The 57671-nt window shown below is 40.3% G+C and carries 44 protein-coding genes and 1 pseudogene (1 of these 45 running past the window's edge); 15 read left to right on the forward strand and 30 right to left on the reverse strand.

The window, feature by feature from the left end; translation table 11 throughout:
• Positions 1 to 821: ComF family protein (locus CGSMWGV1500E_RS02730; RefSeq protein ID WP_004128240.1), on the reverse strand; the 821-nt coding region annotated here is incomplete at its 3' end.
• 119 nt (positions 822 to 940) lie between these two features.
• Positions 941 to 1762 carry an HAD-IIB family hydrolase gene (locus tag CGSMWGV1500E_RS02725; RefSeq protein WP_004128241.1) on the reverse strand — a complete coding sequence of 274 codons (822 nt, stop codon included), beginning with the start codon at positions 1760 to 1762 and terminating at the stop codon, positions 941 to 943.
• Between the two features lie 120 nt (positions 1763 to 1882).
• Between CGSMWGV1500E_RS02725 and CGSMWGV1500E_RS02720 the strand changes: the two genes are divergently transcribed.
• Positions 1883 to 2311, forward strand: coding sequence for a metallopeptidase family protein (locus tag CGSMWGV1500E_RS02720; RefSeq protein WP_004128242.1), 429 nt, complete (start codon positions 1883 to 1885; stop codon positions 2309 to 2311).
• A gap of 7 nt (positions 2312 to 2318) precedes the next feature.
• Here the strand turns inward: CGSMWGV1500E_RS02720 and CGSMWGV1500E_RS02715 are convergent, their stop codons facing one another.
• The gene (locus CGSMWGV1500E_RS02715) at positions 2319 to 3893 is read right to left on the reverse strand and encodes a DUF5719 family protein (protein ID WP_004128251.1); all 1575 of its coding nucleotides are present in this window, start codon (positions 3891 to 3893) and stop codon (positions 2319 to 2321) included.
• A complete protein-coding gene (locus CGSMWGV1500E_RS02710) occupies positions 3880 to 7275 on the reverse strand; it encodes a glycosyltransferase family 2 protein (protein ID WP_004128254.1) in 3396 nt (1131 codons plus the stop codon). The genes CGSMWGV1500E_RS02715 and CGSMWGV1500E_RS02710 overlap by 14 nt, the downstream gene beginning before the upstream one ends.
• Positions 7276 to 7474: 199 nt before the next feature.
• Between CGSMWGV1500E_RS02710 and CGSMWGV1500E_RS02705 the strand changes: the two genes are divergently transcribed.
• The 4 genes from CGSMWGV1500E_RS02705 (at position 7475) to CGSMWGV1500E_RS02690 (ending at position 12763) form a co-directional block, all read left to right on the forward strand.
• Complete coding sequence (locus tag CGSMWGV1500E_RS02705; protein WP_004128257.1) at positions 7475 to 8890, forward strand: LCP family protein; 1416 nt, start codon at positions 7475 to 7477, stop codon at positions 8888 to 8890.
• Between the two features lie 90 nt (positions 8891 to 8980).
• A complete protein-coding gene (locus tag CGSMWGV1500E_RS02700) occupies positions 8981 to 10354 on the forward strand; it encodes an LCP family protein (protein ID WP_004128260.1) in 1374 nt (457 codons plus the stop codon).
• Positions 10355 to 10464: 110 nt separating this feature from the next.
• A complete protein-coding gene (locus tag CGSMWGV1500E_RS02695) occupies positions 10465 to 12366 on the forward strand; it encodes an FtsK/SpoIIIE domain-containing protein (protein ID WP_230455187.1) in 1902 nt (633 codons plus the stop codon).
• A 124-nt stretch (positions 12367 to 12490) separates the two neighbouring features.
• A complete protein-coding gene (locus CGSMWGV1500E_RS02690; RefSeq protein WP_004128264.1) occupies positions 12491 to 12763 on the forward strand; it encodes a WhiB family transcriptional regulator in 273 nt (90 codons plus the stop codon).
• A 5-nt stretch (positions 12764 to 12768) separates the two neighbouring features.
• Here the strand turns inward: CGSMWGV1500E_RS02690 and CGSMWGV1500E_RS02685 are convergent, their stop codons facing one another.
• From CGSMWGV1500E_RS02685 to hflX, 3 genes are all read right to left on the reverse strand, one after another.
• Positions 12769 to 14253: a sensor histidine kinase gene (locus tag CGSMWGV1500E_RS02685; RefSeq protein WP_004128266.1), complete on the reverse strand. Its 1485-nt coding sequence runs from the start codon at positions 14251 to 14253 to the stop codon at positions 12769 to 12771.
• A 132-nt stretch (positions 14254 to 14385) separates the two neighbouring features.
• A complete protein-coding gene (locus CGSMWGV1500E_RS02680) occupies positions 14386 to 15348 on the reverse strand; it encodes an L-lactate dehydrogenase (protein ID WP_004107125.1) in 963 nt (320 codons plus the stop codon).
• A gap of 138 nt (positions 15349 to 15486) precedes the next feature.
• Positions 15487 to 16947, reverse strand: coding sequence for a GTPase HflX (hflX, locus tag CGSMWGV1500E_RS02675; RefSeq protein ID WP_004128268.1), 1461 nt, complete (start codon positions 16945 to 16947; stop codon positions 15487 to 15489).
• A gap of 107 nt (positions 16948 to 17054) precedes the next feature.
• On the opposite strand from hflX, the gene CGSMWGV1500E_RS02670 reads away from it, so the two are divergent.
• Positions 17055 to 17792, forward strand: coding sequence for a class I SAM-dependent methyltransferase (locus tag CGSMWGV1500E_RS02670; protein ID WP_004128270.1), 738 nt, complete (start codon positions 17055 to 17057; stop codon positions 17790 to 17792).
• On the forward strand, positions 17793 to 21902 hold the full coding sequence (hrpA, locus tag CGSMWGV1500E_RS02665) for an ATP-dependent RNA helicase HrpA (protein ID WP_268886570.1): 4110 nt from the start codon (positions 17793 to 17795) through the stop codon (positions 21900 to 21902).
• An 84-nt stretch (positions 21903 to 21986) separates the two neighbouring features.
• On the opposite strand, the gene CGSMWGV1500E_RS02660 is transcribed toward hrpA, so the two are convergent.
• Together CGSMWGV1500E_RS02660 and CGSMWGV1500E_RS02655 are read right to left on the reverse strand one after the other, a co-directional pair.
• Entirely contained in the window at positions 21987 to 23411 is a 1425-nt protein-coding gene (locus CGSMWGV1500E_RS02660) for an MFS transporter (protein ID WP_004128273.1), read from the reverse strand.
• A 47-nt stretch (positions 23412 to 23458) separates the two neighbouring features.
• Positions 23459 to 24415, reverse strand: a complete 957-nt coding sequence (locus CGSMWGV1500E_RS02655; protein WP_004128275.1) for a nucleoside hydrolase — start codon at positions 24413 to 24415, stop codon at positions 23459 to 23461.
• A gap of 341 nt (positions 24416 to 24756) precedes the next feature.
• Here CGSMWGV1500E_RS02655 and CGSMWGV1500E_RS02650 point away from each other — a divergent pair, with 341 nt between their 5' ends.
• Positions 24757 to 27030: a HelD family protein gene (locus tag CGSMWGV1500E_RS02650; protein WP_004128277.1), complete on the forward strand. Its 2274-nt coding sequence runs from the start codon at positions 24757 to 24759 to the stop codon at positions 27028 to 27030.
• A gap of 117 nt (positions 27031 to 27147) precedes the next feature.
• Here the strand turns inward: CGSMWGV1500E_RS02650 and nrdR are convergent, their stop codons facing one another.
• Positions 27148 to 27603 carry a transcriptional regulator NrdR gene (nrdR, locus tag CGSMWGV1500E_RS02645; protein ID WP_004128279.1) on the reverse strand — a complete coding sequence of 152 codons (456 nt, stop codon included), beginning with the start codon at positions 27601 to 27603 and terminating at the stop codon, positions 27148 to 27150.
• A 62-nt stretch (positions 27604 to 27665) separates the two neighbouring features.
• Positions 27666 to 28049 carry a LysM peptidoglycan-binding domain-containing protein gene (locus tag CGSMWGV1500E_RS02640; RefSeq protein ID WP_004128290.1) on the reverse strand — a complete coding sequence of 128 codons (384 nt, stop codon included), beginning with the start codon at positions 28047 to 28049 and terminating at the stop codon, positions 27666 to 27668.
• A gap of 166 nt (positions 28050 to 28215) precedes the next feature.
• On the opposite strand from CGSMWGV1500E_RS02640, the gene lexA reads away from it, so the two are divergent.
• A complete protein-coding gene (lexA, locus tag CGSMWGV1500E_RS02635) occupies positions 28216 to 28962 on the forward strand; it encodes a transcriptional repressor LexA (protein ID WP_004128292.1) in 747 nt (248 codons plus the stop codon).
• 90 nt (positions 28963 to 29052) lie between these two features.
• On the opposite strand, the gene CGSMWGV1500E_RS02630 is transcribed toward lexA, so the two are convergent.
• The 6 genes from CGSMWGV1500E_RS02630 to CGSMWGV1500E_RS02605 form a co-directional block, all read right to left on the reverse strand.
• Positions 29053 to 29532, reverse strand: coding sequence for a GreA/GreB family elongation factor (locus tag CGSMWGV1500E_RS02630; protein WP_004128294.1), 480 nt, complete (start codon positions 29530 to 29532; stop codon positions 29053 to 29055).
• Between the two features lie 79 nt (positions 29533 to 29611).
• Positions 29612 to 30019 (reverse strand): FKBP-type peptidyl-prolyl cis-trans isomerase, encoded by a 408-nt coding sequence (locus tag CGSMWGV1500E_RS02625; protein ID WP_004128295.1) that lies wholly within the window; start codon positions 30017 to 30019, stop codon positions 29612 to 29614.
• Between the two features lie 126 nt (positions 30020 to 30145).
• The gene (locus CGSMWGV1500E_RS02620) at positions 30146 to 31657 is read right to left on the reverse strand and encodes an L-serine ammonia-lyase (protein WP_004128297.1); all 1512 of its coding nucleotides are present in this window, start codon (positions 31655 to 31657) and stop codon (positions 30146 to 30148) included.
• 84 nt (positions 31658 to 31741) lie between these two features.
• Entirely contained in the window at positions 31742 to 34354 is a 2613-nt protein-coding gene (locus CGSMWGV1500E_RS02615; RefSeq protein ID WP_004128300.1) for an HAD-IC family P-type ATPase, read from the reverse strand.
• Positions 34344 to 35012: a hypothetical protein gene (locus CGSMWGV1500E_RS02610; protein ID WP_004128302.1), complete on the reverse strand. Its 669-nt coding sequence runs from the start codon at positions 35010 to 35012 to the stop codon at positions 34344 to 34346. The genes CGSMWGV1500E_RS02615 and CGSMWGV1500E_RS02610 overlap by 11 nt, the downstream gene beginning before the upstream one ends.
• Before the next feature lie 94 nt (positions 35013 to 35106).
• A complete protein-coding gene (locus CGSMWGV1500E_RS02605) occupies positions 35107 to 35715 on the reverse strand; it encodes a pyroglutamyl-peptidase I (RefSeq protein ID WP_004128304.1) in 609 nt (202 codons plus the stop codon).
• A gap of 346 nt (positions 35716 to 36061) precedes the next feature.
• Here CGSMWGV1500E_RS02605 and nox point away from each other — a divergent pair, with 346 nt between their 5' ends.
• Both nox and CGSMWGV1500E_RS02595 read left to right on the forward strand, forming a co-directional pair.
• Positions 36062 to 37402, forward strand: a complete 1341-nt coding sequence (nox, locus tag CGSMWGV1500E_RS02600) for a H2O-forming NADH oxidase (RefSeq protein ID WP_004128306.1) — start codon at positions 36062 to 36064, stop codon at positions 37400 to 37402.
• 185 nt (positions 37403 to 37587) lie between these two features.
• Positions 37588 to 38712: a 4-hydroxybutyrate dehydrogenase gene (locus tag CGSMWGV1500E_RS02595; protein WP_004128308.1), complete on the forward strand. Its 1125-nt coding sequence runs from the start codon at positions 37588 to 37590 to the stop codon at positions 38710 to 38712.
• 128 nt (positions 38713 to 38840) lie between these two features.
• Here the strand turns inward: CGSMWGV1500E_RS02595 and CGSMWGV1500E_RS02590 are convergent, their stop codons facing one another.
• Together CGSMWGV1500E_RS02590 and CGSMWGV1500E_RS02585 are read right to left on the reverse strand one after the other, a co-directional pair.
• Entirely contained in the window at positions 38841 to 40919 is a 2079-nt protein-coding gene (locus CGSMWGV1500E_RS02590) for a YhgE/Pip domain-containing protein (protein ID WP_004128310.1), read from the reverse strand.
• The gene (locus tag CGSMWGV1500E_RS02585) at positions 40909 to 41676 is read right to left on the reverse strand and encodes an ATP-binding cassette domain-containing protein (protein WP_004128311.1); all 768 of its coding nucleotides are present in this window, start codon (positions 41674 to 41676) and stop codon (positions 40909 to 40911) included. The genes CGSMWGV1500E_RS02590 and CGSMWGV1500E_RS02585 overlap by 11 nt, the downstream gene beginning before the upstream one ends.
• 553 nt (positions 41677 to 42229) lie before the next feature.
• Between CGSMWGV1500E_RS02585 and CGSMWGV1500E_RS02580 the strand changes: the two genes are divergently transcribed.
• Positions 42230 to 43570 carry a Na+/H+ antiporter NhaC family protein gene (locus CGSMWGV1500E_RS02580; protein WP_004128314.1) on the forward strand — a complete coding sequence of 447 codons (1341 nt, stop codon included), beginning with the start codon at positions 42230 to 42232 and terminating at the stop codon, positions 43568 to 43570.
• Positions 43571 to 44031: 461 nt separating this feature from the next.
• Here the strand turns inward: CGSMWGV1500E_RS02580 and CGSMWGV1500E_RS02575 are convergent, their stop codons facing one another.
• The 3 genes from CGSMWGV1500E_RS02575 to CGSMWGV1500E_RS02565 all read right to left on the reverse strand — a co-directional run bounded on the left by CGSMWGV1500E_RS02575 (position 44032) and on the right by CGSMWGV1500E_RS02565 (position 47045).
• Entirely contained in the window at positions 44032 to 45390 is a 1359-nt protein-coding gene (locus CGSMWGV1500E_RS02575) for a hypothetical protein (RefSeq protein WP_004128357.1), read from the reverse strand.
• A 266-nt stretch (positions 45391 to 45656) separates the two neighbouring features.
• The gene (locus tag CGSMWGV1500E_RS02570) at positions 45657 to 46496 is read right to left on the reverse strand and encodes a nucleotidyl transferase AbiEii/AbiGii toxin family protein (RefSeq protein ID WP_004128360.1); all 840 of its coding nucleotides are present in this window, start codon (positions 46494 to 46496) and stop codon (positions 45657 to 45659) included.
• Entirely contained in the window at positions 46497 to 47045 is a 549-nt protein-coding gene (locus tag CGSMWGV1500E_RS02565) for a type IV toxin-antitoxin system AbiEi family antitoxin domain-containing protein (protein ID WP_230455188.1), read from the reverse strand.
• Between the two features lie 568 nt (positions 47046 to 47613).
• On the opposite strand from CGSMWGV1500E_RS02565, the gene CGSMWGV1500E_RS06245 reads away from it, so the two are divergent.
• Positions 47614 to 47886 (forward strand): type II toxin-antitoxin system Phd/YefM family antitoxin, encoded by a 273-nt coding sequence (locus tag CGSMWGV1500E_RS06245; protein WP_004128366.1) that lies wholly within the window; start codon positions 47614 to 47616, stop codon positions 47884 to 47886.
• 142 nt (positions 47887 to 48028) lie between these two features.
• On the opposite strand, the gene CGSMWGV1500E_RS02555 is transcribed toward CGSMWGV1500E_RS06245, so the two are convergent.
• The 5 genes and pseudogenes from CGSMWGV1500E_RS02555 to CGSMWGV1500E_RS0106065 form a co-directional block, all read right to left on the reverse strand.
• On the reverse strand, positions 48029 to 49795 hold the full coding sequence (locus CGSMWGV1500E_RS02555; RefSeq protein WP_004128369.1) for an ABC transporter ATP-binding protein: 1767 nt from the start codon (positions 49793 to 49795) through the stop codon (positions 48029 to 48031).
• 257 nt (positions 49796 to 50052) lie between these two features.
• Positions 50053 to 50862, reverse strand: a complete 810-nt coding sequence (locus tag CGSMWGV1500E_RS02550) for a nucleoside phosphorylase (RefSeq protein ID WP_004128371.1) — start codon at positions 50860 to 50862, stop codon at positions 50053 to 50055.
• A gap of 241 nt (positions 50863 to 51103) precedes the next feature.
• Positions 51104 to 51670, reverse strand: coding sequence for a LemA family protein (locus CGSMWGV1500E_RS02545; protein ID WP_004128374.1), 567 nt, complete (start codon positions 51668 to 51670; stop codon positions 51104 to 51106).
• Positions 51671 to 51765: 95 nt separating this feature from the next.
• A complete protein-coding gene (locus tag CGSMWGV1500E_RS02540) occupies positions 51766 to 52752 on the reverse strand; it encodes a DUF3137 domain-containing protein (protein WP_004128376.1) in 987 nt (328 codons plus the stop codon).
• A gap of 1 nt (position 52753) precedes the next feature.
• Positions 52754 to 53174: pseudogene (locus CGSMWGV1500E_RS0106065) on the reverse strand (GNAT family N-acetyltransferase).
• A 641-nt stretch (positions 53175 to 53815) separates the two neighbouring features.
• Here CGSMWGV1500E_RS0106065 and cysK point away from each other — a divergent pair.
• Both cysK and epsC read left to right on the forward strand, forming a co-directional pair.
• Positions 53816 to 54748: a cysteine synthase A gene (gene cysK / locus CGSMWGV1500E_RS02535; protein WP_004128383.1), complete on the forward strand. Its 933-nt coding sequence runs from the start codon at positions 53816 to 53818 to the stop codon at positions 54746 to 54748.
• Between the two features lie 115 nt (positions 54749 to 54863).
• Positions 54864 to 55703 (forward strand): serine O-acetyltransferase EpsC, encoded by an 840-nt coding sequence (epsC, locus tag CGSMWGV1500E_RS02530; protein ID WP_004128386.1) that lies wholly within the window; start codon positions 54864 to 54866, stop codon positions 55701 to 55703.
• 4 nt (positions 55704 to 55707) lie between these two features.
• Here the strand turns inward: epsC and CGSMWGV1500E_RS02525 are convergent, their stop codons facing one another.
• From CGSMWGV1500E_RS02525 to CGSMWGV1500E_RS02515, 3 genes are all read right to left on the reverse strand, one after another.
• Positions 55708 to 56133 (reverse strand): GNAT family N-acetyltransferase, encoded by a 426-nt coding sequence (locus CGSMWGV1500E_RS02525; protein ID WP_004128389.1) that lies wholly within the window; start codon positions 56131 to 56133, stop codon positions 55708 to 55710.
• Positions 56134 to 56251: 118 nt separating this feature from the next.
• The gene (gene sstT / locus CGSMWGV1500E_RS02520) at positions 56252 to 57508 is read right to left on the reverse strand and encodes a serine/threonine transporter SstT (protein ID WP_004128392.1); all 1257 of its coding nucleotides are present in this window, start codon (positions 57506 to 57508) and stop codon (positions 56252 to 56254) included.
• Positions 57509 to 57634: 126 nt separating this feature from the next.
• Positions 57635 to 57671, reverse strand: partial view of an MFS transporter gene (locus CGSMWGV1500E_RS02515; protein ID WP_004128394.1) — the final stretch only. The gene runs 1286 nt beyond the window's last position; only the last 37 of its 1323 coding nucleotides appear in the window; the start codon falls outside the window, past its right edge — the gene reads right to left on this strand; it ends in the stop codon at positions 57635 to 57637.

Below are 57671 nucleotides of genomic sequence, written 5' to 3' on the forward strand. Positions count from 1 at the left end.
CCAGATATAACGCTTACTTTAGCTTTCTGCAATGCATAAACGCAGCTGCTCATTGTGGAACCCGTTGTAACAATATCGTCTATAATAATTGCCTCATGCTTTAAATTGCGATTATTTGATTGTTTTTTTAGCTTGCGATAATTAACACAAAAGGCATGCGAAGCTCTTTTAGACCTACCTCTAGATCCACTAGTTTGAACTGATTTTGAACTAATACTTGAATCCATGCGAACAATATTCGCAACCTTAGCTTCAATACCTTCGTTACACAATTTTTCAGCAACAATATTAGCAATTGGAATAATGTGACGACGTCCGCGACGCCTTGTAGACGAAGATGAAGACGGCATAGGAACTACCAATATTGGCCCATTACTATTAAAACTATTCTTTGAAGAGTTGTCTTTAATATTATTTCTAAAAACTTTTAATACAAGATTTGCAATAAGTAAGCCAAATATTTTGTCACATGCTGTATCTGCATGATCTTTCCACTGCAATATTGCGCGTCTAACAACACCCGAATAATCTCCGCAAGAATAACGATAACCAAAAGTCATGGAATTAAATTGAGCACGCTTGTTATGTTGAAAAGCGTCAACGCAATTTTCGCACAATACTAAATCAGGAGTATCGCAACCGGCACAGCCTCTTGGAAGTATCATATTATACAAAATAATTATTAAATTTAGCCAGCCGATTGAAGAATATACCTTTTCGCCAGCATTATTATTGCAAGATGCGCTATTGCAATATTTGCACAAAGATGCAGATGCGTGACATGCAACTCCCCTATTGCATGCCACGCTTTTAGCCTGCATCTTATTGTGGCTTATTTCATTGCGTCTCCCAGCCATAATGTAAGCATAAAATAGAATTATTTAACTATAAAAATAAAAAATGCCATTGTGGTTAAAAGCTATTTATTAAATATTTAAACCTAAGCACTTAAATAATTAAGAACTTTAGTGCAAAGAGTTAAAGTATTTTCAGGATTTTTAACGCGCACGGCTAAAGCTCCGGTAAAAGCGGTTGGATAATCGTTACCGCCTGGTTCCATATGATCTCCAATAAAAGTAATTTTTTTAATAGAAAAATCACAATATTTAGCTAATGTGAGTAATGCTTGAGCTTTATCATCGCCTCGCCTATACACGTCTACGCTCGTATCTCCTCCTTGACGAACCGCAAAATTCGGAAGCGATTGAGAAATTCTTTTAGCAAGCTGAGATTTTAGTTTTCCTTCTGGATCCCACGCTTTCTTATATTCAACTGGAGCAAGCTGACCCAATGCAGAAAAAGTTATTTGACTACCACGATTTTCAATTTGCTCTCCCCAAAGCATTGAATCTCCAGAAGCCTTCCACAACCCCATGCTTTCAGCACACTCCCGTATTACGGAAATAACATGTTCCGCTTGATTTGGATCAATTTTATGCTCATAAACACATTTCAAAGACTGTTTATTGTCGATTCTGTAATAGCTAGTGCCATTAGTAGGCATAATATGAAGATTTTCGAGATTAGTTCCTTCAGTAAGCATGTCTAGTATTTGACTTTTAACTAAAGATAATCTTCCGCCTGTAATAATAGCAACAGGAATTAAATCAACAATTTTACTAAAAGTCTCTGCCATTGAAACGAGCATAGGTTTCTTGGAACAAGCCAATGTGTTATCTAAATCAAAACCAATAAGAGAAGATTGGGCAATACTTAAGCCAAGATTTAACTCATTGCAATCATGCACTATTGGCTTAAGCATTCAGATTACTCCTAACTTTTAATACTATATAACAGTATCCTATATTGTGCTTATATTGCACACACCGTAAAAATAAAATTAATAATTAAGATTGCCCTAGCCTTCACCTACAGTGTAAGTATGACAGGTGTAATTTGGGAGGAACGTCGCTATAGAAACCGCCACGGGCGAGGCTTACGCGCACCAATATTTGGCACTAGGCTTCCACAATACCGTACTGCTAGCGCAATGTTTGATTCCATGGTAGCTGCACAAATTCGACGCCTTAATGGAGCTTGGAAGGCTCTTACAAAAGATGTTCAATTTGCTGTAGAAGATGTTCCACCATCTCAACCAATACTGTGGGAACATAATAGGCGCATTATGTCTCAAGCATTCCCTGCAAGTAGAGGAATGCAAGCTAGAATTGTATTGTATCGTCTTCCCCTATGCACTCATGTAACAAGCAGACTAGAGCTTCAATACGCTATTAGAGATGAGCTTGTGCAACGTTTAGCTGAATTATATGGGCGCAGGCCAGAAGAAATTGACCCTGATTGGGGAATATAATTATAGCTTATTGCACAATGTGATTGTCGCTATTAACATGCACCTGAGCTTGTTGCGGCTCCAATGATTGAGAAGCAAGCCAAGCAATACCAGCAACATCAGCTTTGTCTAAATCATCTTTACGAATTCTTGCAGACAGAGAAATATTTTTGCTTGATTTAACAGTAAACATTACGGCATTATGAGATATGTCTGATGCTGGAACGGTAACTACAGAATGTGCAGGAACGCTAACACGTTTCATTCCAGATGCGCCAACTGCTTGTAAGAATACTGAAGAATCAGAATCACTTGTTGAAGCAATATATAAAGTCGTTTCTTCAGCGCTTACAGGAGAAACAATTGCGCTAATTCCTTGAGAACGAGATGCGCTAATAAAAGCAATATCTGATTGGACATCTTTACCATCTCGAGAAACAGACATCATTGCAGACGTTTTAACAGAGCCGGTAATACTTAAAGCATGAACTTTTTCTGGAACTTTTCCAAGATCAATAACTTGCAAATTATGAGATTTTACAGATAAATCTTTTACTGTTTGAGCTCCAGAATCATTCATCCAAGAAATAGTCACTTTACCGTCTTTATCTGGCCACACATATGCTTTTGCTTGTTCTGACTCATTAATTCCAGACAAAACAGTTTCGTAAGACATAGCGCTTAAAGCTCGAATAATATCAACACCTTTCACTGTAAGTCCGCTCATATGAACCACTTTTACAAAAGCAGCAATAGGTGTTTGCTCACTTTCTACTTGAACGTACAATCCAGAAGATTTAGGCGCTGCAGCAGAAAGATCAAAATACGCGTGAGAGTGAGCTGGAACAGTAAAAGCACTTCCAGTAGATAGATTAATAGGATTACTTCCACGCTTAGCAGACCAAGCTCGCACACGCACTACTGTTGGTTTTGAAGCAGGATTAAAAGCCTCTAAACGAATAGAAACACCTTCACCTGACTCTGGAACCAAGAAAGTCTGTTTCATGGTAGGAATAGAGCAAGTTGTTGCGGACAATCCGCGAACATCACCTTTAGTTGCCCAAGATGCCATTGATGCCGCTATTCCTGTGCCAGAAGCAATGTTAGATAAACGCCCTTCTAAAACTTGCGCATCGTGATTTACATCTCCATCATAAGTAAGAGATGAAGTTCCGTCATTATTTAATTTTTTACTTAACAAAGTCGATTCGTCATTAGTATCACGAATATTGTGCACACTAGCACGATACACGTCACCAAAAGTCGAGTATCTAGCAGAAGATTGCAAGTCTCCTTCTGATTCGTTGTATTGGCTATCTCCGTATTGCGCCAAATCAGGTAGCGATAATCTAATAGGACATACAGATTGCAAGCGGCTAACACCAACACTGTGAGAAACACTACTAGTTGGAGCATTAGCATTATCTACAAAATTAGGCATAGTGCAACACAATGCAACAACACAAGCAACTACTAAAAGGAATATTGCGCTAAATGTTGCAAGAGCAGCAACGCCAATCATTTTATTATGTTGCTTAATTTCTGATTGCGCAGGCACTTCACCATGCTTTGAACTATCATGAGGATTTTTACGCCAACTCATCTAATTCCTCCTCATGCAAATCGTCAGAGCGCTCAATCATATTATGTCGCCCAAAACGAGGAACAGCTACCAAGCAATATACTAGCAATACGATTGCAGTGGACACTACCCAAGGTATTCTCCAAGTTAATGGCCTAGAACGATAATATGGGGATGTTTCTGAAAGCGACTTAGAATCTGGCATGCCATCAAACCTGCAATAAGTTCCTTGAGGCATAGATACTACTAATTGTGTGCTTTCAGATGCGTTTACATGCGCAATAAGACTATCCGTAGCTTCTTTATTTACCTTGCTTGGCTGAGGCTTGGAAGAAGGCTGAAGCAACTGCTGTATTGACATTTTTGATTCTGAAATTATTTTATGATTAACAGAATCTCCAACAATATAAATACCGCCAATACCTAACTGCTTTAGCGTTTCAATTGCACTATTATCTGCATGAGATAATAGTTGAGCTGCAGCACGAGATATTGCTTTGTTGCTTTGAGAATTTCCAAATATTACTTGTCGTACACGAAGAGCTGGAGATTGATCAATAGAATCTCCTTTAGAAGTGCGCATAACAGCAATAGATAGCTCATGATTATCTTGTGCACGCAAAGCAAGTATGCGATGAGTATCATCCTTACGCAAGTAATCAGTTACAACCATAGGTAGGCCATTACTACTTGCAGAGATTGATGTTGCCGGACCGTTTAATACCGTAAAAAGACCCAAAAGAACAGCCATAGCTAACATTCCACTTGCCAAAGCAGCACGAGCAATACGAATTACGTGACGTATAAAACGCTGTGCAGATCTGCGCATTGCGGCGCGCCTATCTGTACGAGTCTTATATTTTTCAGTAGATTTATAATCTTTATTCTTAGAAGCACGCAAAGGCTCAAAACGTCTAACAGCTTGGCCAGCAACCATGCACATGCATGCCAAAACACCAACAGTAGATAATGCGACGCCTGGCAAAACACTTGCAGCAACAGGGCCATTAATATCAGACGCAACAGCAATACGCTCAGCAACTAGAGCCAACGTCATTCCGCTAATAATCACAACCCACATCATTCTAGAAACACGCATAGCAAACGGAAGAACTAAAGATGCCACAGCCATAAATACTGCGAGAACAGCAAAAATCAGCATAATTATTGTTCGCAAGCTAAGCAATGGAGTGCTAATAGCAAAATGCGCAGAAGTCATATTGAAAGCTTGAAGAAGAACATCAATATAACCTTGAGCACGAGGAGCACCCTGTATGCTCCTTAACGGAACAGACATGCTGGAGAACAATTGACGCCACATGCCCGATTCTCCGTATCGAATAGCACTGCCTATTGTTGGAAGCAGTATCATAATCGACGGAATTGGCATAAGTAAAAACATAATCCTATGCGAACGCACCATAACAAATGACGCAATGAAAATAACAACAAGAGGCAAAACAAGTTGAGGTTCTGCAGCAACAGGAATCATAAAGCTTAGTGCAGCAAATGCAGCGCATTGAACAGAAGGCACAGGACGAACAGGATCTTCTGTTACGTACATTCCAACAGCATGGAAAGCAAACGCAAATGCTGCAGGCAAAAATACCATCGTCATTAGCATTGGCAAATCGCCGCGAGCAAATAAACCAAAGGCCATTGCAATCATAGTCCAGCAAATTCCAGCACAAACACGCACAGTGTCGGAACGTGTAAACACGCCTGCCAATGCCCAGAAGCTCAAACACATCGCTGGAGCGGCTAAGAAGAACATTAGTGTAATAGCAAGTAGCGGGTTTGCACCAACTAATACTGAAGAGAATAGCCAAATACTAAGCCACGGAGAAGGAGGAATAGCAGGGCCAAAGCCATCATCAGGAACCCATGATCCAATTGCAGCATTCCATAATTGATTAAAATCAGCACCTGTAGGAAGCCATTGCTGAGAATACCAGGATGCTCCACCTAAAATGTCACGCCAAGGAGAACCATATAAATGCAATATAACTGCGAAAAGCAAAAGCGACGCAAGAATAACGGCACTCCAACGTCTTAATACACGATCATGCAAATGACGTCTTGCTAAAGGACTTAATAACACACAATGCTGCTGCGCTTTGAACGCTGCACTACGATCTTTCCATCGTGCAACTTGACGCCGGTCTGCGATTAGTTGTGTAAGTTTTTTAAGAGGAACACGAGTGTTTCTGGCTACTCTCCTACGAGCAAACATGGCACGCGGGAACTGAATAAGAGCAAGCCATGGCAAAATAAGACGCACCCAAGCAGCGTAAGGATGTTTAGCAAGCAAGGAGCGTAAAGCACCGACTAACGCCACCGGTAAACTAAAAATCCACATAAATGGCCATAAAATCATACGTACATCAGTGTATTTGTAACGCTGATTGGCAATAAGCGAAGGAGCTACACCATGTCTAAGTCCGGATTTTTCTTCCGTCCTAGCCTCGCCGCCGCGAGTACGCAAACCCTCTAAACGAGCTCGTCTGTGAGCAATACGAGCAGAGGGAACTACAACTACTCTCCCGCCAGATAAAGATACTCGACGACAAAAATCTCTAGATTCACCAAAAGTTGTCATCCATGGTTGCGTGCCACGCAAAGTCTGCCACGCTGTCAATGTAACTAAAGCTCCAGCTAAAGATACTGCGTATACATCTCCACGACCGTCATACTGTTCTTGATCCGGTTCACCGTCAACGGTAAGAGTGTGAACGCTGTGATGCCAAGCATACATTCCAACATTGTGAAGAATATTTCCTTGCCAATCAATCTGTTTTGCGCCTAATACAGAAGCAGTAGGATTATTTCTCCAAGTTTCTCTTAATGCTTCCAAACAGTGCGAATCAGCCGGGCGAGAATCGTCATGAAGAAGCCACAATGCCGAAATTCCTTTGCATGGCATAAGCTTACGCAATGATTTCTCAATAGCATCACCAAAAGAGTGGGCAGAGGAAACAGGAATAATAACTACTCGAACTGTTTTTAATTCTAAATCGTTATTGTGTTGAATATTTGCCCTATATTTAGCGTCTCTATTATTGGCTTTGAATTTACTATTAGGATCAAGTAAATATCTATTAGATTTATTAGAAGTTGGAAGAACATTTCCTGAAAGCACGTTTGAGTCAATTTGTACTTCCATTGTTGTTTGCATAACCTGCTTAACTCTACTAGCGCAATCAACAATAACAAGAGTTCCTGGAAGAACTGACTGATTTAATACAGCTTTTAAAGTATCTTCATAAAATCTTGTGTCACGCTCAACACACATCATCGCCATTATTGAAGAATCTACATCAGTAGGACGCGATGATTTTGCAGCAGAAAGAACTCGCAAAACTTCGTCTTCAAATGTACATGTATGAGCGGTTAGTAAATCCATAGTTACCAGTTTACGCAAGGGGTAGGTATCCAGCAAAACACGCCATAAATATATAGACACAATATTCAGGTTAAATCTCAATACTTTGTACTATAGTTAGCCTCTATATGTGTTCTTTCATGTACCACTTTATTTCTGAGTGAACACAGATAAAAATTACGTAATATAAAAGGCTTTTATTATTGTGAAAGAAGGTACCATGGTGACTTCACGATATCCTGAAGGCATGCGGTACCAGCGCAACTATGATTGGAATCGCGCAGTCCCACACCATAGTCTTGGCTACAAAGTTGTAAACCACGCTCGCACAATACTGTGCATGATTATTGTTTTTATACTTACTTTCTTCTCAACTATTCTTGCAGCTACTTGGTTAGATTTTTCTTCAACTGTTAGCAATCGAGTTATAAACATCATTAGCGAAGATAGTCAAGCACACCAAGTTATTGACGCAAATGCTGGAAAGCCTGTAACATTCCTAGTTCTTGGTCAAGATTCACGAGATGGAAATAATCAGAGTTTTACGCACGATGGAGAAACAGGCGATCATCAATCTGACACAACAATGGTAGTTCAGATTAGTGCAGATAGATCCTATATGAATATTGTTTCTATTCCGCGCGATTCTATGGTAAACGCCCCTGCTTGCGATACCACTAACGGAAAAATTCCTGCACGCAAGCACGTAATGTTCAACTCCATTTTTGCTATCGGATACGCGCAGGGAGGAGATTTAGCTTCGGCAGCATCCTGCTCACTAAAAGCAGTAAATTCTTTAACTGGCTTGAATATTCATCACTTTATTGTTGCTGACTTTAGCGGATTAAGTAATATGATTGACGCTATTGGCGGTGTTTCATTGTGCATTCCAAGCGACACTCGTGACGCTTATACGGGAGTGAACTTTAAGCAGGGTATGCAGCATTTAAACGGCAGGCTTGCTACACAATATGCTCGAATGAGGCACGATACTGCAAGCGACGGTTCGGATATTATGCGCACAACAAGGCAGCAGTATTTAATCAAACAGCTTATGCATCAAGCTTTATCTAAGAATCTATTAACTCAAAGTGGCGAATTGTATCAGCTAGCTAAATCCGCTTTAAGTGCATTAAATATTAGCGAAGGATTATCTAATCCAAGTACGCTTGTTGGTCTTGCTTTAAGTATGCGCAAATTAGATACTTCTCATATTTATGCTCGAACTATTCCTGTTGTTCCTGATTCTTACGACCCGAATAGAGTTGTGTGGTCTGACGAGGCGGATGACATTTGGGAAAAGATGCGAGAAAATAAACCTTTGACACTAAAACAGCAGTACGTAAAAAATGATAAAAAGCGTACTAAAAATTCGTCAAAGGATTCTACTAGCAACGAAGATATAAGCGAAAACGATAAGTTAAATAACTCTCCTGAACATAAGAAGCCTGCTGGAAAAATTAATCCAAAAACTGGATTAGTAAAGAACGAGCAAGGACAGCTTATAGATCCAAATACTGGAGGAATAGTAAATCCTGAAAATGGTACTATTCACGATGCTCAAACTGGACAGTATGTTGGTATTGCAGACAAGTATGTTAATAACGTTTTATGTGCTGTTCCTCGTGGAAAATAGTTAAGTTTTTAGAAAATAAATATTTCTGAAAGCACATGTTGGCTTCACAATATGGTTTTAATAAAATAGATTAAAGCATTTGGAGGATGCATGGATTCGCAACTGCACAGGGATTATTCAGAAAGCGGAGATAATCCGCCTAGCTTCACCCCTTCGCACAATAACGACTCATCACATGCGAATATTCCACCAAGTTTTACACCAAAACGAGGAAGAAAAGCAAAAAAATCTCCTGATGCAACAATATCTAAATCTAAGCCATCTGCAAAATCCTTTGCACCATCTTTTACCCCAGAATCTGCTCCATCATTTGCACCATCTTTTACTCCGGCAGGTTCTAGGAAGCGCATAGCACAAGCTTCAACTAGGCAAGCAAACAGAACAGCTACATATGCACAATCTAAAAACGAAATTCGCCCGCAGAAAATAAGACAATCTTTATATCAACGTGCAAAAGTTGAGTCTGCGCAAAACGTTAACGAAAATATTTCTGCAGCAATAAAGGACCGAGAACACAAACCACACCTCTTTTTGAAAACATTTATTGCGCTTATTGCTATTATTGCAATATCTTGCGTCGGTTTAGGAGCATACTCATGGAATTGGGTTGATTCTCACATAAATCGCACTACTTGGCTTACCAATACTCCAAGCACTCAAGGAACTTCATGGCTTATACTTGGTTCTGATCAGCGAGAAGGCGAAGAAGCTAAAGAAATAACCGGTTTTAGAACCGACACTATTCTTGTATTAACTAAACCATCTAATGGAAACAGCTCACTAATTTCTATTCCTAGAGATTCATTAGTGTCTGTTAATGGAGAAAAAGTTAAGATCAATAGCGTTGCACAGTTTGCTGGAAACAAAGCGCTTACTTCGATTGTTGAAAAGATTACAGGACACCGTATTGACCATGTTGCAGAAGTACGTTTTGGAGGCTTAACTAATGTTGTTGATGCCATTGACGGCATTGACTTATGCTACAACAGAACTGTAAACGATAGATTTAGCGGATTAAATTGGACTGCTGGGTGTCATCATGCTGATGGAAAAACAGCTCTTGCTTTTTCGCGTATGCGATACGCTGACCCTGAGTCTGATTTTGGTCGCGCCGCCCGACAGCGCATGGTTATTGCCGCTATCATGAAAAAAGCTTTAGACAAAAAGACCATCACTAATTTTGGTAAGGTAAAAAAGCTTGCCGAAACTGGCCTTTCATCCGTTCTTTTTGACGAAAAATCAAACCCTGGTAGCCTATGGCAGATGGCTCAAGCTTTTAAGGAAGCCACAAGTGCAAAAGGCATAACCGGCACAGTTTATTGGACTAATCCTGATTATCAAGTTCCAGGAGTCGGATCTTGCGTTCTGCTAGATGATGCTAAAAATCTTGAATTATTTAATCAGCTTGCAGAAGGCACGCATAAACCTGGAGCTGTTGGACCTCTTGCAGAATTACAGCAGTAAAATTTGCATAATTTAGTTACAAAGCTTTTAACCACAATCTTAAACAAGTCTTGAAAGTTGTTACTAAACGCTGACATCATACTTTTATGATTAGCGAAACTAACACAACAATGACTACAAGCAAAGTTCTGCTATACGTGCAAATGGCAGCAAGCATAGTACCAATATTCGCTCATATTGCATTACTAATAATGGCTTGGATTCAGAATAATTGGATGATGCTAGCGATGATTATACCTAGCATCATGATGTATATTGCAAGCCTAGTTCCGCAAATATTGCAATACATAAATCAGAAACAATACGAGCAGAAAATTCAGAATACTCAACAATCTAATAGCGAATCACAACTTTCGAACATTCATGAAAGTAATGTTATTTACGGGCAAAAATATGTAGAAAACTTGCCAGATACGCTTACTCCAGTTAGTTTGGAAACGCTTCTTATGACGAGATCAGATAGCTCAAGCACGCAACTGCCATGGAAAACTGTTTTGCATGAATGGTTAAAACATTCAGATACTGATTTATTAAATTTTGATTATAAATCAAACTCTTATGTGCGAAAACTTACACAAACTAAATCAACAAAAAACCAGCTTATTGCTCCATTAGGAATTGGCTACAACGGCTACTGCTACATAGATTTAATAAGTAACGGTCCGCATGCTTTAGTAGCAGGAACTACAGGATCTGGAAAATCCGTATTGCTAACAACATGGTGTTTAGCTTTAGCGTTTCAATATTCTCCACAACAATTACGTTTCGTTTTCCTAGATTTCAAAGGAGGAGCAACTTTCGACATACTCTCTAAACTTCCTCACTCTATGGGAAATGTTGGTGACTTAAATTTGCGCCACGCAACAAGAGCTTTACGAGGTCTTGAGTTGGAATTAGACCGTCGAGAGCGTCTTGTGTCCATGCAAGGATGCCATAATATTTCGCAAGTTACTCCGTCTGAACCTTCACTACTTATTGTTATTGACGAATTTCACGCATTAAAAGATCAGCTTCCAGACTACATGCCACGACTTATTCGCATAGCATCGGTAGGCAGGTCTCTTGGGATGCATATTATTGCCGGAACTCAAAATCCTCTTGGACAAGTAAGCGCAGATATGAAAGCTAATATTTCTATTAATATTTGTTTAAGAGTTAGAGACTCGCTTCAATCTCAAGAATTATTAGGAACTTCTCATGCTGCAAAAATTAGCCCGAATACTCCTGGAAGCGCATATTACAATATTGGAGAAGGAGTAGAAGCTTTACGATGCGCACAAAGTCGTAACGCAAAACGTTTAGTTAAAGCAATACAATTTGCCGGTAAATTCTGCTATTTAGAACACTCTAAAACATTATTCAGCGCTCCTCTACCGTCAATACTTTCTTCAAAACAACTTGAAAACTACAAGTATGAAAATTACGAAAATAAATATTTTGCTAAAAAAATTAATCAAGAAGGTGTAGATTCTTCAGCAAGCGACGAATCAGTTGTTATTGGATTGCAGGATGACAGTATTAACCTATTTGAAGCAAAAATACCTTTGAACCTTGGAAATATTGCTATTATTGGCGGCAGACAGCAGGGCAAAAGCACAATATTGCGCATAATATCGCAAAAATTACAAACGCAAGTATATTCAGCAAACGAAATAACAGCTCAAGAAGCTGATTATATTCGAGACACTACTAAGCCTGTGCTAATAGATGATGCAGATGAACTACTTGATCCGCTTAATACTAAAGTAGCGGCTATTTCATTGCAAAACAGATTGCACAGCTTAGGTGCGCCTGTAATTCTAAGCGCTCAAAGCGCACGCTATTTGCGATTGCCAGAACAGGCTCCAGTTAGAATAATTTTCCCAACTGGAGATATTGGTACGGATGCATTGCTTGGCATACCTTCTGCATTGTCTAAAACCTTTAGCATTGAAGATTATCAGCTTCCAGGAAGATGCGTTCTTGTTACTCCAGGAACCGCAAATTTGACCCAAATAGCACTCCCCAACTAAAAGAAAAAATAAAAATTTTTAATAAAGATGCAAAATACCTTGAAAAAACTTCTTATTCATGATTTCCTTACATTCAGGGGTACTTCTAAGACTCACCGCTTTGGTTAAGAAATGAGGATTAGTCATGAGCAATGTGTTTGATTGGCGTTTGGCAGCTGCATGCCGTGATAAAGATCCTGAACTGTTCTTCCCTCTTGGCAATGCTGGCATGGCATTACAGCAGCTCGAAGAAGCAAAAGCTGTATGCCGTTCGTGCAATGTTGCAACAGAATGCTTAAAATGCGCGTTGGAAACGAACCAAGATTACGGCGTTTGGGGCGGCTTAAGCGAAGACGAGCGCAGAACGCTAAAACGTCGCGCTTTGAGAGCACGCAGGCATCAAGACTCAGAGTTGTAGTCTTTCTACTCAATACCAGATACGCGCAATTTAATATCCAACACTACGCGAGTGCCGCCTTCTCTTCTAGCAGACCAGCGCACAGTACCGCCAAAATCATTGGTAACAAAAGTATTTATAAGCTGAGTTCCCAATCCAGATCCTGAAGGTTTCGCCATTCCGTGAGATGCTTCACTGTCAATACCGTCACCATCATCTTCAACAACAATATTAAGATTGTCTCCTCCGCGTCCAACAGCAATACGAATATGACCATTTTCGCGGCCTTCAAAACCGTGTTCAACAGCATTCGTCACAAGCTCAGTAAGCACAAGAGATAATGGAGTTGCATCCTGTGCTGCAAGACGCCCAAACTTACCAACAAAATCAATATCAATATTTTGATTCTGCGATGCAAGTTCAATAGACATCTTTAGCAAGCTTGAAATAACTTTATCAAAGTCAACAATTTCGTCAGCAGTCTGACTTAAGCCTTCATGCACCAAAGCTATAGTCTGAACTCGTCTTTGAGCTTCCTCAAGCTCTTTTCTTACTTCAGCAGATTTTGTTTTACGAGCTTGCAAACGAAGCAAAGCAGAAACAGCCTGCAAATTATTTTTCACACGATGATGAATTTCCGAAATAGTAGCATTTTTAGTACGCAACTCTTGTTCACGGCGCAAAACTTCCGTAACATCGCGGCACAAAACAACCGCACCCACGCGATTATTCGGCCCAAATAAAGGCAAAGAGCGCATAGAAACTATAGAACGGTTAGCTTCAAGCTCACAATCAACATCTGCTTTACCACTTAAAACAAGAGGCAAGCTTTCAGGAACATTATCGTTTGTGTGCAGCAGACGCGTGCCAAATTCGCTCAAAAACTCGCCTTGCATTGTATCTAAGCCACCAAGCCTACGGAAGCAGCTAATAGCATTAGGAGAAGCGTAACGGACCACACCATCGGCCTCTAAAACAATAAAGCCGTCAGAAACACGAGCATTATGACGTTGATTTAGAACAGATTCATGATATGGGAATTGTTCGCGTGCAATCATATCGAATAAAGTTTTACCAGCATTAATACTTTCCATTTCGTAGCGACCATTAGATTCTCTAGTTGCTAAATTAGTTTCGCGCATAACTAATCCAAGAGTTTTTCCACGGTGACGAACAGGAGCATAAACGTAGCATACTGTTGCTCGACCAATTGAGCGCAAGGTTGACGAATGGAAGCTTGTTTCTGATTTCATTGCTTCATCAAGTTCCGGAACAAGCGAATCGTCCATTTTTTTGCCAAGTAAATCATCCGTTCGCAATGTAATAGCTGTTGAAGGGCGGCATTGCTCGGCAACAACATATTCTCCGTCTCCATTTTGAATAATAAGCAGTAAATCAGCAAAACTTAAGTCAGCTATAACTTGCCAATCAGCAACTAAATGATGTAACCATTCGCGATCACTGTCGTTAAAATCAGGACGAGTAGCGAGAATATGAGAAAAATCAGCCATGAGATAATCATATATCGTACTCACAGAAAATATTGCTCGGTATGTTGATAGAAGCAATACAAAAACCGCTTCTTCACAGTTTAAGCAAAGAAGCGGTTTATTTATTAAATATTAGTTTTAAGATTCTAAAAACTAGAAGCCAAACTTAGCAGCTGTTTCGCGCAAAGTCTCTGCAGAACGCTTCAACGCAGCCAACTCACGATCAGAAACTGGAGTGTTTAGACGAGAGTTTACACCATTGCGATTAAGCAAGGTTGGCACAGACATGCACACGTCGGAAATGCCGTGGAAGTCATCAAGCAAAGAAGATACTGGCAAAATGCGGTTGGTGTCACGAAGAACAGCCTCAACAATATCTACGCCAGACATTGCAATAGCGTAGTTTGTAGCACCCTTACCGTTGATAATCTTGTAAGCAGCGTTAACAACTTCCTGGTGAATCTCCTCGCGCTTAGCAGCATCCAATGGCTCGTGGCCTGGAAGAGCGTTCCAATCGCACATTGGAACACCACCAATGGTTGCAGAAGCCCACAGTGGAACTTCAGAATCACCGTGCTCGCCAGCAATATAAGCGTGAACATTCTTAACGTTTACGCCAGTGTGCTGAGCGATAAGGAAGCGAAGACGAGCAGAATCAAGGTTGGTTCCAGAACCGAACATTTGGTTTGCTGGAAGACCAGAAAGCTTCATAGAAACGTGGGTTACAACATCAACAGGGTTGGTGATTAACATGTAGATTGCGTTAGGAGCAACCTTGACCACGTTTGGAATGATTGACTTCATGATGTTGATAGTTGCGCCTGCAAGCTCCAAACGAGTTTGACCTGGCTTCTGGCGAGCGCCAGCGGTAATAACAACCATGTCAGCGTCACGGCAAATCTCAACATCATCAGAACCGGCGATAGAAACTGCAGGATAGAAGCTAGAACCATGCTGCATATCCAAAACTTCAGCTTCAACACGTTCCTTAGCAATATCTTCAAGCACAATCTCACGAGCAACACCGCGCTGCGCAGCAGCGAAAGCGAGAGTAGAACCGACTGCACCAGCACCAATAATTGCAAGCTTCGTTGGCTTAACCTGCGAACTCACCATGAGCAAAAACCTCTTTTCGGCAACCTATTAAACCCTACTCGCATAAAAATACTTAATTTATGCATCATTAAGGGCTGCTCTCACATTAAGAGCTTATTGGTATGAACACCTTTACTCTAATCGCACCACCGGAATTTTTTATTGCAATGCGACTTGCTTTAGTTTTGCAGCTAAAGAAGGACCAACTAAAGCTGTAATACTAATACCGGTATCTAAGTAATCAACCTTTTCAACTATGCCATTTTCGCGAATTTTTGAAAGAAGCGAACCTTCACTATACGGAATAATCGCATCTATATGAACGCGTGGAGATGGCAACAATTCTTCTATAGAATCGCGAAGTATTTGCACATTTTCGCCACTTGCTGCCGAAACAATAATTGCATTCGAGTAAATAGCGTTAAAATGTTCTCGCGTAGCATCACTCATCATATCTGACTTATTAAATGCAATAATTTGTGGAATATCTTCTACGCCATCAATTTTTGAAAGAACTTCGTTTACTGCATCAATTTGCGAAATAGGATCCGGGTGCGAACCGTCAACTACGTGCAAAATAACATCAGCTTGGCTAACTTCTTCCAAAGTAGATTTAAAAGCTTCCACAAGTTGAGTTGGTAGCCTGCGCACAAAACCAACAGTGTCAACTAAAGTATAGTTTCTGCCGTCTTGAGTTTGCGCTCGACGAACTGCTGTATCAAGAGTTGCGAATAACGCATTTTCTACTAATTCTTGCGAACCAGTTAAGCAATTAATAATAGAAGATTTACCAGCGTTCGTATAGCCAACTACTGCAACTGTTGGAATATCTTTACGTCTGCGAGATTCACGTTTTACGTCACGTGCAGGTGCCATATGTGCAATATCGTGGCGAAGTTTAGAAATACGATTGCGAATAGCTCGACGATCCATTTCTATTTTTGTTTCGCCAGGCCCTCTAGAACCAATACCAGCTTCTCCTGCAGCTCGTCCGCCAGCCTGCCTAGAAAGAGCCGCACCCCAGCCTCTAAGTCTAGGAAGCATGTATTGCAATTGTGCAAGCTCCACTTGAGCTTTACCTTCGCGGCTCGTAGCATGCTGAGCGAAAATGTCTAGAATCACAGCAGTTCGATCAACAACCTTAACTTTAGTTACATCTTCTAAAGCGCGTCTTTGGCTTGGAGGTAAATCGTCGTCAACAATAATCGTGTCTGCATCATGTTGCGCAACAACTGCTGCAATCTCACGAGCTTTTCCAGAACCAACATAAGTTGCAGCATCTGGTCTATAACGCTGTTGCAATATTCCGTCGCACACAACAGCGCCAGCTGTTTGAGCTAATGCTGCAAGCTCTCGCAAAGATTCTTCCGCTTGTGCAAGAGTTCCTTTTGCACTCGACCATACGCCTACTAAAACAACGCGTTCAAGGCGAAGCTTTCTGTATTCAACTTCAGTAACATCTTGTAATTCGCCAAGACCTGCAACACGCTTTAAAGCGTTTCGTGATTCGCGCTCCTGCCAAGTCTCATCGTGCTGTTCTCTTGATGACGTGTTGTCAAGAAGCACGTCGGAATGACTCAAAAGCACATCATGAGTAGCAGTCCCCTCGCTATCTACCATTATGTCCTCCTGTATTCCATTGTGAATGACGTTTTACAACGTTTGTTTTATTATGGTGAATTGAGCCGACAATACAAAACGATGCGAAAGCAAATAAATAGCGAATTATGAGTAAGCAGCAATCGAAAAAAGCAAAGCAGTTACAAGAATCAAACCAATATAAAAAAGCACAACCACAAAATACGCAAAAGCAAAAAAATAAACAAAAACAACAAAAAATAAGTGGTGAACAATACTTTTCAGCCGAGCCTTCATCGATTGACGAGCGTCGCACTTTACACGTAACTTTGAGAAACAATGACGTAACCGTGCAAGTTTCTAACGGAGTTTTTAGCACTTCAAGACTTGATTTAGGCACATCTGTACTTTTAAAACATGCTCCAAAACTCCCGGAGTTAGGAAAATTCCTCGATATTGGTTGCGGATGGGGCCCTATTAGCATCGCTTTAGGATTGGAGTCTCCAAATGCGGAGATTTTTGCTGTGGATGTTAATGAGAGAGCGCTGAAACTTACTGAATTAAACGCAAAAAACGTTGGCTTAAAGCATATTCACACTTCTTTAGTAGATGACGCTTTAAAAGAAAACAATACTTTAGAATTTAATAATTTTGATATTATATGGTCTAATCCCCCAATTCGCGTTGGAAAAGAAATATTGCACAATATTTTGCTAACTTGGATTCCGCGTTTGAAAGTAGGAGGAGCAGCATACTTGGTTGTGCAAAAAAATCTTGGATCAGATTCACTTATTACTTGGCTTGCTGAGAATCTGGGTGAAAGTTATAGCGTTGAAAAATACGCTAGTTCCAAAGGGTACCGTGTTATTGAAGTACTAAAAAAGTAAATATCTACGAAAAGAAATAAACATATTATGAAATTTGACTACCCTGCTGAACTTCCTATTTGCGCGGCACACGACGAAATTGTAGAAGCAATTAAGTCTTCACAAGTTGTGATTGTTTCCGGACAAACCGGCTCTGGTAAGACTACGCAAATACCAAAAATGGCGCTTGAACTTGGAAGAGGCGGCAGAGGTAAGCAAATCGTACACACTCAGCCTCGCCGTTTAGCTGCACGAACTGTAGCCGAGCGTATTGCCAGCGAAATGGGAGTAAAACTGGGCGAAGAAATCGGCTACCAGGTGCGTTTTACAGACGAAAGCTCAACTAAGACAAAGCTTCGAATTGTTACTGACGGTATTCTACTTGCGCAAATTCAGCGCGATCCTCTTCTTACTAGATACGACACGATTATTATTGACGAAGCTCACGAACGCAGTCTTAATATTGATTTTCTTCTAGGATACTTAACGACCTTGCTCCCAAAGCGTCAAGATTTAAAACTGATTATTACGTCTGCAACTATTGATTCAGCTAAATTCCGCGATCATTTTGAAGAAGCTCTACATATAAAAGTTCCTGTTATTGAAGTTTCGGGACGCACGTATCCTGTGAAAGTACTTTACGAACCTCTTGGATCTGCTCCTTCACTTATGAAACATGTTCCTGGCTTTGCAGATATAACAATGGATGAGGAAACTGTTGCAGAAAGTCAATCCAGCGAAAGCAATCGTGATGATATTGCGGATGAAGATATGACTTCTGCAGTAACTCGCGCATGCGCACAGTTGGTAATTCATTCAAGTCACGATCGAGGCGCGCGTGACATTATGGTTTTTGCTTCCGGCGAGCGCGATATTCGAGAGTTTGAAGATGGCTTACGTTCATATTTTGGCACGCGAGCAAGTGATATGAAGCGAGCGGATGCTATTGAAATTGTTCCTCTTTTTGCCCGTCTTTCTTCAAAAGATCAGCACAGAGTTTTTGAATCACACTCTCATCAGCGCATTGTTATTGCTACGAATGTTGCTGAAACTTCTCTTACTGTGCCTGGTATTCGATACGTTGTTGACCCCGGTTTTGCGAGAATTTCCAGGTATTCTAAGTCTGCTAAAGTGCAACGTCTTCCAATAGAACCGATTTCTCAAGCGAGCGCAGATCAGCGTTCTGGACGATGCGGACGAATCGCAGACGGCATTGCTATTAGACTTTATTCGCGCGAAGATTATGAAACTCGCCCACGTTTTACAGATCCTGAAATTTTGCGCACTTCTCTTGGTGCAGTAGTTTTGCATATGCTTTCGGTTGGTGTTGCTAAAACTGGCGAAGATATTACTAATTTTGGTTTTATTGATCCGCCAGACATAAAAGCTGTAAGCGATGGCTTTAACGAACTTACCGAGCTTGGAGCAATAAGCAGAAAATCTGGTGTAATTACTCTAACTAAAGTTGGACGCGAGCTTTCTAAGCTGCCGATTGATATTCGACTAGGACGAATGATTGTTGAAGCAGCGCGAAAAACTACTCCAGATACTCTTGCTGCAGTGCTTGTAATTGTTGCATTCTTAAGTTTGCAAGATCCTCGCGAACGTCCTGAGGAACAGCGCGAGGAAGCAGATAGGCTTCATAATCGTTATGCAGACGAAACAAGTGATTTTTTGACTGCTCTTAACATGTGGGATCGCCTATTCCAAGCGGATGGAGATATGAGCAACAATGCGCTTCGCAGAATTTGCAAAGCGGAATTTTTCCACTTTTTGCGTTTAAAACAGTGGAAAGATTTAGTTAATCAACTTCAAGACTTGTGTAAAGAGTTGCATTATAAAGTTGGCGACCCTACCCCAGTTAGAAGACCGTCTTTGGAAATTCGTCAACTTCCTAATAACCAGCAGGCTTCTCACAGCTTGTGCTGTTCTTGGGATTCGCAAGGAATACACTCGTCAATGCTTGCAGGATTGCTTTCTATGATGGGAATGCAAGTAGTGCGTGAACCTAAAGCTTCTGATTTTGCGGGATTAAGTGGAACTGCAAAAATTCGAGCTATGAAACGCGCTCAAAAAATGTCTAAAAACGATTATCAAGGCTCTCGAGGCACAAGATTTGCAATCTTTCCAGCTTCTGCAGTTTCTAAAACAACTCCTTCGTGGATTATTTGCACCGAATTAGTTGAAACTTCAAGACTTTGGGCAAGATACTGCGCACAAATTGATCCTGCTTGGGCTGAGCCTCTTGCTAAAAATCTTACGAGAGTCACATATTCTGACGCCCATTGGAGCGCTTCTAAAGGCGCTGCCATAGCAAAATCTAAAGTATTGCTATACGGATTGCCTATTGTTAAAGATCGCACGGTTCAATGGGCTAGAGTTAATCCTTACGAAGCTCGTATGATTATGATTCGTCAAGGATTAGTTGAAGGCGATATTCAGCAGCGTTTCCAGCACGATGAGTTTATTTTAAATAATCGCAATGTGCTTGACGATGCAGATAATCAAGCAAATCGCACTCGTCAAATAAGCGAAACTGTAAACGACGAAGATTTATTTACTTTTTACGACACTCGCATTCCTCAAGAAGCTACCACTATTGCAGCTCTTGCAAAATGGTGGAAGGATAATTGGGAAGAAAATCCTAATATGCTCAACTTTGATCCTGATGAAGTTGAACGTTTGCAAACTACACAAAGCACTGATTTAGCGGATTATCCTGACCATTGGAATACTGTTGGAACTGACGGTGAACCTATAAGACTTCGCTTAAGCTATATTTATGATCCTAGCAATCCCTTGGATGGCGTAACGGTGCATGTACCGCTTTACGCGCTTTCCAGGTTAACGTCTGAAGAGTTTACTTGGAATGTTCCAGGTTTGTTGGACGAGCTTATTATTGGAATGATTAAGTCTTTGCCAAAATCTTTACGAGTGCAATTTGTTCCAGCACCTAATACTGCGCAAAAAATTCGTTCTTGGATTGACGAGCATTACGATACTCTTCCTGGAATTGAAGAAACTAATAAAGATATAAATGCTCCTTCTTGGCCTGATTTTCGCGAAGTTTTTACCAAAGCTGCTATTGCTGTTATTGGCGCGCAGATTCATCCGGAAGTGTTTAACGATGAGCAAATAGAAAGGCTTTCACCATATTTGCGCGTAACTTTTAGCGTTGAAGAAAGAAAAACTAACTCAAATCGCAATAAAACTGCCGTAAAAAACAATTATGCTAATCGCGTAAAACCTACAATTCTTGGAACAGATAAGTCATTAATTGCATTGCAAAAACGCTTTGCAAAAGAAGCTCAAGAATCTGCTAGAGCGGTTGTAAATCGTAAAGCAAGTAAAGCAGCTCAAGCTGGAAACGTTGTAGAAAGAGCTGATTTATTGCACAAATCAGGCGCTACTAATATTTCTCGCTCGCAAATGGTATGGCAGGGTGCGCTAAACATGTTGCATTTAGACAACAAGCGTATTACTTCCAGATGGCTTGGTTCAGAAGCTTTACTTCTTGCAGCCGCACCTTACTCAACTTCTAAAGATTTAGCAGAAGACTTGCAAATGGCAGCAGTAAAACGACTGATTCCAAACACAGACAATATTACTGATGACAATTTATTGCGCGAAACTGTTGCCAATATTTCCGAAATATACGAGGATACGGTATACGATGTAGCTCACGATGTGATTGCTATATTAAAGCGTGATGCGGAAGTTAGTAAAGCTGTTTCTGGAAAAGCAGATTTGCCGATGCTATCAGTTTTGCAGTCCATTCGAGAGCATGTTGCAAGCCTAGTTTATGAAGGTTTTATTGCTAAAGCCCCATCGGATTCACTTCCTAGAATAGAAAAATATTTGCATGCTGACGTGATTCGTCTTAATAAAGCTAAGTCAGATAAAAACCGTGATGTTCGTTGGGCTTGGGAAGCTGAAGAAGCACACAAGATTGTTGAAAAAGCTAAAGATAAAGCAAAATCTTTACCTGCAGGACCATCGCATGATGAAGCAGAAAATATTGCGGAAAGATTGCGCTGGATGTGTGAAGAGTTTTATGTGTCACTTTGGGCGCAAGAGCTTGGTACAGCCTACCCAATTAGCATACAGCGAATGCGAAAACTGGAAGCATAAAATAATTAACATAAAGGTAGGCGGCCGCACGTATTTTGCACGACCGCCTACTTTTATTTTTGCTTAGTTATTAGCCTATTTAGACTATTCTTCAGCAATTTCCTTCTTTTCAGAAATAAAGCAGCTGCGAACCAAGTAAACCACTAAACCAATGACGGCTACTGCTGCACCCATCATAAGCAAATTGGAATAACCTGCATACTTTCCGCTAAGACCACTGAAGGAGAATCCCTTGAATAAATCTCCACCAAAGAAACCACTAAAGAGAGAAATACCAATGGAAGCAGTAACATTCATAATTAAATCATTCATGCCACAGCCACGGCCAGATTCTTCAACTGGAAGAGCAGAAAGAACTGTTGAAACAATTGGAGAATACATCAAGCCGCATCCTGCATAGTAAATGCATGCGCAAATAGTAAGCGACATAAAATCAGTGTTGATAAGCAAAGCTGCACCAACCCAGCCAACAATCATCAAGAATGCTGCTGTAATAATACCTGTTTTACGGCCAATATGACTAATAATCGTACCGGAGAACACACCAAATACTGCTGCACACACAAAAGCCCACACAAGGTAGGAAGAAACCTGTGAAGTGTTCATGTGATACAAAGCGCTGCCAATCACATTGTAAATAGGAGGCATGCAATAGTTGGTGAAGTAGAAGATGAAGATTAATACGATGCCAGAAAGCCAACGCTTATTCTTAAAGAATGCTGGCGTTACGAATGGGTTCTTCGCCTTCATAATGTAGAAAGCAAACAGAACAAAAAGCACTATAGAACCAAGCAACAGTCCCCAAGCTTTATAAGAGAAGAAGAGCGTAAGAAGCGTTACAGCAATACCAAATACTGTAAAGCCAAGCTTATCAATCTTCCCTCCAATACCATTCTTAGTAGGCAAGCACTTAACAAGAACCGGCAAGAACAAAATAGTAATTGCAGGAATCAAGAACAAATACTGCCAAGCAATAGAGCTAAGAGCGCCAGCAGCAAATACGCCAATAGAAGCAGAAAGCTGATAGGCAGCAGTAAAGAGTCCGAAGAAAATAACTTTCAAATCATTGCGCAAATACTTAGTTGCAATAACCAGGAAGGAAGATCCTGCAACCTGCTCACCAGCTGTTTGCAAAATACGTGCAATAATAACGGTCCACAAGTTTGGAGTGAAATAGAAGTTTGCAATAAAACCAAATAAAGATCCAACAAACAGTGTTACGAGACCGATTGTTATAAGCCTACGAAGCGACACAAAGTCACCTAAAGATCCATAAATAAAGCAAACTATACCTAACACAATAATCGGTAAGCTTGTAATAAGAGATGCCTGATCAGGCGCTCCAACAGCTTTACCAATCTGATTAAATACCAAGTTGAAGCCTTGCAAACACAAAGTGCCAAGAATAAACGTAATAAGCAGCAAAATAAGAGAATAAATTGCCACTTTATCGCGGGTTTTTGGATCCTCGTATGGGTCTGCTGCAATAGCAGCTGCATTTTCATTCATAATAATCCAATCATTTATTACGTATAAATTTTGTTATTAAGTTTTAATCAGCCAGCAATTTTTGCCAAGTTAGAAATTCGCGTCATGAATTCGTTCAAGAAACGCTTAACATCTACACCCAAAGCTACTTGCATTGTTTTAACAGGGTCGTTCAAACGTGTTACATCACCAATAGTGCGTCCACGAGTTGGGCCTTCAACATCTACCTGCATGTTGATTGGTAGAGTTGTAACAAGCGTTGGGTCAACAGCAACTGCAACAGCCAACGGATCATGCAAACCGCAGCCACCAAGGTGAGGAGCAGTAGTCTCGTAAGCCTTAATGTAGAAGTCGGTCATATCCGCAAGGAACTTACCAGCTTTTGTGCCAAGATCGCGCCACTTTTGCGTTTCCTTATAGGTAAGCAAGGTTTGCAAAGTAACATCCAAACCGACCATTGTTACGGGGGCGCCAGAACGGAATAGGACGTCTGCTGCATCTGGATCTTGGGAAATATTTGCTTCCATCCAAGGAGTTACATTTCCATGAATTGTAAGAGCGCCGCCCATAAGAACAATCTTGCCAATTTCATCTTTGATTTCTGGAGCCTTATGCAATGCAGCAGCAATATTTGTCATAGGACCAGTCGGAACATAAATAAGATCCTTGCCATAAGTCTTAACTGCATCAATTATAAAATCAACAGCTGGCTCAGACTCAGCTTCACGCTTTGAATCTGGAATAACAACATCGCCAATACCATTGTCACCGTGAATGAATGCAGAAATAGGCAGAACTTCAAACGAATCTTTCTTGCTCGCATGCGGCAAACCACGATACACTTTAACTTCTGGATGTCCAAATAAATCTGTTATAGCAAGAGCATTACGAACGCCCTGCTCCATTAAAACGTTGCCATACGTACCAGTAATACCAATCAGCTCAACCTCAGGACTACCAAGAGCATAAGAAATTGCTAAGGTATCATCAACACCAGTATCCAAATCAAGAATAAGCTTCTTCATGTGAACTACCTTTCTGATCACAAACTCGCTACATCAACAGTGATGCAGTAAGCCATTCTGTTTATTTTTAAGTTGCAACAAACTCGTAGGCGTCAACCTCATCGTTTTATGCTTCACAACTCAAAAATTCTATCTCTTTATAATTCAAAATCAACCCTTATAAACATATGTTTAGATTATATTTTTGCGGCAAAATAAAACGCAATTATTCGCTAAGCTTTTAGCTTGTTTTAATTTAGATTACAACACGAAATAAATCAGTGGTTTATGCCTCGAGATATACTTAAATGCCTAAAAATTGGCTTTGATTTGGCTGCAGATTTTACGAAGAATGGAAGCGTATGTCTACCTATTCCTCACAACTTAGCGAAGAACAGCAGGCTGTTGACAGTGCTTATAGTCGACTTGATGACTTGCGTAACACTATTCGTACACGCTTGGATGCTGTACGCGCAGCAGGTTCGCACGGATCTCCTACTCAACGCACAGAGCGTGATTCTTTCGCAACCATGTACGAGGATCGCTTAACACAGTTGCGCGCTGTTGAAGATAGGCTTGTTTTTGGGCGACTTGATAACACAGAAGGTATTAGACGATACATTGGCCGAATTGGTTTGCTCAGCGAAAACCACGATCCTATTCTTACAGATTGGCGAGCCGAAGCAGCACGACCATTCTATGAAGCGACTCCTTCGCATCACGGCGACATTGTTATGCGTCGTCACATTACACTTCGTTTTAGAGACGTTGTTGGCGTTGAGGATGAAATTTTAGATATTCATTCTGAAGAAGTAGGAAAAGCTTCTGAACAAGGAACTTTAACAGGCGAAGGTGCACTGTTAGCTTCATTGGGTTCTCGCAGAACCGGAAAAATGACTGATATTGTTGCAACTATTCAGGCTGAACAAGACAGGATTATTCGAGCTCCTCTGGATCGCACGATTGTTGTTCAAGGAGGGCCTGGTACAGGAAAAACAGCTGTTGCTTTGCACCGAGCAGCGTACTTGTTGTACACTCACAGACGCAAACTTGAGCGTTCTGGAGTTCTTATTGTTGGACCAAGCTCCGCATTTTTGCGCTATATTGATCAAGTTCTTCCATCTCTTGGCGAAACTGGCGTAGTAAGCCGTACTATTGCGGATTTAATTCCTGGAATTCACGCAACTTGTGAGGATTCTGCGTATGCTGCAAAATTAAAAGGCATGTACCGTATGCGAACGGTTATTGCAAACGCTATTGCAGCTCGTATTCGAGTACCTAAAAATCTTCCAACATTACATATTGGAGGATTAAGCGTACCTCTTCTAAAAGAAGATATTGAAATTGCTCAAGCAGACGCACAACATACTCATCAGCCGCACAATCAAGCGAGAACTACGTTTGTTAAAACAGTACTTAGCATACTGAAGAACCGTTATCTGCAGCAGCTAGACTACACTCCTGATCAAACGGAATTAAACGATATAACTTCTCAACTTCGTTTGGACGATAAGCTTCGAATTACGCTAAATCTTGCTTGGCTTCCAATGACAGGACAATGGCTTATTGATCAGCTTTTTTCAAAACCTGATCAATTGCGCAAGTATGCTCCATGGCTTAGCGAGGAAGATATTAATGCTCTTACTCGTAAAAAAGGCAGCCCTCTTACTAAATCTGATATTCCACTTTTGGATGAAGCAATGGAATTGCTTGGAGCAGATCCAAAACTTGATGCTCAGCGAGCAGCTTTACAGGCTAAGAAGCTTGAGGAACAGCAGTTCGCTGCAGATACTTTGGCTCAGGCAGGAATAGGAAATGGCATTGTAACTGCAGATATGCTTCTTGATAATTTGCAAGGCGACGACGCTGGTATGCTTGCGCGTAAAGCCGCATCCGACCGCGAGTGGACTTATGGTCACATAGTTGTAGATGAAGCTCAAGAGCTTACAGCAATGGACTGGCGTATGCTTATACGACGCTGCCCTTCGCGCTCATTTACTATTGTTGGAGATGTTGCACAAACTTCTGCTTTAGGTGGCACACACCGTTGGCAGAAAAATATGAATCCAATGTTTGGCGAATCAAATTGGGATCTTTATGAACTTACGATTAATTATCGTAATCCTCGCGAAGTTTCCGAAGCTGCAAGCAAAATTGCGACCAATTCTGGATTATATATTTCCACAGTTAATGCTGTAAGATCCGTGCCAGATTCTCTAATGTCAGATATTGTTGAATCTAACGATGAGCTTGATACAACTCTTGCTAATTCATGCGTTCAATTGTTCAAAAAGTTTATATCTGAAGATGGTAGCGGTCGCATAGCTATTATTGCTCCTTGTGACATGGTGAAACATACTCAGGAAATAGTAAATCAAGCATTAAAGAATGCTTTACCTGAAAAAATTTGGAATAACATTAGTCAACAGAGTGCCGACGATTGCCAATGCAGTGTTTCTACTGCAGAAGAGGTAAAAGGTCTTGAATATGATGCTGTGATTGTTCTACAGCCTTCTAAAATTGAGCAAGAAGCGGCTTCCAGATTGGCGGCAGCAGCAAACCTGTATGTGGCTATGACGAGACCAACTCAAAGATTGCATATTATTCGCACCAGAAATGATGCAAATTTTGAATAATAAAATCTAAAACGCAGAAAACTTAAAAAATTATCCTGTTATTAATTTAATAACAGGATAATTTACTAAATAGACGAACAGTTAGGTAGTTAATTAATTAAGCTCTTAGTAAAAGTACTACTCTTCTTCTTTACTGCGCTTCAAATCTTCAATCGCACGCTCAAAATCTTCAAGACCAGTAAAGTTCTGATATACACTTGCGAAACGAAGATACGCAACCTCATCTAATTCACGCAATGGCTTAAGAATAGCTTTACCAACTTCTTCAGAAGTTACTTGAGCTAAACCACGTGCACGCAAATCAGCTTCTACTCGCATACCCAATGTCTTTAACTCTTCTGCATTAATAGGACGGCCCTGGCATGCTTTACCAACACCAGCCACAACTTTTGCACGATCAAAAGGCTCAACAGATCCTGAACGCTTCATTACAAGTAATTGCGTCGTTTCTACTGTTGTAAAACGATTTCCGCACACCTGACATTCACGTCTACGGCGAATAGAATAACCATCTTCACTAATACGAGTATCAATAACTTTCGTATCTGAATTTTTACAAAAAGGACAATGCATATATTCAGCATACTAGAAATTAAGGAAACACGACATAATAATGTTCACTTTATTTTCTAATATCACTGATTTGAACTAACAATTGGCACATTAATAGACTGTCCAACTTCCAAATCGGCAGATGAAAGATGATTTAAGGAAATAAGTCGTTCTACATTATCTGCAATATCGCCATTTTTTGGAGTAATTGTTGAAGCGTAACTCCACAATGTGTCACCTGGACGCACAGTATATGTAATAAACTTTTCAGGAACAGCCGAAACAGCAGTTTTTGGCATGAACACAGCACAGAATACAACTATTGCTATAGGAAGAACAATAATTCTTAACAGCCTATTCCTTCTAAGACGCATTGCAGAAGCTCGTTTACTACCTAAAACAGCTTTAGTTGCGATTCTTTTTGAACGAGTACTAATGCGATTATTGTTCCTCAATGCCGTATTCATAACTATCCTTTCCTTCGTAATCAATCAATCAATCAATTGAACATTTGTTCTATCGAACAGGTGTATCAATAATGACACATTTGTTCGACAGTTACAACGGCGTGTCGAACAGATGTTTGATTTTTTTGAAGAAGTGAGTTATTATTAATACATCGAAAGGAGCACCATGAATAACGAGAAAACAAACAGGAATGCCGTCAACAATAATGACAGCATTGACCTCAGCAATGTTGACGAATTATCACTTACAGAACGTCAACGTGCAATTGTTAACGCTATTCAAAACAGTCTCAAAATTCATGGTTTTCCACCTTCCTTTAGAGAAATAGGCGAAGCAGTTGGACTTAGAAGCCCATCTTCCGTAAAACACCAGCTACGCGCTCTAGAAGAAAAAGGAGTTTTGCGAATTAGCGCAAATAAAGGGCGTGCAATTGAAATTCTTGACGATTCTGTATCTGATAGCAAAATAAATACCACCATCAATAAAAGTTATTCAAAATCCGTTGATATTGCTGCTTATGATTCAGATTCTGTAATTAATTCTAGAGATGTACCTTTAGTTGGACGCATTGCTGCTGGAATACCAATTACAGCAGAGCAACATGTTGAAGATGTTATGCGATTACCAGAACGATTAACTGGTACAGGAAATCTTTTTATGCTTGAAGTTCATGGCGACTCTATGATTGATGCCGCCATTTGCGACGGAGACTATGTTGTTGTGCGCGAACAACACGAGGCAGTAAATGGAGATATTGTTGCCGCTTTACTTGACAATGAGGCAACAGTTAAAACTTTCAGAAATGACAATGGCCACGTTTGGCTTATTCCTCATAATCCTGCATACTCTCCTATAGACGGCTCACATGCAACCATTATGGGCAAAGTTGTTACAGTGCTAAGAAAAATTTAATTAATCCTAAAACCCAAACCCCCAAAAAAATCTCCCCATCTGACATATAAACAACCAGATGGGGAGAATTATTTTATTAAAACAACCTACTTATGCAAGAGGATTAGATTCCTTAATGGTCACAGAAATCTCACGGCCATTAGGAGCAGCATAGCTAACAGTATCTCCCGCATGAGCACCCATAATAGCCGCACCGATAGGAGATTCAGGGCTAATAACGTCGTAATCTGTAGCTACAGCAATATCTCGAGATCCAAGAACATAAGTCATTTCACGACCAGCAAGTTCCAAAACAACCAATGAACCATTTCCAACGGTTCCAGCTTTTGGAGCTTCAAGAATCTTAGCATTACGAAGCTTTACAATAAGCTCGTTAATACGGCCCTCATTCTTACCCTGCTCTTCTCGAGCAGCCTGATAACCACCGTTTTCCGACAAGTCACCTTCAGCTCGAGCTGCAGCAATACGCTCAGTGATTTCTTCACGATATTCACCTTCGCGATGCGCTAACTCCTCTTTTAGCTTGTCGTACGCTTCCTGCGTAAGCAAAATAGTTTTTTCCTCAGCCATTGCTACCTCCCTATCAGACAATCTCTTACAGAGTCAAAGACGTTGTGTGCTTAAATAAAACAGCGCACACGCTTTTAACTCAACGAGTTGAAATAATATCAACAACAAATACTAAAGTTGCTCCACCGTCAATACCAGCTTGTGGAACACCGCGAGAACCGTAACCATACTCAGGTGGAATCGAAATCAGCAAACGAGATCCAACATTGTGTCCAGGAACTGTGCGATCCCAACCCTGAATTACTTGACCAACGCCAATACCGAAGCTAGCTGGAGTGTGACGAGCAAAGCTGGAATCAAACGGCTTTTCACCACCCCAAACAACACCATGATAATTCACAGTTACAGTATCACCAGCGCGAACAACTGGTCCATTACCTTCAACCAATTCAACAACTTTAAGACCAGCTGGCGGTTCAGATTCAGGGAACGTCACCGTTGGCGTAGTACCAAATTCTGCAGTTACTTCCGGCATATCCTGTGCCATAATGCCTCCTTTTTAAAAACTCCAATTAGTGCAATCTGCAATAGTATAACATCTGCATAGACTGATTTTACAGCCTTATAGAATTACTAAACGCTTTTAGATTAACTCTTATTAACTTGTCCTAGATTAGCACTCAACAACGTTTACAGCTAGTCCACCTTTTGAAGTTTCTCGATATTTAGACATCATGTCATGACCAGTTTCTTTCATAGTCTTAATTGCCTGATCAAGGCTTACCATATGCGAACCATCTCCAAGCATTGCCATTCGAACAGCATTAATTGCAGTATTTGCAGCCATAGCATTGCGCTCAATACAAGGAATCTGCACTAATCCGCCAACCGGATCGCAAGTCAATCCTAAATGATGCTCTATGCCGATTTCTGCAGCATTTTCAACCTGTTCCGGCGTTCCTCCCAACACTTCACACAATCCTGCAGCAGCCATTGAACAGGCAGAACCAACCTCCCCTTGGCAACCAACTTCAGCACCAGAAATTGAAGCATTTCGCTTAAATAAGTAACCAACTGCACCTGCAGCAAGCAAAAATCGCACAACTCCATCTTCATTAGCAGAATCAACAAATCGCCAATAATACTGCAATACTGCAGGAATAATTCCAGCAGATCCATTCGTTGGAGCAGTAACAATACGTCCGCCGCCAGCGTTTTCTTCGCTAACAGCGAGCGCAAAAAGATTGACCCACGCAGAGTCTGAACTTTCTAAAGCAGCATCTGAACGACGACGATTATTGCGAAGCATGTCTGAATTTGCAGCTAAACGCTCATACATTCGAGGCGCTCTGCGAGGAACATCAAGACCGCCTGGCAAAATCGGTTGCTTTGAGTTGCAGCCATTTTCTACACATTTGCTCATAACTTTCCAAACATGCAGCAAATAGTTGCGCACGTATTCAGCATCGCCTTCATGCAAAGCTAATTCGTTCTGCCAAACAACATCGCTGATTGACATATGCTTTTCTAGGCAAATATTTATAAGCTCGTCGCATGAAGTAAAAGGATACGGAACAGTGGAATCTTTTGTTTGATTTGAAACTTTTTCCGTATTGTCATTACTATTTTCGCTATTATTTTCGCTACTATTTTCGCTACTATCACTATTACTTACGTTATTATTATCATCCTGCTCAGTAACGCGCTCATGCAAGCCAACCATTGCATCATCAGCATGACCTTGACGCACAAATCCGCCGCCAATTGAGTACCATACTTGCTCATCTATATTGTTTCCATTAGCATCTTCTGCCACAAAACGCATTCCGTTAGGATGAACAACCATTCGCATCCATTTTTCAAAAATTACGTCCTTGTCGTAGTCAAAAGAAATAGTATGCTCCCCTGCAAGCGTTAAAGTTCCAGTCTTTTTACATTCCTGACGAATGGTAAGCATGTGATCAGTGTCTACATTATCTGGAAGATTTCCTTCAAGACCTGCAACACAAGCGCGATCAGTTCCATGACCAAGACCAGTTAGAGACAACGAGCCATAAAGCGTAACCTTTACGTGCGCAACGTTTTTAAGATTGCCGCTTTTTTTAAGCGACGTAACAAACGCACAAGCTGCACGCATAGGACCTACCGTATGCGAAGAACTAGGGCCAACGCCTACTGAAAACATCTCTAAAATACTAAACACGTATCTATTGTAAGCATCCTTAAGCTAGCTTCGACACACTAATTGCGTTGAAATATGTTAGATTATTCACTTCTTACTTTGTTTAGGTAACAAGTTTGCTAAACTCACGCACGCAAACCATAGTATTACAGCTAAAACAACAGCTATAAGCATTACAGTAAACGCGCTCCCTGAAGTTGGCACGTGAAGTTCAAAGAACTTTGCAGTAAACGGTATAAAAGCTCCAACAACTCCAGCTGCAGCAAATAGCGCAACCATAATCCCTCTCCACGAGCGCAAAGGTTTAGCAACGCTTGCGAGCACTAGTATGCCGAGAACAAATACTATTACGGAACAAATGCTACGAGTAGTTGCAAGAGCTTGCACGTTTGAAACAATAAAACGGGAAGCTTTCAAACTATTTTCTACATCTTTGTCAAGATTCAACCCTAAAACGCGAGGAGCTATAACAGCAGTAGCGAGCACAGAAAGCGCTATAGCAAATCCGCTAGGAACAGCAAAACGCACAACGCGCTTCAAGAAACCTGGAATGTATCGACGAGTATTAGGCGCAAGAGCGAGCAAAAATGCTGGAATGCCAATAGTTAAAGAACCAATATAAGTAATATGACGAGGCAAATACGGGAAGTGCAGGGCTAGAAGCACAACTCCTGCAGAAATAAGTGCAGAATAAACAGTTTTTACAAGGAACAAGCCAGCAACACGTTCCATATTTGCCATCACTTGCCTACCGCGAGCCACAACATCCGGCAAATGCGAGAATCGTGAATCAACAAGAACCACTTGAGCTACAGCTTTTGCAGCAGGAGCAGCGTTGCCCATAGCAACGCCCAAATCAGCTTCTTTAAGAGCTAAAGTATCATTCACGCCGTCACCAGTCATAGCAACCACATGACCTTGAGCGTGAAGCGCTTGAACAATCGCCTTCTTTTGATGAGGAAGCACACGCCCAAGAACATCCACATTTTCAAGCACTTTAGCCAATTCGTTAATATCTTCCGGTAATTTTCTAGCATCCATTGCAACAGGCTTACTATCCCCTGTTAAACCAACTTTTGCAGCAACAGCAGCAACAGTTGTAGGATTATCTCCCGAAATTACGCGGCAGCGCACGCCCTGCTTACGGAACCATTCAAGCGTTTTACGCGCATCTTCACGAATACGCTCAGAGCAGCGAACTAAAGCAACAGGCTGAGCATTTGCGCAAATAGTAGGAGAATCACCAAAAGTTTTATCTGTTTCCGTTACTCCACTTACGATGCTACTATCGCTACTTACTTTCGCAAGAAGAAGTACGCGCTCACCAAGCTCCGCATAAGAATTAACTTTCGCTAAAAGTTCATTAGAATTTGCATAATTAATCGCGCTTAGCAATACTTCCGGAGCACCCATATACCAAGTTTCATATTCTCCACTGCTTTTCGCATATTGCACCGCACTCCACTTTCTAGCAGAAGAGAACGGAAGACGATTAGATACATGCGCGCTAGCTGCAACTCCTTGAGAGGCAAGCCCTTGCATAATTGCAACACCTGTTGCGTTTGGATTTTCTTCGTTTGATAAGTCAAATAAAGCTTGATTGGTCTGTAAGTTAGTTTGTAAGTTGGTTTGTAAAGATATTTCGGAACTAGTATTATCTATATTTTCTACGCCAACGAATGCAATACCACCGTCGGTTATAGTGCCAGTTTTGTCTAGATTCAAGCAGTCTACGCGCGCTAAAGTTTCTACAGATTCCAACTCCTGAACTAACGTTTGCTTACGAGCAAGTCGCATAGCAGCCACCGCAAAATTAAGCGAAGTAAGTAACACCAACCCTTCTGGAATCATGCCAACAACGCCTGCAACAGCAGAAACAACAGCTCCCCTCCAAGCACCAGTCTGCCAAGCTTCAACAAATCCGCCAACCTTGTGCATTTGCGACCACACAAGCAGCACGCACAAAGGCACCACAACCATCGTCATATACTTCAAAATCGTGTTAATTCCACGGCTTAAGTCAGAAATTGTTTTGGTATAAACCTTCGCTTGCGCCGCCAATTTTGCCGCGTAACTGTGCTCTCCCACGGCAGTAACACGCGTTAAAGCCATTCCAGAAACTGCAGTAGATCCGGAATAAACGTCGTCACCTTTTGTCTTTCGAACTGTAGCAGACTCGCCCGTAAGCATGGACTCGTCCATTTCCAAGCCCCACGATTCCAGCACTTCTACGTCTGCAGGAACTTGCTCGCCAGCTCTAAGCCACAAAATATCCCCAAGCACAATATCTTTGTGCGCAATATCAATATTTTCTCCGCCTCTACGCACCATTGCGCGAGCGGCAATCAATATAGAAAGCCTATCCAAAGTGCGCTTTGCTTTTAATTCAGTCACAATACCAATTCCAGTATTCACCAGAATAACCGCACCAAAAACAGCATCTTTCCATGAACCTGTGGCAAGAACAACTATCATTGCCGTGAAAATAATCGCGTTAAACAATGTAAACACGTTCGCGCGCACAATATCCATTAAAGAGCGCGAAGTCTGCTTAGAAGTAATATTTACATCTCCGCGAGAGACTGCCTCTACAACCTCCTCGGTGCTCAATCCAGAAACTTCTACTTTAGGAAGCGCCGCAATAGCGTTATTATTAGCGTTTTCTGCAGACTCTATTGCGTTTTGTTTATTACTTGTCATTTATAATCACTTCCCTACCGTGTGGCGTATTGTCAATTATTGCGCGAACAATGCTTAGCAAAGACGACCGCTCAGGCGCTAAATTATGCGAAATATCCCCAACTCTAAATATTGCAGCATATAAAGTTTCGTCTTTTGGTGCGTTTACAGGATTTACTAATGCAACTGGCACTCCAGCGTAACGCGCGTATTGCAACGCAGAAATCCATTCTTTGCTTTCAGATTGTTTATTGCTCGCAATCTTATTGAGCTGTTTGTTCTCTTTTTTATTTAGTTGATCATTAGCATTATGCGAATCGTCAACGCTTGTTACGTCTAGCGCGTTAATAAGTATTAGTGAAACAGGCTGCTCGCTTGCAGCGCGAATAGCTTGTTGAGCTGCATCGTTCGCATTATTTATATTTGACACAGAAACGTAAGAAGCACTTAAATTTGCCATTTTGCACTTCTGCATAATATCAGCATCGAGAACTGCTAATTTAGAACCAATTACAAGTAAATGAATATCGTTAATATCCACACCGTCGTGAATTATGTCCCCAGCGCGACCAGTAGCTCCCACAGCTTTACCCTGCGGTTCGCAAGCACTCAACGCACCCAGCGCTAAAGCAGTTACAACAGCAGTCGCAAAAATAGTAGTAGCGCGTTTAGAAAACATAAGACTTTTATACCACACCTTCAACATAAGTGGATGTTTTGAGTTATTTTATGCAATTTGACAAATTAAAGATTTGCTGGCGATTTATCTGCAATCACTTGCAGTCATCCGCAATTACTTGCAGCGCAACTTCAATACCTCGAAGCATATCAGCTAAACTCATAGAACTCGTAGTCGGCTTATCAAGAATCTGCTCAGGCAAATATGGAACGTGAATAAAACCACTCTTAATCGTCAATTTTTTAGTCTGGCAATAATAACAAACATTGTAAAGCACATCATTACACACGTACGCGCCAGCAGAAAAAGACACAGACGCCGGCAATTTTGCTTTATTTAAAGCATCAACTATGTTCACAACTGGCAAAGTCGCTTTATACGCCACATCGCCATCTTGCACAACAGGCTCATACCAAGGCTTATACCCACTATTATCCGGTATACGCGCAGCTCTACAGTTAATTCCAACATACTCAACGTTAAAACAAGCAGAACCACCAAATTGCCCTAATGAAAGCACAGCATTAGGGTGAACTTCCTCTATTTTCTCAATAACTTTTTGCGCGCCCTTGCTAAATTCCGTAGGAATCTGCAAACGAACAAGTTCCACACCCTCAGGCGCATGCACTGATTGCGCAATCTCCCACGACGGATTTATAGACTCATTATTAAACGGCGTAAAACCAGTAATCAAAATACGCATCACAATACCCCTTCATACGAATATCACTTTATTAAAACATTAAAACGCACCACAAAAAAACTGTACATATGTGAATGTCACTGTATATAAACTGTATACAAACTTCAGGATTCTACTACGTAATTCATGTTCGCAAAAAGATTAGTGATAGTCAGATTGTGAAATAACCACACAACTCCCCACACAACTCCACCACAACACGCACAAAATCAAAATTGGTAAGACTCGCATTCGTGTAATAGTATTGTGCATTGGATGTGCATTCGCGCAGCAGCGTGAATTAAACAAAGCAGTTGAAGCACATACAATAATTTCAACAGAATTCAACGACGAAAAGAGATTACCGATGACGAAGATCATTCAGATTGGCGCAAATCATGCCGGCACTGCCTGCGCTAACACAATTTTGAGCTACCCAGGAAACGAGCTTACAATTTACGATCAGAATAGCAATATTTCCTTCCTTGGCTGTGGCATGGCTTTGTGGATTGGCAAGCAGATTCAAAGCAGCGACGGACTGTTCTACCAGAAGCCAGAAGATTTTGTTAAAAAAGGCGCTAAGGTAAATCTTGAAAGTAAAGTTTTAGACATTGATTACGCAAAGAAAGAAGTAACAGTCGAACTTAAAGACGGCACTGTTATTCACGATTCTTACGACAAGCTGGTTCTTGCTACCGGCAGCCTTCCAAACAAGCCGCGTATTAAAGGCATCGACTTGGAAAACGTGCAAATGGTAAAGCTTTTCCAGAATGCGCAAACTGTTATTGCCAAGCTCCAAGAGCGTGATTTCCGTAATGTTGTGGTTCTTGGCGGCGGCTACATTGGTGTGGAACTTGCTGAAGCCTTCGAGCGTCTTGGTAAAAACGTGACCCTTATTGACATGGAAGACCATATTCTTAACGGCTACTTTGACCCAGAGTTTTCCGATAATTTGAAGCAAATTATGGAGAATAAAGGCATTAAGTTTGAACTTGGTCAAACTGTTGAAGAAATTGTTGGAGACACTGAAGTCAAGGCTGTTAAAACAAGCAAAGGTACTTACGAAGCCGACATGGTGATTTGCGCTATTGGCTTCCACCCAAACGTTGCGCTTGGCAAGGATCATTTAAAGCAGTATGCTAACGGCGCTTTCCTTGTTGACAAGAAGCAGCAAACTTCCGATCCAGACGTGTACGCAATCGGCGACTGCGCTACGATTTACGACAATGCCCGAGACCGCGTGAACTACATTGCGCTCGCTACTAACGCTGTTCGAAGCGGCTTGATTGCAGGTCACAACGTTTGCGGAACTCCTGTAGAAACTGAGGGCGTGCAAGGCTCTAGTGCAATGATGATCTACGATTACAAGCTTGTCTGCACTGGCTTGAGCTTGACTGCCGCTCAAAAAGAGGACATGGACGTTGATTACGTTGATTTTGAGGATACTCAAAAGCCTGCGTTTATGGAAGTTGAGAATCCAAAGGTGAAGATTCGCATCGTTTACAAGAAGGATACGAAGGTTATTGTTGGCTGCCAGTTGGCTTCTAACTACGATATGTCTGCCGCAATTCACCTGTTCTCGCTGGCTATTCAGAAGAAGGTCACGATTAAAGAGCTTGCTCTGTGCGACATCTTCTTCATGCCTCACTTCAACCAGCCGTACAACTACATTACGATGGCTGCTTACACGGCTTTGTTGAAGGGATGATTAGACTTTGCTGATTAGCTTAGGCTGAATCACTTTTTCTGATTAGCTTAAATCACATTTATTAAACCAAGCAATCTGTTCTATAATGGAGCAGTTGCTTGGTTTTTTAATCATCCGCGCACAAAAGCGCGCGCAAAACGCGCATATTAGCGTAAGACATGCAGATTAAAACAAAGGAGTCTAGGATGAAGCAGCTTTCTATTAAACCAACTATTCATAAGTTCGAGAACGCTCGCGATTTTGCGCAAGAATTCAAGCTCGGCAAAGGTGATTTGGTTATTACAAACCAGTATATTTGGGAGCCTTATTTTGGCGATTTGAATCTTGATTGCAACGTGATTTTCCAAGAAAAATACGGCAAAGGCGAGCCGAGCGATGCAATGGTTGACGCAATTGTTAGCGACATTCACACTACTCCAAAGCGCGTGATTGGAATTGGTGGCGGCACTGTTTTGGATATTTCGAAGGTTTGTGCGTTGAAGCAAACAAGCCCGCTTGAAGACTTGGTTGACGGCAAGATTCCTGCACAAAAAGGCGCGGATCTTATTCTTGTTCCAACTACTTGCGGCACAGGCTCCGAAGTTACGAACGTTGCGGTGTTCTCGCTTACTAAGCGCAATACCAAGAAGGGTTTGGCGAACGATGCTTGCTATGCTACGGACGCTGTTCTTATTCCAGAATTGTTAAAGAGCCTGCCGGATTACGTTTTTGCAACCAGCTCTATTGACGCTCTTACACACTCGATTGAGTCCGCACTTTCTCCTATTGCAACCGAGCTTACAAAAATGTTTAGTTACAAGGCTTGCGGACTTATTTTGCAAAGTTATATGCGAGTTGTTAAAGAAGGCAGCAGCGCAAAAAGCCAAGTTGTAAGCGACTTGGTTTCGGCAAGTCTTTACGCTGGTATTGCGTTTGGTAACGCTGGCTGCGGTTGCGTTCACGCGATGGCTTATCCGCTTGGTGGAACTTTCCACGTGGCTCACGGCGAAACGAATGCAGCTCTTCTTACAAGCGTTTTGCGATACTATGCGAAGCACGACGAAAATAGCGCAGAAAACACTGAACTTTCTGAGCTTTTTGACTTTATGGCAAATATTCTTGAATGCCAGAAAGAAGACGTACTAGACAAGCTTGACGAAGTTCTTAACACGATTCTTCCTAAGCATAAGCTTCACGAGTATGGCATGAGCGAGGATATGATTCAAAGCTGGGCTGCAAGCGTTGTTAAAGAGCAGCAGCGACTTTTGAAGAATTCTTACATGCATATGGACGAATCTGCAATTGCCGAAGTCTACGCGTCTACTTTCTAAAATCGAATCTAACTAAAAAACAGATTCCACTAAAATCAGATTCCCCTAAAAGACGAATCTCACTAAAAAATAATCCCCGCAACCAACAAAAGCTGCGGGGATTTTAATTATCGCGCCTACATTAACGCTTATGCTTCAAGCGTTATTACAGGATGCAAATCAAACATTGTTACAGTGCGCTTCATGCGGCAGGCAATGCTTGTTATAGCAATCGCAATAACGCCGAAAAGAACAAGCATTCCAATGCCAGAGACTATTTCACCACTGTTCTTTCCAGACATTGCTTGACGCAACCCCATAATTGAGTACGTCATTGGCAAGTAAGGGTGAACAGCTCTAAAGAATGCCGGCGTCATTTGTACTGGGAACGTTCCTGCAGAGCTTGTGATTTGCAACATAAGTAGCACAATCGCAACTATTCGCCCTGGTATGCGGAACACCACCATAATCATTTGCATTATAGCCATAAAGACTATTGACGCTATAATCCCCAGCGCGTAGAATGCACCAACATTATCGATTTGCAACTTCAACGCTCCTTGAACAACGCCCATAAGAATAATCGCTTGCACAACGCCCATAAGCACAAACGGCGTCAAGCTAATAAGCGCGCTTTTAAGCGGATTCATGCCGTTTAGTATCGCTCGCCTATCCATAACTCTCAAAACGAATGTTGCCATAAGAGCACCAACCCAAAGGGCGATGGAAATAAAGTAAGGAGCAAAACCAGTTCCATAGTTTTCAACGTGCGAATACTCGTGCTCCTCCAAGGAAACTGGTGCGCTCATCATCTTACTTTTTTGAACAATACCGTTTACTTTTCCAGACTTTTGAGCATCTTTAAGCCCGTCATGCAATTTCTTAGCACCATCAACAAGCTTTGGAGTGTTATCAGATAGCTTCTTAACACCGGAATTAAGCTGATTAGAACCGTTCACTATTTTTGAAGAACCTTGTGCAGCTTCATTCACGCCACTATTTAGCTTCTCACTACCGTTACTTACTTGAGCCAAACCGTCAGCAAGCTTGTTTGTGCCAGCAACTAACTTATTCGAACCAACATTAACTTTCTCCATGCCTTGCATAAGAGCGTCAGCACCGCCCTTTATTTGCAAGCTTCCTGCAGAAAGCTTGTCTGCTCCAGCGCTTAAAGCAGAAAGATTTGTTTCTAGAAGATTAGAATTTTCACCTAATCCTTCTGCCAAACTTTGCAAATTAGCAAGCACGTCTTCCTTTGTTACTGCTGGGTTTTGCGCTTGCATAAGAAGACCAGTAATTTGTGCTTTTGTTTCAGCGTTTCCAGCTTTAACATGTTCTTCTAATTCGTTGCTAGAAGCTGCAAGCTTTTGAGCTCCTTCATAGAATTCGTCTGTTGCAGCCGATAGCCTTTGCGTTCCTTCGCTTAACTGTTGGGCTCCGTTTGCTAAATCTTGCGTTTTTTGTGCAAGATATTGAGCTCCTTCTTTGCTACGAGCATTGGCTTCAGTTAGCGTATTCGCGCCTTTTTGAAGCTCCCCTAATCCGCCTTGAAGTTTTTGCAAAGATTGCGAAAGTTTATTCGACCCATCTGCAAGCTTATTGATTCCGCCTTGCAAAGACTTTGAACCTTCATGCAATGCTCCAGCACCGTTTGCAGCAGCACCAAGAGAATCCGAAGCCGAGTTGACTTTTGCAAACATGTGCTCCCAATACTCTTGAGCAATCGCCTCGCTAATCTCAGTACGCATAGTGCGGAAAGCAGTTTTACCAATTTGCGAAGCCAGCATATTGCTTGCTTGATCATACTTTACGTGAAGCTTTGCTTTAGTAGGAGTATCGTATTGCGCGGAAGCAATGCACTTACTGAAAGAAGCTGGAATAGTTGCCACCATAAAATAATTGCCATTTTTAAGACCCTTATTCGCTTCGGCACTATTTACAAAATTCCATTGGAAACCTTCACTACCGTCTTTTTGATTCTTTAAACGAGTTTTGATTTCGTTTCCAATGTTTCGCATTTTGCCGTTAATCATAGCGCCATTGTCTTCAACAACAACAGCCACAGGCACAGTATCCAAAGTCTTATAAGGATTTGTAAATGCCCATAAGTAAAGCGATCCGTATAAAAGTGGAATCAAAGCTACGGCTCCAATAACAAGCTTTCGAGCTTTTCCTTTCATCATGTTGTTAAGCTCACGAAATGCAAGAGCAATAGTATTAACGCGCATTATTTTCACCACCATTTGCTTCACGTTCACCAAGCTGAGAATCAGTATGAGAATTTTCTGTTTTCTCATTATTTGGCATAAGTCTTAATACTTGATCCGCTTGCTTTTCTAACTCACTTTGCAAAACTCCAACAAGGCAGGAGCAGTAGTTTTTGCTAACGTATTCGCGAATATCGGAAAGTAAGCATTCGCTTTGCTCACTAGTAAGCTCCGTTTCAATTCCATCAACAAATAGCAACCACGGCTTTTTTAGCAAAGCCAACGCAATTGCCAAGCGCATGCGCTCGCACGGAGTCAACTCTCCTATTGCTGTTTTGTGAGGAGAAAATACTTTCCACTGCGCAAGAAGATTGTACGCGTATTGGCGCAATGCTTCGCGATTTTTTACATCATTTTTATACTGTTCGCGAAATAGTGGCGAAGATGATGCGAGTTTTAGCTCACTCATCAAAACTTCTTCTATTGTTTGCGTTTTGTAGAATTCGTTAATTCCGTTGAATAATCCCAATCCCACGTATTGACGAGATTCTTTAAAATCGCTAGGAAGAGTTGCGTCCGCAATAGTAAGAGTTCCGTTCGTAAATTTCATATAACCAGACAGTGCAAGTAGCAAAGCTGATTTTCCAGAGCCGTGTTCGCCTGATATTGCAACGATTTGATGAGCTTCTACTTTTAATGACACATCCCAAAATGGTGTTCTTCTAAATCTTTGTAAACCTAATTCTTTAGCTTCTAAAAGCGTTTTACTATCTTTCATAATTTGTATGTTTGACGCTTGCAATTAAGATATGGCGTAGTATCTTTTTTGCTTAGAGCGCCAGGCATTCCTCCTTACTCTAAATACTCTAAATAACTTATTTGCAGTTTTCAGTTTTCAGTTTTCAGTTTTTAGTTTTCAGTTTTTTGTTTATTGTTTATTTTTGGATTTTCGCAATTAGCAAAACAATTTTTAATTTTCACATTGCTTTATCGCTATTTTTCAGCGGTAAACTCACGTTGCAATGCTGCAATAAAACGGTGCAAAACCGAACATTTGGTGATTTATCAATTCTTCACCACTAATCACTTAGAATACTCTTTTGTGCAAACAATTGTTGAGTTACACTAATTTTTTTATTTAATTGTTTATACTTTATATTTATTTAAGAAACAAGTTGTAAACACTTCCATGCTATATTGTCTTTAATTACTAAATGTAAGAAATACATATGTAAGAATACGTATGCAAAAATACAGACGTAGGCAATACGAAATAAAACGTATTGCTTCAAACAATATATTAAATTCAAGCATTTAAAGGGGTGAACGGCATGCTAAGTTTGCAAATTTTAAATATTATATTTAATCCGGTTATTGTGTCGGTTGTAGTGCTATGCGCACTTAGTCTTGCAAAACTTAATGTTTTGCTATCAATGATAGTAGCTTGCGTTGCAGGTGGCATTGCCGGTCATCTTCCGCTTTTTGGAGATGGAAATCACACGATTATGGCGTTGCTTTGCGACGGTTTCTCCACCAATGCGCAAACTGCGCTCGCCTACATTTTGCTTGGTACTTTTGCGGAAGCAATTACAGCAACCGGTTTGGCTCAAATTATTTCTAAAAAAATTAGCAAAATTATTGGCATGAAAAAGTACGCTCTACTTGCAGTACTAACTCTAATTGCGTGCATGTCTCAAAATATTGTGCCAGTTCACATTGCTTACATTCCTATTCTTATTCCGCCGATTTTACGAATTATGAACGAACTTAAGATTGACCGCCGAGCAGCTGCATGCTGTACTGCTTTTGGTCTTGAAGTTCCGTACATTGCCATTCCGTTTGGATTTGGCTTAATTTTCCAAACTGTTATTGCTACGAATCTTTCTAAAAACGGTATGAAGGTTAGCGTTGCAGACGTTAGCGCCGTGAACTGGTATTTAGGCGCTGCAATGCTCGCAGCACTACTGTTTGCAGTTTTTGTTCTATACAGAAAGCCTCGCGAATATGAAACTACTGAGGCAGATACTAAAGCCGCAGACGCTGTTGTTAGACCTCTTAACAAACGCCACTACGTAACCATTCTTGCAATTATTGTTGTTGTAGTAGTGCAAGTTATTAGTAAGGATCTTTCGCTTTCTTCTCTTGCAGGTCTTGCAACTATGATTATTTTTGGAGCAGTTGCATGGAAGGATATTGATAAGCAGCTTGCCGGCGGTGTAAAACTCATGGGTCTTATTGCTTTCGTTATGCTTATTGCTGGCGGCTACGCTAACGTTATTCAAGCAACAGGCGGAGTTGAGGAGCTTGTGCACTTGGGTGTTGCAGCTATGGGACAGAACAAAATTATTGCCGCGTTTGTGATTACGATTATTGGTTTGCTTGTTACTATGGGCATTGGCACTTCCTTTGGCACAGTTCCTATTCTTGCGGTTTTGTTCGTGCCTCTTTGCCAGAGCATTGGTTTTAGCACTCCTGCAACGATTCTTCTTATGTCTTCTGCTGCAGCTCTTGGAGACGCAGGCTCCCCTGCTTCCGACACCACGCTCGGGCCTACTGCCGGCTTAAACGCGGACGGTCAACACAGTCATATTTGGGATACTTGCGTTCCAACATTCCTTATTTTCAATATTCCGCTTATGGCTGCCGGCATTGTAATATCACAGTTTATTTAGCAGATTATTTCCGAGAACACGGCAAGTAAAAACGCAACTAGCAAATAATTGCAACTAGCGAATAACGCAAGTAACCAATAAACGCCAGTAGAGTTGAAATAAACTCCCTGGCGTTTGTTTTTAACCAATCAACCAATCAACCCAAAGTGGTCGATTGCAAAGTGGCCAATCGCTGCAAATTTACAACGATTGGCCACTTGAGCCACACATAGACACTCGCGCAGTACGCAATCTGCATAAGTGCCCCAAAAATAGGCAAAATCAGATACTCGCGCAGAAACCATACTGCACCAATGTCCCAAAATAGCCAAACAGAGACCCTAACGCAGAAACACGCAAATCTACCGGACATTTGTCAATCGAAACGAAAGCATACCTCACTTGCGTTGAAAGCACAAAGAACAACGCTTAGGCACGCAACAAAAATCACACGACATCGGTAATTCTCTAGACAGAAGGTACTACTTAATTTTAAAGTTCTTGACTATTTCGTCTATCTCGCTACTATCCTGGCCTTTCGCAACAGCAAACGGGCGTTCAACATTGTGCGCTACAATTCTGAATGGCATCAAATGTTTGTTTTTATTACGCAAAATATTAACTTGCTCAATTGGCGATTCACCTATCATCCTATTGCCCTTTTCCTCATTAAAATCTCCATCACCACCAAAATACTTACGGCCATTGGGCATATAAATAGCATCTATATATAAATCAAACTTATTGGGATCAGTCTTCGACGGAACAACTACCTCGGTAAATGTATCATAATCTTGCAGTTCAGTGCTATGAAAACCGGCGCCTATACCAACCACACCGCCCGGAGTAACTTGAACTCTAGCAAATCCTTGCTTATACAGCATATACCACGCAACACTGATTAAACTATCGCGATGTGCCGATTCGCTCAAAGTCACCGGATTACCATCTTTATCAACATAAACTGAACTGCCATCCTGTCGCAGTACATTCTGGCGAGTACCAATTAACACTAATCCTGAATTTCTTGGATTCTTTTCATCATCACACAAAGCATCGTAACCCATAAAGTTACTATCCTGGACCTGTTTCAAAAATATTAGTTGGCTATTAGAAACTAACATATTTTTACTATCGTCAAAAAAGTTTTCCCCTCTATCATAGCTCAAGTCAGGATCAACTACTTTACAATAGCTTTTATATAACTTATCCATACTATCTTCATCGATGTCGTTATTTACCACATCATTTTTCAAGATTGGGCCAAGCTGACCCTTCTCAGCGCTAGATTCTACTACAATTTGACTGGCACTCAGATAGTCTTCCGACATATTAAGATCACGTTCAAAACCATTCTCATCGAACTTATCTTTATCGGTTACAGGATTGTAAGCGTGCAACCCATTACCTTCTAGCTCTTTGCGAGACCATACGGCATAATCCCCCAAAACACCGTCTTTATCGCGCCCCTGAAATAACCAACTAACTCTAGTCGCCACACCACCGATAAACTCGCGCGGCCCCTTAAACACAGTAAATACAACTAATAGCACAGCACACACAACACCAGCTGCAATCAAGCCATTAATCAATTCCTGCCGTTTTTGCAATTGCTTCTTGTTTTGCGGATTGTTCTGCACAAAATTGTAACTGTTCGCGTTAATTGCATTATATGGAACGTACTGTTTTACATTATTATCGGAATATGCCCCTGCACCATTCGAATTTACATTAGTGTTGTTTTGGGTTGGCTGATTCTGACTACTAGAGTAATAGTTATTTTGATTATTTGAATCATAGTTACTCTGGTCGTTCGAGCCATTCTGATTAAACTGTTCCATCTCTACCTTTTCTCTAAATCTATACAATCTAAATTACACATAATCATTAAATAAAAACAGATTATGCATAAAATTTATTCTGCAAAATTTTAAAGCAAAGAAAACACTGCAAGTAACAACGCAATTCCTTAAAATGTAGCGAAAAAGCAGGTCGCATTGCAGAAAAGTGGCCAATCGCTGCAAATTTACAACGATTGGGAACTATCGCACGTCTCCCAATGATTTAGAAAAGCCAGCAATCACTTCAAGTATTTCAATGCAAAATTCTATTCAACCAATTTCAACAACACATCCAAACTTAGTAACACACTGCTAAAATCAATGTCTTTAGCATAAGAATATTTACGCTGATATGACAACCACAATAAAGAAAGTCTTTCATCACAAGCAATACTTTCATAAATAGATTTAAGATTATCTATAATATTTTCAGTTTTACGATTTTCACAAGTTGCATGAAAAGCACGCTTAAGAATCTCCCTATCAACCTCTTTCTTATGTGAAACAAGCAGCACGTGAACATCATAAAAATCTCTCATACGCGTATTAAGAATTCCGCGCGATAAAATGGTTTGTAGCTTTTCCGCAAACACTGTTTCAATATTGTAAGAAAGAATAGAAATAGAACGGTCTTCCAACATCAGCTTATAGTCATACTCAATTGCGCGTGGTGTAATAGTAGCTCCAGTAGAAACATCAATTTTTATTGGCGTTATCATTCTTCCAATACGCGAATCAAGCGCAAAACGAATACCTGGATATTCCATATCATCCATAATCTTCATTACGCTTTTAATAGTAAAATCAACTCCATCGTCTATGTCTATACGAGATATATCCTCAATCATTTTTTTCGTATTCTCAAGAGACAAATCATAATTTTGAATAGTCGTATCTATATCCATAGTGGATCGCATAGAAATACCAAGCAAAGACGTTACTAGAACACCGCCTTTTACAATAAAATTGTTGCGATATTTTGAAACTGACACACGCTCTAAGTAGCGTTCCATCATGTAAAGACGCATTAGCACGCGAGGATCTGCGCTATTTTGTTCTGCGAGGTTTTTGATTCTACCTCTTATTTGTGCATCCGTTAAACCCACTTATAGTAACACCTCAAAATACTTGCGAACAACATTGTTTACTCTAAAAAGTTTCGCATATTCCATCAACAAATTGAGATCTTTGTCTGGTCTAGCAATATAAGATTTTAAGATTGTATTAAATTCTTGAATCTCAATTAAATTTCTGCTTCTAAACGCGTCACAAACAGTTCTTTCAAGATTATACATTGGCACTTTATTACCGAGATTATCCGTGACTAAAATCTTTCCAACTTCAAGCAATTCCTTTTTTACGCTATAAACTTTCACATTGCACGACGCTTTCAGTCGGTGAGCATTAAAACCACTGTAAACAGTAATAGTGTGAGTAATTGGCTCCATATCAACCAATCCATGATAAAAGAAAGCTTCGTCGTGAGAAAAAACAGCGGACGGCGAACGCTTATGAATAAGAAGCAACTCATCTACCCAGGAGTATTTAGACGCGTATATTCCACCGCTTAACTGTTCTAGTTCATTATCTTTAACGAATTTATAAAACTTATATTTTGACAGTCCGCAAGATTTTGCTTCTTTTAAAGTAAGCATATTGCTGCTATTAGCATTTAATAATGTAGCGATAACACTCACCGTCCTTTCGTGCATATATTGTAACTTATATTAGCACGATTGGATGAATTATATAAATTTCATTATCCCATTACCATCACGATTACTATCACGATTACTATCAAGATTTACGCTAATAGAATTCTGTGATTACCACACAGCAATACTTTATGACATGTTTACGCTGATTTCATATGTAGCATCAGCATAAACGTATCAAATACGCAAACAAATCTCAAAGTAACTAAACACAAATCAGCCAATAGAAGACTTCAAAGTTCCCAAACTCCAAAGTACCCAAACCCCAAAAACTATACAATCGCTGCAAATTTGCACTTAATGGCTACTAGAATTACAAAAATCGAAACTATAAAGGCAATAATCTAAAGAAATAATCATATAATATCTTTAGATTACATTAGACTGATTTAATAATTTATTTATGCACATAAAACAAAACTAGATAAGATAATTCAAAAAAAAAATAATAAAAATAGACAACCCCACCAAAGCAATAAAATAACAATCATCTCAAAGGACACGCACTATGCCAACTATTAAATCAAGCACAGATTTACGCAATAACTACAACGAAATATCAACATTCTGCCACGAAACAAAAGAACCAGTTTTCATTACAAAAAACGGTCGCGGAGACTTAGCCGTAATGAGCATCGACTTATTCAACAAGTTCATAAGCAAATATGAACTATACAGGTCACTATCTCAAAGCGAGGCTGATTTTAACAACAATCGCACATTATCTTTTGAAGAATCAATGCGAAACTTAAGAGAAGAACTCAACAATGGCGCAAAATAACCAAAAATCAGACAATCGCTGCAAATGCCTAAACCAACAAAGTAGCCAACTACTGCAAATTCGCACTTAATGGCTACTAACACTGGCTCAGAATCTATTGCACTAAATTGCACAGCGCATTGCAACAATCCACACCACAGCCTCACATAGACACAGTGTAAAGCGAGTAGAAGTAAGCTTTCTGATTCATAAGATCCTCAAAGCTTCCGCGCTCAATAAGCTCGCCGCTTTTCATCACAAGAATCTCATCATATTGCTTAAGCGAATTAGCATCCAAGCGGTGAGTTACCACGAGTCGAAGAATTCCTTGCAAATCCAAGATAGATTGCGTTACATTCGCGCTCGTCTCGTTATCTAACGCGCTCGTTGCCTCATCAACCAGCAGAATCTCGGACTTTTTTAGCAAGCTTCGCGCAATAGCAATACGCTGCTTTTCGCCGCCAGAAAGATGACCGCCGTTCTCGCCGCACTGATAATCCTTGCCTTTAGCAGCAATCAAATCATCCAAACCAGCCAGGTGAATCACGCAATCCACTTCCGCATTCGGGAACGGCTTAAAAAGCGTAATATTATCTAAAATCGAAGCATCAAACATAAACACAGACTGCTGCATAAGAGTAGTCTTATCGTAAAGAGAACTCTTGCTCACATTGCTAAGCTCGTGATTATCCAACTTCACACTACCTTCATAATCCTTGTAGTAGCCCATAAGCAGATTGATTAAACTACTCTTACCAGCTCCAGAAGGTCCTACTATTGCATAAGATTTTCCAGCTTGCAAAGTTAGATTTACATTTTTCAATACTTTATGATCCGCGTCATAAGCGTACGAAACATCGCGCAAAACAACGCTTTTAATAGAATCGTCAATGATCTCGCCAGAATCTTCCTTAGCGTTACTCATATAATCAGCCATCTTGCTAATAAGCTTCTTAGCGCCCTTCATCTCGCCAAGCATTTGCGGAAGAGTTGCAATAGGCTGAAGCACGCCATTCATCAAATTAGTGAAAGCTAACACCATTCCAGCAGTAATAACACCAATATGAGCGTTAACCATCCAAGCACCAATAAGCATCACGCCAAGCTGAGTTCCAAGACTTGAAATAGTACCAAGAGCAGAAACAGTAGTCATCGTTTTTTCGCGAAGATTCTTCGTATGCTCAAGCTCCATCGACTGATTCTGATAACGGTTAATAACCTCCTGCTCCGCCTTAAAACTCTTAATAACCGAAACGCCGTTCAAAACATCCTTCGTTAAGGCTGTATAAGACTCGTTAGACTTAGAAACCTGCTCCTCGCGAGTGGCAATTCCGTTAGCTGTAAGAATCGAGCACGCCATTGGAAGCACAGAAATAATAAGAGCAATAACAGTGAGCAATGGACTATAATAAATCATAAGAGCCAGCGAACTTACAAGCATAAGAACGTCTTGAACAAAGTCAAAAATCTTCTTCAAATACTTTTCTTGAATACGCTCGCAATCATTAGTAAGAACAGAAAGATACGTGCCGGAATTCGCAAGCGAAAAATCACTATAACTCTTTTTTAAAAGCTTCTTAATAACAGACTCTTTATACTGATTCATTGCTTTTTCAAGAAAGCGAGGATACGCACTGCGCTTCAACGCGAAAATCAGGGAGATTGAAAGCATAAATGAAACGACAAGCAGCAAAATAGTAGTTAAAGAGAAGGATCCTTTGCCTGCCATATAGTCGAAAATAATTTGCAAAATCCAAGAAATAGCAGTGTAAATCATAGACAAGGCAATAAAAACTATCATCGAAAGAAAAGCTACAAGTTTGTTTTCCTTGAAAAATAGTTTTACGTAATTTTTTACGTCTGGATGTAGTTTGGATGATTGCTGATTCGCGGGCGATTGCTGATTTGCTGTATTGTCAGTTTTGTTCATTCTCGCTACCTCTCACTTCCTTTATATCTATTTGCTATTCTTGCTATTTTTACTATTTTTCGCTAATAGCATTTTCGCAGCTAGCATTTTCGTTTCCATTTTGCCGATTCGCTCGCTACAAAGCATTGAAAGCTACACTATCATACTTATCCTGATTGGTCATGCTTATCTGCTTGATAACACCTATAAATGCTTAAACACACTTATACGTAATGCTTGCTAGAAATAATAAGCATAGAGTTAAAAAAAAAATCAAATCAAATACGCAACACCGCTTCAATACAAAGCTCAAGCGCATACGCTTTAGAATCCCCGCCCCAATTGCGCTCATCATAATTTTCAACATCGTGCAAAGTATCTGCAGTGTAAAGGATCTCACCCCAAACAATCTCACGCATTTGTGCACACGCCGCTAAAGCAGAACACTCCATTTCAACAACCGCGCATCCCTCCTGCTTACGACTGGAAACTTTCCCCTTAGTTTCACGGAAGAACCCATCCGTAGTCCACGTTTTAACTTCATGATAAGGCAAATTATGCGCTTGCAAAGTTTGCAAAATAGCACGTCTCGAGCGCTCTGAAACATCAACATAACGACTTGGAGGCAAATAATGATAAGAAGTCCCCTCATCCCTTAAAGCTTTATACGGAACCAGAAAAACATTTTCCGCATAATCAACTAGCGACCCACAAGAACCAGCACTAACAACTTCCCTAACGCCGTAAGAAATCAACCAATCTAAGATCTGAACAGCAGCAGGAGCGCCAACTGGAGCCTGTACTAAGCAGATTTTTTGCGTTTCTTCTTCTACTTCACTGCTTGCATCTTCCTTTACTTTTTTCTCTACTTTCTCTTCCAAAACATATATTGGATATACTTTAGTTGCAGATTCAAAATTTGCTACAATCGTAGCTTTCCTGCTTAAAGCATACTGATCGATTTCATCGCCTAAGAAAGCAAAAACCGCTTTAGATGGAAGCTTAACAGAAATATTATCGTGATTTGGCATAATAACCGCACTTTTATCGGAATCATACTCTAAAATCGGCAAATCATATTCTGCCATACAATCAGCTCCTTCATAAGATCAGCTCCATCCTACAAGTAACTCAATCCTATACACAAATACACGCATTAGTACACGAAAATCACAAAGTAGCCAATCGAAATGAAGATTTTTGCTGTTTGCGGCAATTTTCTTCACTGGGCACATATGCAAACCAACAGACAGCCAATCACAAAGTGGCCAATCGATGCAAATTTACAACGATTGGCCACTTCATACACTACCCAGCTCAATATTCCATCTAACTCAATATGCTGTCAATATTCTTCTTATCGTTTAAATCATCCTCGCTAAGAAAATCCATCTGCTTTATTCCGCTTAAGTTTGCAATAAGCGAAACTGGGAATGTAACAATATTTTGATTAAGCGTGCTGATATTACTATTGACGATTCTTTTTGCCGCCGCAAGCTGCTCATTTTCGTCGTTTATTTCTTCCTGCAAGTTCAAAAATTGTTCAGAAGACTTTAATTCCGGATAAGCTTCCGCCAAAGCAAAAATCTTCCCTATTGCATGATTCTGATTTTTGATTACCGAACTAGAATCCGCTGAACCCAATCCCTCTCTTAAACTAACCAAATCCACTAATGTTGTTTTTTCATACTTTGCAAACGACTGCGCAACTTTAAGCATTTGGCAAATCGTATCGTATCTTTTGGCGAGCGCAATATCAACGTTTTTCTGCGACTCTTCTATAATCACCCTATATTTTCTTAGCCTATTTAACGTGCCAATAAACCAGGCAATAAGCACTACAAGCACTATTGCAACACAAATTAGCACAGTGTTCTTATCCATAAAGTCACCCATAATGTCTCCTTTAGTTCTAGTATTTTCTAATTTTTCAATTCGCTAGTATTGCAATTTACTAGTTTCTACTTTTGTAATTTCTACTTTTGCAATTTTTACTTTTGTAATTTCTCTCTAATTAAGTTAATTATTTCGTAATACTCAGCCAAAACATCTCTAAATCTTTCATATTCTCTTATTAAAGATAAGTTTTCTACTCCAGATTCTCCTGGAGCACCGAATAAATACCAACCAGAGTCAAAAGCCGCAATAATATGCTCACCATCTAGGTATAAGCAAACTCGCATTCTTTTTTGCAAATTATTCAATATTTCTATAAAACTTGGATCTAATACCAGTTTTGTATAAAAATCGTCTGTAGAGAAGATTGAATACGAGTTATTAAAGTCAATGGATTCTGTTTGAACTTCGCTCTCCTCTTTTGTTTTTCTACCATAGTATCCATTTAGTTTTTGCCCCATAAAGCTCTTTCCAGTAACGGGGACGATTCTAATGTGGCCATTTATGTTGGTTTTTGAGTTTATTAATAAGACTTGCCCAATAAAATCCGTTTTTTTAACACTTTTTCCACTTTCGCTTCTAGAAAAGTGGATTGCTTGCATATTTGAAAATTCAGTTTTAAATTCATCGCCAAAAATTATGTGTTTACTTGAATAATACCTACTAGATATTGGCAGAAGATTATTAAAAATACTACTGTCCATTCCTTCGGAATTGTTTAATACTGTTCCAGGCAGAATCGCATTCAAAATCGGCGTTAAAACATTATCCGAATATAGGGCATCTACATCAACCTTATTATTTACAAAAAACTTACCTGCAAAGCAAACAACAAAAACAACTACTATTAGCAAATAATATTTGTAACGAGAGTAATCAATATTTGGAAAATAGTTATACAAAGCGCCTAAAACCATTACTACCGGTATTAATGGAATTAGACGAACTGGATCAAAAGAATTATTTTTTACGCCTTCTTTTAAAGCGCTTAATTTTCCTTGTATTTGGGGAGATTGTTCTATTCGCGCGAGTCTGTTTAAAACTTCTGGATTTGTAAATACGCTACCATATTTTACATTCATGTCATCTCCCTTTTATAAAACCGCAGCAATCAATTTCTGAAAACTCAATAAAACCAGCTGACTTATAAAAAGCAATAGTTTTTTCAGTGCAATCCGTAGTCAACTGAATTTGACGAACGTTAGGATAATAATCCACAATCGCTTTTAACAAAGCAGACCCTATCCCCTGCCTTTGGTACTCAGGCAAAACGAGAATATCCTGAATAAAAAACAACCGTGTACCCGTCACCAACAGCCCTAATAATGCCAACTAGCTCATCATTTTTATAAGCAGCTAAAACCTTGAGCGAATTATTAAAACCATTTTCCAAAGCAACTAAATCATCTGTGTACGCAGACCAACCAACGGAATCATACAGCCTTGGAATATCTTTGCTATTATACTTTTTGTACTCTTTTATTTGCACGTCTGTTAAATTCATTTACAACAACGCCTCCGAATACTGTGAAATCAACGTTGAAACCCTAAATTTTCTAGCGTAATAACTCAGTATATCAAGTCTCCTATCTCTTTAACATAGGACTTTAATGCGCCAACTGCACCAGTGTCCAAAAACAGGCAAAATCAGACACTCGCGCAGAAAAAGGAGTACATATCAAAGTTTGACAAACACAAATCAAGTTTGACAAACACAAATCCATTCGCTATAGTCTTCACTTATCACCATTTCGACGAGTAAAGGAGTGCACATGTATCATACAAATATGATGACAAATTGTTGTTGTAACGTATGCTGTTGCGCATTTCTTAATCGAAATGATGTTTGCAAACACTAAGTATGCATCATCTAGCCTGTGTTAAAAGCATTTACATTAAAACACAGCAAATTACGATTCAAGAAACAGCGCGCTGTTTCTTTTTTTATGCCAAAATTCGAATATAAAATCTTAAAAAGATAACAATCTAATACGGATTAGATATTAAACAGATAAATGGCATCTTCAGAAACAACTAATAAAACGGTAGTCGCTTTACTAATAAAAATTGTTTTTAAAAATTAAAAACAAATCAAATTAAACAAAACAAAAAAACAAGTAAAACAAACAAGTAAGGGGAAATATTATGTCTAACATCTACAAGTCCGTGCAAGAACTCGTAGGCCACACTCCACTTCTGGAGCTTACTCACATTGAAAAAGAGTACAATCTAGCAGCAAAAATACTTGTAAAACTCGAATACTTCAACCCAGCAGGCTCCGTAAAAGACCGCATTGCAAAACAGATGATCGAAGAAGCAGAAAACGCAGGCACGCTTAAACCAGGCTCAGTAATTGTTGAGCCAACTTCTGGAAATACTGGCATCGGTCTTTCAATGATTGCTCAAACAAAAGGATACAAAAGCATTATTGTTATGCCAGAAAGCATGTCTATTGAACGCCGAAAACTTATGAAAGCATACGGCTCCGAACTCGTGCTCACACCAGCTAAAGATGGAATGAAAGGCGCAATTGCCAAAGCAAAGGAAATCGTTGAAAACACGCCAAACGCGTGGACTCCAGGACAGTTTACTAATCAAGCAAACGTGCACGCGCACTACAAAACAACCGGTCCAGAAATTTGGCAAGACACTGACGGAAACGTGGATATTCTCATTGCTGGCGTTGGAACAGGCGGCACAATCACCGGTACTGGCACTTATTTAAAGGAACAAAATCCGCATCTGGAAGTAATCGCAGTAGAACCAGCCGACTCCCCTGTGCTCGCAGGCGGCAAGCCAGGAGCACACAAGATTCAAGGAATCGGCGCAGGATTCGTGCCGGACGTCCTCAACCAAAACATTTATGATCGCATTGTTCACGTAACGAATGAAGACGCAATCGAAAACGGCAAGCTTATAAGCAAAAAAGAAGGCGTCCTCGTAGGTATTTCTTCCGGAGCAGCAGTTTGGACAGCAATTCAAGAAGCAAAAAGAGAAGAAAACGCTGGCAAAACCATCGTTGCAATACTTCCAGATTCCGGAGATCGCTACTTGTCAACGCCTTTGTTTGCAGAATAATGCTATGCAATAATGATAATAATAAATGATGTTTTGAAAGTGCGTTTTTAGTAGATTTACAAGCGCACTTTCGAACACTCGAATAAAACAAGCAAGAGAATAATAGGAGAAATGTATGAGTGATCGCCTTGACCTTATAAATCAACTCAACTCAATTCACGATTCAGACATAAGGCAAGCTACATTCATACCTAATTACCGCAATATTATTGCACTCATACATGCGACTCAGTCTCTACTTTTGCCTGAGTTGCATGTGCGCAATTTAAGCAACGATACTACGCAACTCAATATTAGTTTGAATACTGTTACTTCAAACGCTTTGGACACTATAGAACGCATTATATTCCACGAACTTCAATCCTACACAAACGACGCAGTTAAAATTCGAGAAACTTGCAATCAATTTATAAATACTCTTCCTACAATTAAAAAGTTACTTTTAACAGATATTCAAGCCATGTATGAAGGCGATCCTGCTTGCACAAGCAAAGTAGAAGTCACACTCGCATACCCAGGTTTTTATGCAATGCTTATTCACCGCACAGCTCACGCACTCTACGAACTTAACGTACCGCTAATTCCTAGACTTATGAGCGAATATGCACACAGAAAAACTGGAATTGACATTCATCCAGGAGCAAAAATTGGCGCATATTTTTGCATTGATCACGGAACTGGCATTGTAATCGGCGAAACAACTGTAATCGGCGAGCATGTTAAGCTTTACCAAGGCGTAACGCTGGGTGCAAAAAGTTTTGCGCTAGACGAGGATGGGAATCCTGTAAAAGGCGGAAAGCGGCATCCAAATATTGGAAATAATGTTGTAATTTACGCGAACGCAACAATCTTAGGCGGAGAAACCACAATAGGAAGCGGAAGTATAATCGCAGCAAACGCGTGGATAAACCGCAGCATTCCTGCAAACACAACCTACCACTTCCCTAAAGCATAATACGCTATAATGCTCTGTCTTTTATAAAACCGCAGCACTCGATTTCTGATAACTCAATAAAACCAGCAGATTTATAAAAAGCAATAGTTTTTTCAGTACAATCCGTGGTTAATTGAATTTGACGAACATTAGGATAACAATCCACAATCGCCTTTAACAAAGCAGAGCCTATTCCCTGCCTTTGATACTCTGGCAAAACAAGAATATCCTGAATAAGAACAACAGTGTATCCATCGCCAACAGCTCTAGCAATTCCAACCAGCTCGTCATTTTTATACGCAGCTAAAACCTTGAGCGAATTGTTAAAGCCATTTTCTAAAGCAACTAAATCATCTGTATACGAAGACCAACCAACAGAATCATATAGTCTTAAAATATCTTCGCCATTATATTTTTCGTACTCTTTTATTTGAACATCTGCTAGATTCATTTACAATAACACCTCGCAAAACATAGCAAAAGTGCGCGATCTAAAACGTAAGAACGTAAGAACGCGCACTAATAATAATACTTAATAACAGATGCAACCGCTACAACAGCTACAACAGCTACTTTTTAAGTTGCACTGGTTCGTGGTCTTTGCCCATCTTAAACTTAAGACCCGCACGCTGCCACATGCGATATTCGCCAACTGCCGTAAAGAGAACATCTGTGGAAGAGTTAAGTGCAGTTTCGAAAGAATCCTGCAAAACGCCAATAATAAGGCCAATAGCAACTACTTGCATAGCAATATCATTTGAAATACCAAACGACGAGCATGCAAGAGGTATGAGCAAAAGCGAACCACCTGCTACACCAGATGCGCCTGCAGCGGAAACTGCAGAAAGCGCAGACAAAATCACAGCTGTTGGAATATCAACGTAAATCCCAAGAGTGTGAGCAGCACATAAAGCCATAATCGAAATCGTTATAGCAGCACCACTCATATTAATGGTTGATCCAAGTGGTATAGAAACAGAGTAATTGTCTTTATTAAAACCGAGTTTTTCGCACAAATTCATATTTACAGGAATATTTGCAGCAGAAGAACGCATAAAGAACGCTGTAACTCCAGAATCGCGCAATGTTCTCAATACAAGAGGATACGGATTCTTGCCAGTAAGCACAAAAACAAAAATAGGATTTACAATCAAAGCAACAACAGCCATAGTGCCTACTAACAAGGCAATAACGGAACCGTATTCACTAAAAATACGAAGACCATTGCTTGCCACTGTTGTATAAACAAGACCCATAATGCCAAAAGGTGCTGCGTTAATAATCCAGTGAACAATTTTTCCAATAGCAGACGAAACGTTGTCAAAGAATGCTTTAGTAGAAGGCTCAGCCAAGCGAAGTGCTACACCAAACGCGATTGCCCAGAATAAAATACCAATAAAGTTTCCCTTAGCAAGAGCATCTACAGGGTTTACAACAATATTTAGCACAAGAGAATTAAGAACTTCGCCGATTCCTTGAGGAGACGGCGAAGACGCTGCTGCAACATGAGCAAAAGTGAAGTCAACAGGGAAAATCATGGCTGCACATACAGCTATAAGGCTTGCAATAAACGTAGAAAGTGCATACAACACGATTACAAGCTTCATGTTTCCAACACTTTTTGCTTTTGCAAGCGCACCAATCACAAGGCAAAATACCAAGATAGGCGCAACGGATTTAAGTGCGCTCACAAACAGCTTTCCCATAAGATCTAGCACATAAACGTGAGCTGGCACAAAAATGCCAAGTGCAGCGCCTAGAAAAAGACCAATAACAATACGCAGAATAAGGTCAATGTTATTCCACTTTTGAATAATCTTGTGCATGAGAGTCTCCTGTAATTTGGTTTGTGCAGAATATTTTATACTCTTTTATTTGTATTCATACTCGCAAGATTTTTTATTTTTATTTTTTACAGATTATACATAAGTGTGCATATATATGCAAATCATCTAATCTGCGTAGCTCATGTTTGGCAACTGCGGCAAA

This window comes from Gardnerella vaginalis 1500E (genome assembly GCF_000263595.1).
GTDB classification, from domain to species: domain Bacteria; phylum Actinomycetota; class Actinomycetes; order Actinomycetales; family Bifidobacteriaceae; genus Bifidobacterium; species Bifidobacterium vaginale_E.

What these genes read in the sequence shown, in the direction of transcription:
- cysK (WP_004128383.1), top strand. Translation starts at nt 53,816, where the DNA reads ATGTCTAACATCTACAAGTCCGTGCAAGAACTCGTAGGCCACACTCCA.
- CGSMWGV1500E_RS02605 (WP_004128304.1), bottom strand. Translation starts at nt 35,715, where the DNA reads ATGCGTATTTTGATTACTGGTTTTACGCCGTTTAATAATGAGTCTATA.
- CGSMWGV1500E_RS02620 (WP_004128297.1), bottom strand. Translation starts at nt 31,657, where the DNA reads ATGTTTTCAGTAGGCGTTGGCCCTAGTTCTTCGCATACGGTAGGTCCT.
- CGSMWGV1500E_RS02565 (WP_230455188.1), bottom strand. Translation starts at nt 47,045, where the DNA reads ATGCTTACTTTAAAAGAAGCAAAATCTTGCGGACTGTCAAAATATAAG.
- CGSMWGV1500E_RS02710 (WP_004128254.1), bottom strand. Translation starts at nt 7,275, where the DNA reads ATGGATTTACTAACCGCTCATACATGTACATTTGAAGACGAAGTTTTG.
- hflX (WP_004128268.1), bottom strand. Translation starts at nt 16,947, where the DNA reads ATGGTAGATAGCGAGGGGACTGCTACTCATGATGTGCTTTTGAGTCAT.
- CGSMWGV1500E_RS02555 (WP_004128369.1), bottom strand. Translation starts at nt 49,795, where the DNA reads ATGAACAAAACTGACAATACAGCAAATCAGCAATCGCCCGCGAATCAG.
- CGSMWGV1500E_RS02630 (WP_004128294.1), bottom strand. Translation starts at nt 29,532, where the DNA reads ATGGCTGAGGAAAAAACTATTTTGCTTACGCAGGAAGCGTACGACAAG.
- CGSMWGV1500E_RS02525 (WP_004128389.1), bottom strand. Translation starts at nt 56,133, where the DNA reads ATGAATCTAGCAGATGTTCAAATAAAAGAGTACGAAAAATATAATGGC.
- CGSMWGV1500E_RS06245 (WP_004128366.1), top strand. Translation starts at nt 47,614, where the DNA reads ATGCCAACTATTAAATCAAGCACAGATTTACGCAATAACTACAACGAA.
- CGSMWGV1500E_RS02685 (WP_004128266.1), bottom strand. Translation starts at nt 14,253, where the DNA reads ATGGCTGATTTTTCTCATATTCTCGCTACTCGTCCTGATTTTAACGAC.
- CGSMWGV1500E_RS02575 (WP_004128357.1), bottom strand. Translation starts at nt 45,390, where the DNA reads ATGGAACAGTTTAATCAGAATGGCTCGAACGACCAGAGTAACTATGAT.
- CGSMWGV1500E_RS02585 (WP_004128311.1), bottom strand. Translation starts at nt 41,676, where the DNA reads ATGAAAGATAGTAAAACGCTTTTAGAAGCTAAAGAATTAGGTTTACAA.
- CGSMWGV1500E_RS02540 (WP_004128376.1), bottom strand. Translation starts at nt 52,752, where the DNA reads ATGAATGTAAAATATGGTAGCGTATTTACAAATCCAGAAGTTTTAAAC.
- CGSMWGV1500E_RS02640 (WP_004128290.1), bottom strand. Translation starts at nt 28,049, where the DNA reads ATGAATACGGCATTGAGGAACAATAATCGCATTAGTACTCGTTCAAAA.
- sstT (WP_004128392.1), bottom strand. Translation starts at nt 57,508, where the DNA reads ATGCACAAGATTATTCAAAAGTGGAATAACATTGACCTTATTCTGCGT.
- CGSMWGV1500E_RS02695 (WP_230455187.1), top strand. Translation starts at nt 10,465, where the DNA reads ATGACTACAAGCAAAGTTCTGCTATACGTGCAAATGGCAGCAAGCATA.
- nox (WP_004128306.1), top strand. Translation starts at nt 36,062, where the DNA reads ATGACGAAGATCATTCAGATTGGCGCAAATCATGCCGGCACTGCCTGC.
- CGSMWGV1500E_RS02615 (WP_004128300.1), bottom strand. Translation starts at nt 34,354, where the DNA reads ATGACAAGTAATAAACAAAACGCAATAGAGTCTGCAGAAAACGCTAAT.
- CGSMWGV1500E_RS02660 (WP_004128273.1), bottom strand. Translation starts at nt 23,411, where the DNA reads ATGAATGAAAATGCAGCTGCTATTGCAGCAGACCCATACGAGGATCCA.
- CGSMWGV1500E_RS02610 (WP_004128302.1), bottom strand. Translation starts at nt 35,012, where the DNA reads ATGTTTTCTAAACGCGCTACTACTATTTTTGCGACTGCTGTTGTAACT.
- CGSMWGV1500E_RS02545 (WP_004128374.1), bottom strand. Translation starts at nt 51,670, where the DNA reads ATGGGTGACTTTATGGATAAGAACACTGTGCTAATTTGTGTTGCAATA.
- CGSMWGV1500E_RS02650 (WP_004128277.1), top strand. Translation starts at nt 24,757, where the DNA reads ATGTCTACCTATTCCTCACAACTTAGCGAAGAACAGCAGGCTGTTGAC.
- CGSMWGV1500E_RS02550 (WP_004128371.1), bottom strand. Translation starts at nt 50,862, where the DNA reads ATGGCAGAATATGATTTGCCGATTTTAGAGTATGATTCCGATAAAAGT.
- CGSMWGV1500E_RS02680 (WP_004107125.1), bottom strand. Translation starts at nt 15,348, where the DNA reads ATGGTGAGTTCGCAGGTTAAGCCAACGAAGCTTGCAATTATTGGTGCT.
- CGSMWGV1500E_RS02720 (WP_004128242.1), top strand. Translation starts at nt 1,883, where the DNA reads ATGACAGGTGTAATTTGGGAGGAACGTCGCTATAGAAACCGCCACGGG.
- CGSMWGV1500E_RS02690 (WP_004128264.1), top strand. Translation starts at nt 12,491, where the DNA reads ATGAGCAATGTGTTTGATTGGCGTTTGGCAGCTGCATGCCGTGATAAA.
- CGSMWGV1500E_RS02715 (WP_004128251.1), bottom strand. Translation starts at nt 3,893, where the DNA reads ATGAGTTGGCGTAAAAATCCTCATGATAGTTCAAAGCATGGTGAAGTG.
- CGSMWGV1500E_RS02590 (WP_004128310.1), bottom strand. Translation starts at nt 40,919, where the DNA reads ATGCGCGTTAATACTATTGCTCTTGCATTTCGTGAGCTTAACAACATG.
- CGSMWGV1500E_RS02625 (WP_004128295.1), bottom strand. Translation starts at nt 30,019, where the DNA reads ATGGCACAGGATATGCCGGAAGTAACTGCAGAATTTGGTACTACGCCA.
- CGSMWGV1500E_RS02725 (WP_004128241.1), bottom strand. Translation starts at nt 1,762, where the DNA reads ATGCTTAAGCCAATAGTGCATGATTGCAATGAGTTAAATCTTGGCTTA.
- CGSMWGV1500E_RS02705 (WP_004128257.1), top strand. Translation starts at nt 7,475, where the DNA reads ATGGTGACTTCACGATATCCTGAAGGCATGCGGTACCAGCGCAACTAT.
- CGSMWGV1500E_RS02655 (WP_004128275.1), bottom strand. Translation starts at nt 24,415, where the DNA reads ATGAAGAAGCTTATTCTTGATTTGGATACTGGTGTTGATGATACCTTA.
- CGSMWGV1500E_RS02670 (WP_004128270.1), top strand. Translation starts at nt 17,055, where the DNA reads ATGAGTAAGCAGCAATCGAAAAAAGCAAAGCAGTTACAAGAATCAAAC.
- CGSMWGV1500E_RS02595 (WP_004128308.1), top strand. Translation starts at nt 37,588, where the DNA reads ATGAAGCAGCTTTCTATTAAACCAACTATTCATAAGTTCGAGAACGCT.
- CGSMWGV1500E_RS02580 (WP_004128314.1), top strand. Translation starts at nt 42,230, where the DNA reads ATGCTAAGTTTGCAAATTTTAAATATTATATTTAATCCGGTTATTGTG.
- epsC (WP_004128386.1), top strand. Translation starts at nt 54,864, where the DNA reads ATGAGTGATCGCCTTGACCTTATAAATCAACTCAACTCAATTCACGAT.
- nrdR (WP_004128279.1), bottom strand. Translation starts at nt 27,603, where the DNA reads ATGCATTGTCCTTTTTGTAAAAATTCAGATACGAAAGTTATTGATACT.
- CGSMWGV1500E_RS02700 (WP_004128260.1), top strand. Translation starts at nt 8,981, where the DNA reads ATGGATTCGCAACTGCACAGGGATTATTCAGAAAGCGGAGATAATCCG.
- lexA (WP_004128292.1), top strand. Translation starts at nt 28,216, where the DNA reads ATGAATAACGAGAAAACAAACAGGAATGCCGTCAACAATAATGACAGC.